Genomic DNA, 40,961 nt, shown 5'->3' with positions numbered 1-40,961 from the left:
TTCTCGCCGGTAGACAATTGCGAAACCGGTGCATTCAGTACGTTGTCGCGAAGACCGAGGCGGGCAGCCAGGGTTGCGGCGTCGCTTTGGCTGCCTGTCGCGAAGTGCTCGATCACCCTATCGGCCCACCACCCGGATTCTGCGGACACGTAGATGGCTTGTTTTCGCCATGCCGGGGCGGGCATGGAGGCGCGCTCTTTGCCGTTCAGCCAGACGTCGCCCTGGTTCGGATCGAGGTCGGCGATCATGCGAAGAAAGAGACTTTTGCCGGATCCCGACGGACCGGTGATGGCGGCACACGCGCCAGCGCCGAGGTCCAGTTCGAACGGGCCGGCAAACGCGCTGCGAAGCCCCTTCACGAGAAATGCCGCTTCCATCAAAATTTCCTTGTCTTCGGCGGCCCGACCGGCGTCGACAAATTTTTTTCCTTGCCCGCAATCAACACTATCCCAAATTCGAACGCCGCGCTTGCCCCTCCGGGGCGAAGGCTTGCTCCTCAGGATGAGGACCGAGAGCCTGGATGCGATTGGTTTCATGGAAGCGATGCCAAGTGGATCGATTCCATCAGGCCTATCCGTGCGCCAGCCTCCCAATAGCCAGACGCCGACCCCGCTCACGATCGATGTGATGCGCCTGAGGCACGCTTTACAACGCTTCAGCCACAAGGGCGCCCGGCCGGGCCCTCGCCTGCAGGCGGGACACCGCCTCGGACAAGGGAACGTCGGCCTGCAAGCCACAGCGCTCGCGCAGGCTCACCCGACCGTCCCTCATCTCGCGCCCGCCGACGATGGCCATCACCGGCACCGCCATTTCATGGGCCGCCACGATGCGGCGCGAAAGGGTCTCAGTGCCGTCATAGGCAACGGCACGGATACCGGCATCCTCGAACGCCGCCAGCACGTCCGCGCCATATCCGGCATGGTCTTTCGAGATCGGCGCGACCGCGACCTGGTCCGGCGACAGCCAGAACGGAAGCACGCCGCCATGATGCTCGAGCAGGATCGCGATCATGCGACCGAGCGATCCGAAAATGGCGTGGTGGATCATCAGGGGCCTGGCGCGGCTGCCGTCGGGGGCTATGTAGGACGCCTCGAGCCGCTGCGGCAGCACGCGGTCGAGCTGCACCGTGCCGCACTGCCAGGATCGTCCCAGCCGGTCGCGCAGCGAAAATTCCAGCTTCGGTCCGTAGAAAGCGCCTTCGCCGGGATTGATGTGAGGCGCGAGGCCGCATTGCCGCGCGGCATCGCCGAGCTTCGCCTCCGACCAGTCCCAGGTCGCGTCACAGCCGGCGCGCGCCGCCGGCCGCGTCGCCAGCGCCACCTCGGTGTCGGCAAAACCGAGGTCGCGGTAGACCTCGCCCAGCAGCGCGATGAAGCCCGCGACTTCGCCCTCCACGTCCTCTTCGCGGCAGAACACATGCGCGTCGTCCTGCTCGAAGGCGCGCGTCCGTAGGATGCCGTGGAGCGAACCGGAAGGCTCATTGCGGTGGCAGGCGCCGAACTCGGCATAGCGGATCGGAAGCTCCCGCCACGAGCGCAGCCCCTTGTTGAAGATCTGCACGTGGCACGGGCACGACATCGGCTTCAGCGCCATCGAAAGCTCGCCGTCGTCGAGGCGGAACATGTGCTCGCCGAACTTGTCCCAGTGGCCGCTGCGGCCCCAGAACTCCCTGGGCAACAGCTGTGGCGTCCGGACCTCGGCATAGCCGGCCCGGCGCATCTTGCGCCGGACATAGTCCTCCAGCACTCGATAGACCGCATAGCCGCGCGGATGCCAGAACACCATGCCCGGCGCATCTTCCCAGAGGTGCCAGAGCTTGAGCTTGATGCCGAGATTTCTGTGGTCGAGATCGTCCATGGCTGTGTTCCCTTGTGACGGAAAAAAGCGCGGACGGGGGACCATCAAAAACTGGAAAAGGCCCCGTCCGTCGCCGGCGGGGCCTTTTCTGGGTGAAGTGCGCTTGTCTCTAGCGCGCGCAACCAGGAGGCAATCCGCCGCAAGCGGTCGCCGTAGAGGTCAATGCGGCTGATCGAAGCTTATTCATGGTCTGTATATGGCGGCAAAACGCCCAGGCGTCAACGCCAGCCGCTTGGCGTGACGGAATATGGATGATGCGCGTGAACATGAACACGGCTGTGGCGGATGATCCGGATCCTTGGTCAGAATGCCGGTCTGCCCAGCAACGCGCTTGCAGCAACCGAGTTTTGCACCTCGGCAGCTGGCTTCGTGGGTTCAAGAGCCCTCTTGGTATTCGCGAGCCGTGGCTATCGACGACGCGCGATTTGCGCGGTCGATACAACGATCTCCGTGACCACGCCATGACGGCTGAATGGCATGAGGCGCGCCTCCACATCACGCAGCATCGATTCGACCTTGTCTCCCAACGCCGCCGGCGAGGAAGATGAGTAGGTCAACATCCGCTGAGCCAGATCGGCCACACCTATCTCATTGGTGGTTTCGACCCGGATCATCTCGGCGGCGTCAAATGTGGGGTGGAGGAGCGAGGAAAGCTCGCGATGCCCGCGCTTGCCGCTTCGAGACTGCGACCATAGCCTCTGGTCCGACCAGGCGCGCCGCGCTGCCGTATATTCCTCAAGCCAAGTATTACGTCCATCCGTCGCAGAGGACGACGCGCAGACCGCCACGACGCCACTGGGCGCCAGCAGCCGCTCGAATAGCGGCACCAAGGCGCTCTCGTCGAACCAGTGGAGCGCTCGCCCGATACTGACGACGTCGAAGCGCCCGATGTCCTCCGGCAGGTCCTCCGCCCTGCTTTGGACCAGCATCACGTCCCGCCCGGCGCGCTTGACCGCCTCTCGCGCCGCCTGCAGCATGCTGGGTTCCGGATCGACGGCGACAACCCGTCCGACGTACTCCGCAAACCCGAGAGCCAGTGGGGCAGGCCCAGTGCCGAGATCAATCAGGGCGTCACTCTTTTCCAGGACCAGTCGCTCCGCGACCTCCCGGAAGAACACGGGCGGATAAGGCGGCCGGAATTGCTCATAGAGCAGCGCCGTCGTAGCGAAACGTCCCAATTTGCGGCTCCATGTCGTTGAGGGGCAGCGGCGTCAGCCTATCGCGCGGCAGCAGGCGTGACGATCGTTTATGATCACACGTTTTTATGATCACACTCGCTGGGGAACCAAGGACCTGGGGCGGGCTTGAATCGGAAACACAAATGTCTGAAATCAAGGAAATCGAGGAGTTGGCGAACCGCATCGCCTCGATGCGGGGCAGCACCCGACGGATCGTTGCGATCGCCGGCCCGCCAGGATCTGGCAAGAGCACGTTCGCCGACCACCTCAACCAGTATCTGAACCGAGAGAGAGCCTGCCCCGCGGAAATTCTTGCCATGGACGGCTTCCATTACGACGACATGATTCTTGTGCCGTCGGGGCTGCGCAGCCGCAAGGGCGCACCCGATACTTTTGACGTCGACGGGCTTGCAGTCACGCTCCAGCGTCTTGGTGCCGACGATGGTCGAAATGTCGCCGTACCGGTTTTCGATCGTGGCATTGAGATAGCGAGGGCGGGGGCGCGGATCATCGCGGCTTCGGTGCGTGTCATCATCGTCGAGGGCAATTATCTGCTGCTTGACGATCCAAACTGGAGCGCCCTCCGCGGCCACTTCGACCTCACCGTGATGCTCGATGTGTCCGATGCAATTCTCGAAGATCGTTTGAGCGAGCGCTGGCGGACTCATGGTTTTGACGCCGCAACGCTTAAAGAGAAGCTCGAAGACAACGATCTGCCCAACGCTCGCCTTGTCAAAGCGAAAAGCGTCAAGGCCGACTATGTCATCGTCAACTACTGAGGCCGCACGAGCAGTCCGGTCTCGCCCTTTTGTTGCGGGCGGCCGCCTTTTCTTCGCAACCGGACTTCGCTAGCATCCGCCCCGGAATGAACGGGGGAAACATGCTCAAGGACAGGCTCTCGCCGGCCAATGAGGCCGTGCGCGACCAGAAGATGCGGGAGGCGCTCGCTGCCTGCCCGCGCATCCATGATCTGATCGCCCGCGGACCGCTTGGCGATCCGGAGGCGGAGGCCGTCCTCTATCTGCGATCGCCGCTCGATCCCAACCCGGTCGCCATGTCCGGCGATCACCTGATGGGCTGCATCAAGGCTGCGGAGAACTTCTTACGCGCCGCGGGCATCGGCAGGGATGACGCGGTTGCGATCCTGCTGCCGATCGGGCCGGCGACGATAGCCGCCGTCTTTGGCGCGGCGGCCTGCGGCATAGCCGAACCCCTCAATCTATTGTTCACGCGCGAGGCCATCATCGCCCAGCTCAATGCCATCAATGCAAAGCTATTGCTCGTGCCGCCACCGGGCCTGCCGGGCGGGTTGTTCGAGAAAATCGACGGCGTGCAACTTCACGTTCCCTCGCTCAGGCGGGTCGTGATCGTTCCACTCGACGGAACGATCTCGTTCGACGGCGAAGTATTGCGACCCGATCCGGCATGGCGGGACGACTACGGGAGCTGCGCCGAGGCATCCGAGGCAGACCGCGTCGCCGTGATGTTGCCGACCGGCGGCACCACTGGCCATCCGAAAGTGGCGCGCATCAATCATCGCGCGATGGTCGCCTCCTGCGTTTCATCGCAAATGGCGCTGGATTACCGCAAGGGCGACCGCTGCATGATCGCGCTGCCGCTGTTTCATGTCGGCGGGTTGTTCGTCGGCGTTGGCGCCTGCCTGTCGGCCGGTACGACGATATTCATTCCCGGCCCGGCCGGGGCGCGCGATCCCGCGTTGATCTCGAATTTCTGGCGGATCGTCGAGAGATATCGCCTGACCCATGCCGGTAACGTTCCGACCACGCTCGGCGCGCTGGCCGAAATTCCCGTCGGCGATTGCGACATCTCGTCCTTGCGCGTCACGCCCACCGGCGCCTCGGTCTGCCCGCCGGAAATCGAGCGCCGCTATCTGGCGCGATGGGGCGGCGCTTGCGTCCAACAGGTCTACGGCATGACCGAGCTCGCCGGCGCCATCGCCCATGATGTCGCCGGCGTCAGGCCGCGGCCCAATTCTGTCGGCACCAGAAACCCGATGGTCGAACTCGCGATTCTCGCCGGCGGCACGTTGCACCGGGAGCCATGGCCCTCGCCTACAGGGGAATTGCTGACGCGGGGACCGCAGGTCTTTCCGGGCTATGTCGACGACAAGCAGACCGAAGAGGCATTTTATCAGGGCTGGCTGCGTACCGGCGATATCTGCCGCATCGACGCCGACGGGTTCATTTACGTCATGGGCCGCGCCAAGGATGTCATCATTCGCAGCGGGCATAATATCGACCCGCGCACCATCGAGGACGCCGCGCTGGGATTTCCGGGCGTAGCTCTGGCCGCGGCGGTCGGGCGTCCGGATGCCTATGCCGGCGAAGTCCCGATGCTGTTCGTCTCGCCGCAGCCCGGCGCCACGATCGACCCGCAGGCGCTCGCGGACTTCGTGCAGGACAAGATTCTGGAACCGCCGGCCCGACCGCGCGCGGTTCTGATCGTTGCCGAAATGCCGGTCACGCCGATCGGAAAGATCTTCAAGCCAAAGCTTCGGGAAATGGCCGCCGGCGATGCCGCACGCGAACTGCTCAAGGCGGAAGGCCTGTCGAACGACGTCAGCGTCGAGGCGATCACCGATCCTTCCCGCGGCCTTTATTTGCTGCTGAAGGCCCCGGCCGACAAGGCCGCGAGCGTCATGCGTCTGCTGCAGAAGTTCCCCGTCAGGGTCGAAGCGGAGGCCTGAAGCGATGGCTGCGGCGGCCGGATTGAACCGCGCAAACGCCGTTCAGGCTCTCGTCAGACTCACTTCAGACGCACTTCAGATTCTTGGAAAATCCTTACGCATTGCAATTTCGGCGGCGTCACCCGGAGACAGGACGTTGCGATCGAAGGGCGGTTGCAGTTCGGTGAAGATATCATACAGGGAGATTTGCTTGATCGGCTTGGCGAGCAATTCCCTGATGCAGTCGGCGAGCGTTCCGTTGAAAACCTGATAGGGGCAGCCTTTGAGCCGCTGGCTGTTCAGTGAGGGCCATTTCTTGAGCTCGGCGGCAGCGTCGTAGGAGATCGGAGAGCCCTCTTTGAACATGCGCACTGCCTTGGCGTTTGATCCCGCCCTCGAGCCTAATCCGCTCATGGTAAACAGGTGGTAAATGCACTCAGGATGGGGTTCTCTTGGACTCTCGTGGCGAGGGGCGCGGCGACGGCGCGCGTCTCGAACCATGAAGCCGTTGGATGCGTAATAGTGACTCAATCCAACGGGAAAATGCTATAAAGCGCTGCGCAATGGGTGCTCGGTCCCCTGGATGGTAGGCAACGACAACCGCATCGGGATGGCCGACGATGGTCATGAAGGCGATGGTTCCGAAAACCAAGGACCATCCAGTGTCCCAGTAGAACCAGTTCATGTGAGCCTCACGCCAACACTTTCGATTTCGAAGTGAACGCGCAAGCAGCAGCTTAGTTCATTTTCGCTTTGTGCCAAGCCCGATCTGGCGGTTGTCGGCGGAAAAGCAGCGCGCGCTATTGCGCTGCGGCATGATTTGGCCAGCCGCCGGATGTTCAATTTCCGTGAGGGGACTCCATCCGGCCGCGGCAGCCATTTCGCCGCGGTCTCGCGGGGTCGTAGTTGTACGGGGCAGTAAATTTATCCTTTAACAGCGGCTTTCGCGTCCAATCTGCCATTGTGGATCGGGAGGCGATGAGTGCTGAGCGCTGGCAAATACCGGGCACAATGGGCGTCACACCTTGAACTGTTCCGGGCAATGGCTCCGCTGCCCCTGGCGATCGGCGCCGTGATGGTGGCTGCCCGATTTGGCTTCAGTTTTCCGAACCCGCCACCGGCTCTGCTCTTGCCGCTCGCCTATTGTGCCTACCGTGGTGGCCTCGCCGTGGGTCTGGTGGCCGCCGCGCTCCACGTCGGCTATTCCGCGCTATTCTTTTCCTTGCCTGGCGCTCCCTTCCATTATGACGCCGCCAATCTGGTGCGGACGCTGGTCATCGTCATCGTGGCGCCCTCGATGGCGACCATGATTGGAATCCTGCGGCAACGGGGCGAGCTGACGCTCTGTCAGCTCAAGTCGGCCCGCAAAGATCTGCTGCAGCTCAACTCCGAGCTAGAGCAGCAGGTCGCGGAGCTCGCCAAGGCGGCACGTCAGGATTCGTTGACGGGTATCGCCAACCGCGTGGTGTTGCTCGAAAAGCTCGATGAGGCACTGGCATGTCTGCAGCGGTACCAGGAACCCTTCACCGTTTTTCTTCTCGACATCGATGGTCTTAAACATATCAATGACACGCTCGGGCACGCAGCGGGCGATCAACTTCTCCAGACATTGGTTCGGCGCTTGACCGGGACGCTGCGTCAAACCGATTTTCTGGCGCGGTTTGGGGGCGACGAATTCGCCATCATCCAGAGTCGCCAAACCGATCAGAGGGAGGGCGCCATCGCTCTGGCGCTCAGAATACTCAAAGTGGTCGGTCAACCCTTGGATCTCGCAGGTCGCAATATAACCATTGGCGCCAGCATCGGCATCGCGTTGGGGCCCAAGGATGGAACCGACGCCGGCGTGTTGTTGCAGAGCGCCGACTTGGCGCTCCGCCGCGTGAAGGCCGAGGGCCGGAACAATTTCTGCTTCTTCGAGGTCGAGTGGAGCGAGGCTTCCAACGAGCGCATGCTGATGCTCAGCGATCTGCGCAAGGCGCTCACCCGCGGGGAATTCGAGGTGTATTACCAGCCGGTGTTCGACACCGTGTCCTGCCAGGCTTGCTCGGCCGAGGCGCTGGTGCGCTGGCGCCATCCGGTTCGCGGTCTAATGCCGCCGGATCTCTTCATTCCGCTGGCCGAGGAAACCGGCCTGATGGAACCACTGGGGGTATGGGTACTCGGACAAGCTTGCAGGGATGCCTCGGCATGGCCCGACCACCTCAAGGTCGCTGTCAATATATCGACGGTCCAACTAAGGAACGAGTCTTTGGTCGGCTACGTCTCGGGTGCGTTGCTCGAGTCCGGGCTCTTGCCCGAACGACTGGAGCTGGAAATCACCGAGTCGGTACTGATGCAAAACGTCGAACGAAACGCCGCCATCTTTCAGCGGCTCAAAGCCGTCGGCGTTTCGATTGTTCTTGATGATTTTGGGATGGGGTATTCCTCGCTCAGCTACTTGACGATGCTGCCGTTCGATAAAATAAAAATCGACAAGTCATTCACCCAGGGGCTGGCCGACAACGTCGGTTGTGCCGCCTGCGTGGCTTCGGTGATGACGCTTGCGCGCTGTCTCGACATGGTGGTGACCGCCGAAGGCGTCGAAACCAACCAGCAACTACAGTTGCTGCGTGCGGCGGGGGTCCATCAGGTGCAAGGCTACCTGTTCGCCCGGCCCTCCCCGCTCGCCGAATTGGATTTTGCCGCCCTCGATGCCAAGGGGCGGGCCGCGGCGGCTGCGTGACAAAGTGGTCCGCACGGGGTCGGGTACTCAATTCTTTTGCGAAGCATAAGTCGGTTCGAGCCGGGAACGGAGAAAGTCGGCGCCGGTAATAGGGGCGTATTTTGCCGGCCGGTCGGTACTTATGCAGGTTGGCAGACAAGCGACGATGGCGTCCGGATTGGGGTCGAGGAAGAAGGCCACCGAATATCGGTCAGCACCGGGCGGACTGACCACCTTGTGCGGCGTTGAAACATAGACATCGTTCGACCAGCGCATCAGGCAATCGCCGATGTTGCAGACAAAGGCGTTGGGCACGACGGGCGCATCGAGCCAGCGGCCACTGCGATCCCTGACCATCAGGCCACCGACCGCGTCGGTGGCCAGCAATGTGACATTGCCGTAGTCGGTATGGACGCCGGCGCCGAGCTGGCCATCGGGGAGGGGGCCTGAGACCTTCGGATAGTGCAGCAGACGCAGCGTGGCGATCGGCTTGTCGAGCTTGCTCTCGAAGAAATCGGGCTCAAGCCCGAGGTCGAGGGCAAATCCGCGATGCAGATCCCGTCCAAGTCGCCAGACCCGGTTGAAGTAATCGAGCATGGTGTCGCGAAAGCCCGGCAACTCCGGCCACAGATTGGCGGCCCGGAACGGCGCCCGGCCAAGCAGCTCCGGATCGTCCGGCGCCAGTTCGAGGCCGATGTTGAAGGCCTCTTTGATGTCGGCCGGTTTGCCGGGATCGAGCGCCTCGCCGCCAAGCCGGATGTAACCCCGATTGCCGCCGGGCCCGCTGAACGCGGCCGCTTCCCGGATCGAAGCCGGTCCGGAAAAGAAGGCGGCCGAGCTGTCGAAAACCCGAGCCATCAGCGCCTCGGGAATTCCATGCCCCGTGATGTAGAAGAACCCGACGTCCCGGCATGCGCGGCCCAAATCCCCCGCAACCGCCCGCGCCTGCTCCGACAGGCCGGTCACCAGCGCAGCGACGTCGATGATGGGGATGGCGCTCACGGTATTTCTCCGGACATGGTCATCAACCATTAAGCAAGATTTGTGCCTCACGATTTCTTGGAAATGAGATCGGTTTCCGCCGCGGATTCCGCGGGAACTACCGGCTCCTCCCGGCATTGTTTCCGCGGCTGACGGCGAAAAACCGATAGACCGGAGCGGCGCGAGCGCTCGAATCATGGCGAGGCTTGGTATGCGACGGACGATCGAGCATCTCTTCGAAGCCATCGAATGCAACGCGGGCTATGGCGTCGTCGCGGTGGTTGCTTCCCTGGCAATGACGGGCTGCCTGCGCTTGCTCTGGGAATAGCCGTTTCGGTTTTTATTCAACCAGAACCGATGTGCTAGGCCTGGAGCACGCGCGCGACAAGCCAATAGCTGCCGAGCAGACTGATGAACACGGAAAGCCCGTAGACCAGCGCGGTTAATCGCACCGGCTTATTCCGATCGGTAGCCATCAGCCGATCCAGGGCGATGAGCGCGGGAAGCACGATCGCGACGATGGCCACCTGGCCGATCTCTACCCCGACGTTGAAGGCTGCAAGCGCGGCGGCGACCGCGTTGGCCGGCAGTCCGACGTCCCGGAGGGCGCTCGCAAAGCCGAAGCCGTGAATGAGTCCGAACGCAAAGGTCACCCGCCAGCGGCCGTCGATATCGCGCGAGAACAGGTTTTCCATCGCGACGAACACGATCGATGCGGCGATCGCAGGCTCGACGACGCGGCCTGGAATGACGACGATATCGAGCGCTGCGAGCGACAGTGTAATCGAATGGGCAATTGTAAAGGCGGTCACGATCTTGATCACCGGTACCAGCCGCCGCGCCCACAGCACAAGGCTGACCAGAAAGGCGATGTGATCGTAACCCAGGAAGATGTGTTCGATGCCGGTGACAAGATAGCGCTGCATGGTCGACCAAAGCGACGGCGCGGGCGCGGAGAGCGTTACCGTGGTGTGGCTGGCGTCGAGCAGCGCTTGCGGCGCATTCTCCCCCCCGCCAATCGATACGATCTCGCGGGCGCTGTGGTCTGTCGCGGTCAAAACCGTCGAACGGTAAACGATGTCGCCTGCGACATTGCGGCACGAATAGACGTTGTTGAAAATAACGCCGTCGCCGTCGGGTACGAGCGTGGCGGCGCCCGGGACGCAATCCGTGCCATCGAGACCGGTGACGGCGACATGGGCATCTACATAGGCGATAATGGGTGCCGCGGACGCCGCCACGCGCGCCGGATCGACCGCCTCGCGCTGCGCATCGAAAACCTTGGTGCCGGCCAGCCGGTCGGCGTCGCTGCCCTTGAGCGCCAGCTCTACGGCGACGGTACGATCGCCGGCCAAGGTCACGCGCGCTGTCGAGAGATTGACCTGATGAGCCTGCGCTGACGCGCCGATGCCGAGGATCGCGACCAGCAGGACCATGCGGGGAAAACTCACGAGCCGGCTCCCACGGCCCTGAGAAGCTCGGTCAGGCGCCTGACCTCGAACTCCGCGACCGTCACGACCGCACCATCCGGCGCCAGACGGGCATAGCGATCGAGGCTGTCGGCGGCGGCGCCGAATTCGAGCCGGGTCAAGGGCGTCGAGCTGTCACGGGCATAGAACAGCACCATCAGTGTCGGCCATGCGAGGCCGTATCGAGCCAGTCGCGCCGCGTCCGCAGGTCCGACGTGCGTCTCGACCGCAGTGGCGTCGAATGCACCGAGCGCGGTCTCGATGATGCGCGCTTGCGCGGGATCGGCGACATGCGTGTTGTCGCCGGCCGCATGGGTGTGCTGGCCGATATGCCTGAACCAGTTGCCGGCGGCGTCGCGTTCGAAACGGGTGAGTCTACCCGCAAACACGATCTCGATGGCCCAGACCTGCGCGACCGAAACCGGAAGCAGGAGACTGGTTCGGCGGCTGGCGACGGCAGCTTCGGCCTGGCCCTGCAGCCGGCGCGTCATGTCGAATACCACCCGCCATTCCGCGCCCACATGGCGGGCCATCAGGTAGACCGTTGGCGCGCCGCCCAGCCTGACATAGTGCGACGTGCCGGCCGGATTTAGCGCGCCGAAATTCACCGTCGTCGCCACGCCTTGCCGGCTTTCGAGCACGGCAACGGTAGCCGGGGGATCGAGCCCGAATTCGGCGAAGCTCAAGGCCGTGAGCTCGCTCGCCGGGATCTCGCGCGTCGGTTCGCTGACATTCATAAATCGAAGCGCGGTGTCGAGATGCAGCGCCAACTCGGCCGGTACGACGCCGGGCTTTTCGTCGACCGACCACCCACTTGGCTCGCGATGAAGCGCGATGCTGTCAGGACCTGAGCGAACCTCGACACGATAGATCTCGGCCGGCGCGATGGCGAGCAGGCCCTTGGATTCGATCGACACCTTGCTGCGCAGTTCCGGCCATCGCCCGGAAACTGCGAGCGCAACCAGGATCGCGGCCAGAAGCGCGGCGGCGAGCGGCGTGCTCCACCGAGCGACTACGCGCCTGGCCGCCACCCGCTTCAACGCCGCCTCCACCACATCAACACGCCGCAGAAGACCGTGGTCAGGGGCAAGAGCAGCTCCAGCGCGATGAAGGTATCGCGCATCTGCCGACTGGTGAGCACGATTTCCGGCAGGTCGTAGGTTTGCGGCGTGACGTTGGCTGCCGTATCGTCATCGGCCAACCAGCGCACCATCGCGACCGACATTTCGCCGTTGGAAACATACGGGAAATATTCGTTGGTGGCGAATTTGCTGGTGCCGGCGACCACCATGCGAAAGCGCTTGTCGGACGGCGCCCCCGGCCAAACACCTTCGAGCGCGACCGCAAGGGACTGCGCGGCACGGTCGGGATTCGGAGCTGATTGCCGATCCGTCGCAACCGTCATCCCGCCTGCGGCCGAGGGCGGCCTTTGGTAGCTGTCCTGGCTGCTCGCGGCGAGCACGACTGTATTCACCGTGGCCGGTGGCTGGAGCACGTCGATCGGCCTCACCTGCGCAAACACCGTCAGCGCGAGCCGCTGGGTGATCGGGTGCGGGGCGTAATAGGGAACCGCGACCTTGTCCGGGTCGGTGCGGAAATGATTGACCGGATCGATGACGATAGCAGGCTCGGTCGATAATCCGACCGTGCCGAGCAGGCGGCTTGCGAAATCGGAGTCGACGGCGAACAGGGGATCGATCAGCAACAGCAGCCGGCCGCCGTCCTTCAGATATTTGACCAGCAGCTCCGCTTCGCCCGACGCGAATGCCGTGCGCGGACCAATCTCGGCAACGACGGCGCAATCGGGCGGGATCGCGTTCATCGCCGCCGTGACGATCGCGCGCATGTCGAAGCCTATCTCGCCGAGCGCGAGCTGCAACCGATCAAGTTGCTCCGGGTCAGCAATGAGCACGTCGCCGGCGCCCGGTGTGTCGTGCCCCCTTAGCGTTTCGACATGACTGTAGTGAAAATGCGCCGGTGTCGGGCGGAAGGTTTCGCCATGCCCGGTGATGAAGCAGATCGTCTCGGGGCGTTCGCGAAGCACGCGCAGTGCGGCATAGCCCAGACGCGCGGCATCTGTGACGTTTTCGGCCAGCACCTTGCGATCGCCCGCTTGCAGCACCGCCGTGTTGTAGGCATGGACGCCGATGTCGCGCGCCAGCCCCGGCTCCTTGTCAAGATCAATGGCGCGGAACGTCAAGAGCGGATGGTTGCGCGCTGCGATCGCGATCCAGTCCGCGGTGGCCACCGCGTTGGCGTCGCCCGCATTATAGAAATAGGTCAGCGCCAGCGGCGCATGCAGATGATCGAGGACGTCGGTGAGCTGTTTCGGAGGCGTGTTGCGGGCTTCGCGGGTCAGGTCGAAATGCACGTCGTGGCGGTATAACGCGACATTGGCGGCAATCACGACCGCGATCGCGGCGGACACGATCAGCGCGCTCGGCGCCCAGGCGGACAAACCCGGTCCGCTGCCGCGCAGCGGCACACGGATCGCGAGCATGAACAGCGTCAGCAGCGTCAGCGACCAGGCCACGAACAAGAGACCGTTCGAAACTTTATCGCTGAAGCCGGCGAAGCCAAGCAGCCCGAATCCTGCGGCGGCGACGACCAGCGCGGCGATAACGATATCGGATCGAGCGAACCGAGGCATCTGTCGTTCCCTATCGCCGCGCCAGCGCCCGCACGGTCAAGAGCAGCGTCAGCAGCGTGATGCTGAGGAAGAAGCCGACGTCGGAAAGGTAGACCGAGCCTGTGGCGAATGGCCGAAAATGCACCGCGAGCGAAAGATTCACCACCAGCGTGTCTGCCGGGCTCGGCAACAGCCAGCCGAAATTGTCGATCATCCACAACAGCAGGAACACGCTGAGCGAGATCAACGCGGCGATCACCTGATTGGCCGTCAGCGCCGAAGCCAGGAGCCCGGCGCCGACCAGCGCCGAACCGAACAGCAATAGGCCAAGATAGCCGCTGTAGATCGGGCCAAAATCGGGGTCGCCGAAAATGGCCAGGGCGAGCGCATAAAAGCCCGACAGCAGCAGCATGACCACGATCAGGCTCATGCTGGCGACAAATTTCGCAAGCACGATCGCGACCTCGGAGACCGGCGAGGTCAGCAACACCTCCAGCGTCCGCAGCTTTCGCTCCTCGGCCACAAGCCGCATGGTGATCAATGGCGCGGTCAACATGAACAGCACGAACATCTGGAAAAAAATATGCACCATGCTCGGCTGATGGCTGAGAAACAGGGTGAGCGTGAAGCTATAGCCCATGATCAGAAGGAAGACCGTCATCACCACATAGGCAATGGGCGAGGAAAACAGCGCCGTCTCCTCCTTGCGCAGCAGCACCGCGAAGCTTCTCATGCGGCCGACCTCGCCGGTCGCCGCGTCAGTTCGAGGAACACGCGTTCGAGATCCGGGCGGCGCTCGCTCAGCTCGGAAACGGCGATGCCGCCTGCAACAAGCGCCGCGACGATATCGGCGGCAAGTGACGGACGCCGTTCGGCATGGATCAGGAAACGCGCCGGTCCCGCGCCGCCGTCCGGATCGACGGCGATGCCGCGCACGCCGGCAACGGCTGTGAGCGCGCCGCGGATGGCCTCTTCCGAAGCGGCTGCCGCAAGCCGCAGGTTCAGGCCTGCGGCCGTCTCCCGCAGCGCGTCCGCGGTCAAAAGGGTGCCGTCGAGCAGGATCATCGCCCGCGAAGCGGTCTTTTCGATCTCGGGAAGGATGTGCGATGCAAGCAGTACCGTGTGGCTGCCGGCGAGTGACCGGACGAGTTCGCGAACAGCGATCACCTGATGCGGGTCCAGGCCGCTGGTCGGCTCGTCCAGCACCAGAACTTTGGGGTCGCCCAGCAGGGCTTGCGCGATTGAGACGCGCTGGCGAAACCCGCGCGACAGTTTGCCGGTCAGGAGCTTCATCACGCGCGTCAGATCGAGCCGCTCGGCGGCCGCATCCACCGCACCTCTCGCCGCAGCGCCGCGCAGACCCTTTAAGCTCGCCATGAAATGCAGGAATTCGCCGACCCGCATGTGGTCGTAGAGCGGAGCGTCCTCGGGTACGTAACTCAGCGCGCGGCGGACCGCGAGAGAACCGGCAACGACATCATGGCCGGCTACTTCGATGCGCCCGGAACTGGGAACAAGATAGCCCGTGAGCATGCGAAAGATCGTGCTCTTGCCCGAGCCATTGGGCCCGAGTAGACCGACGATCTCGCCCTGTTCGACGGCAAAGGAAACATCGGTTACGGCGCGGCGCGGCCCGTACCACTTGGTTACATGCTGGGCCAGCACAACAGGAGACATCAAGACTCACAAAACCCAAATGCCGGAAGAATCGCACCGGACGGATGCTCGAAGCACGATCCCGGGCGCGAAACCCGGGATGCCAATCCGCTCACAGCGGTCGATGGTGCAATGCAATCACTCGTAGTATTCGGGAGAGTGCTTGTGCGCCTTGTAGGTGTCGGGGTCATGCGCGTAGATGATATCGGCGCCTTCGACGTCGCGGACGCGGCGCACCCAGGCATAGGCGTCGAGCATGCCGACGGGATCATAGACGCTACCGATACTCGGCAGGAGGTTCTTGTCGAGATTCTCCTTCAGATAGATGGCGTCGCTGGTGAGCACCATCGTGCCGCTCTTGGGCAGCCGTACCACCATGATCTGGCTTCCCGGGGTGTGCGACACCGCTCGATGAATATAGACGCTGTTGTCGCCGAACAGATCGAGGTCGCCGTCAAGTTCGATGGTCTTGTATTTGCTGGGCATGCCGCCGCCGATGCCGTTCCGCAGCATGGCAAAGTCATCGCTGATGAAGAACGTGGCATATCCCGGGGCCGGCCAGAACGCGTTCTTGATCTCGTCGCGCTGGAACACGAACGTCGAGTCGAGGAACTTGCCGATATTTCCGGCGTGATCGACATGGAAATGCCCGAGCACGACATATTTGATGTCGGAGGGCTTGACGTTGATCTTGCTCAGTTGAGTGTCGATGGCGATATCCGGCGAGCGGCCCGGATCCAGCGCCTTCACGAACGGGCCCCAGTAGTCGGGATCGGTGATGATCTTGTCGTTGTTGCCGCAATCGAACAGCACGTCGCCTTTGGGATGGCGGATCAGGAAGAAAGCAACGGGAATCTGGACCTTGCCGCTGGCGCCGTTCTGAATGATCGATTTGTCGAGATTGAGCGCGCCTGAGCTGAAGACATACAGTTTCATCTCCTTCGGCGGCTCCGCCGCCATCGCGCCGGCGGACATGAAAAACAGCCCTGCAGCCAACGAGCCAAGCACTTTCACGCAACCTACCCGCATGTCGCCCTCCCTGTTTCGATGCATTTTTAATTTGCGGATTGATACACGCTTAGCACGAATTCCCAGGCCTGTGCAGGCCCAAAGTGTCTGCCGCTCTGCAAAAAAATGCCGGTCGCGGATGGAGCCAGCGGTCCGGATGGAGTTGCGGATTCTCGTCGCCGCGGCGCGCGGCCTCCAGTCCGTCCGCGACATGGATCGGCGCGGTACGCAAGCCCAGCCGCGTGGACCAAGACGTCAGAGAAGCGGAAATGCCGAGAAACCGGCACCGCGACTAGGGCCGGTCCGGGCGCTGACCAGCACAGCTATTGAGCAGAAACATCCCAAAATTGTGCAATTATGCGCCATATTGTATACGCGATCTGCCCCATGGCTAGAAGCGACGCTAAGCCTGGGTCATGAACGACGGCGCTGCCTTGCCATGCCGATAGCGTATCCGCGCAGAAATCGTCCTCGTCACCGGTCTCTGCCAAATGGGTATGCAGCAGGCAATCAAGTTGCTCGGCGAGCCCGGCGGTATCGATCATCAGCTGCCGGGTGACGTTGAAGGGCGCGCATGGCGCGAGAGCGACGCGCGTGAATGCGCCCTCGCGGGGATCGTGGTATCTGGCCAGCGCCCGTACGCAGTCCGCAATCGCAGCTTCATGGTCCTGCATCAATGGTTGGTCGGCGATGCCGCCGTCGGCAAAACCGAGATTGATGGCGCCGCGCGTCAGCGTCATTGCGCATTCCCAAGGCAGCCGCCTCTTTCGCTTCGCCATCGGGGGCATCGGCCATGTCGCCGGGAAAGACGAACAATGATCGGATGCGGTGCTGCAGCCCGACATCGACAGTTCGGCCCGCCGCGCGCTCGCGCGTGTCGCGAAGCCCGATCCCTGAGGATCTTCCACCGTCATTGCGAGGAGCCCTTGCGACGAAGCAATCCATCGCGAGGCGTATGCGGCTCTGGATTGCTTCGCTCACCGGACGGTGCGCTGCGTCGAGCCGGCGGCTCGCAATGACGGTTTGATATCCCTTTTTCATTGGCGGCACTTTCCGCAATCTCTCAGACTGAACGATGACATGGATCTGATGCGAACTTGAAAATCACAGTACTGGTGGGCCCGTTATACCCACGCAATAGATTGCACGGGACCTCGGGTGCATCCGGGGAGCGTGAAGTCGTTGGCTCAAATCCTGCGCTTGCGCGGCTATTCAAGTTGCCCCGATGTTACTGACCGGCCGATGGCTGCACAGCGATTAGCCAATGATCCCTGGAGATCGCGTGATGCGCGAGTGCCGCCCGCCACCGACGTGATGCCATCCCGTGGCGACAGGCGGATATAGCCCGGGGATACGCGAATTTTTTCAATCCCCGGGCGCGTTTGGCGGCTGCTCGTCGGGAAATCAGCGGAATCGAGCCGAATTTGCCGAGTTGGCGCGCGGATTGCTTGTGCGTCGAGAGCGCTAAGAACCGCCGCTTGCCTGCGGCCGGGGCCGATTGGAATCATGGATCATTCGGGATTTGAAGACCTTAAGCCGCGGTTGGTGCTTACCGGCATTACCAAACGTTACCCCAGCGTCGTGGCCAACGATGGCGTTTCCTTGAGCGTGCGTCCGGGCGAGATCCATGCGGTGCTGGGTGAGAATGGTGCCGGCAAGAGCACGCTGATGAAGATTATCTACGGCGTCACCAAGCCGGACGCCGGCACGATCCTGTGGAACGATCAGTACGAAACCATCGCCGCGCCCTCGCAGGCCCGGCGCATGGGCATCGGCATGGTGTTCCAGCATTTCTCGCTGTTCGAGACCCTGACGGTCTGGGAGAACATCGCCTTGGCGCTGGACGAGCCGGTTCCGACGGCGCGGCTGGCGGCCCAGATTACCGAAGTATCCGAAAAATACGGGCTTCCGATCGACCCCTACCGTCTCGTTCACAGCATGTCCGTGGGCGAGCGGCAACGCGTGGAAATCGTGCGCTGCCTGCTGCAGGAGCCCAAGCTTCTGATCATGGATGAGCCCACTTCCGTGCTGACGCCGCAAGCGGTCCTGATCCTGTTCAAAACGCTGCGTCGGCTGGCGTCGGAAGGATGCAGCATCCTCTACATCAGTCACAAACTCGACGAAATCCGCGCGCTGTGCGATAGCGCAACCGTGCTGCGCGGCGGGCGTGTCAGCGGCAGCGCCATCCCCCGAAACGAAACCAATGAGAGCCTGGCCCGCCTGATGATCGGCGGCGAGCTCGCCGAGTGCCACCTCACCCCGCGCGAAGTCAAGGAGGTGCGGCTTGATGTCGATCACCTGTCGCTGGCGACGCCAGACCCGTTCGGCACCACGCTCAAGGACATCAGCCTGCAGGTGCGAAGTGGCGAGATCCTGGGGATCGCCGGCGTTTCCGGCAACGGCCAGAAGGAGCTGATGACGGCACTGTCGGGCGAGCGTTTGAGCAAAGGCGCGATGATCAAGCTGTTGGGGCAGCCGGTCGGCCATCTCAATCCGGCGCAGCGCCGCGCGCTCGGCCTGACCTTCGTGCCGGAAGAGCGGCTCGGCCGTGGGGCGGTGCCGCCGATGAGCCTCGCCTTCAACGCGCTCTTGACCGGCGCGCGCAAGGGCATGGTGCAAAGCGGGATCATTCATCCCGCCGTGATGCGGACCTTTTCCAAGTCTGTGATCGAACGCTTCAAGGTCAAATGCGGCGACGAGCAGTCGGTCGCATCGAGCCTGTCGGGCGGCAATCTGCAGAAGTTCATCGTCGGGCGGGAGACCATGCTGGCGCCCAAAATGATGATCGTGGCGCAGCCGACCTGGGGTGTCGATGTCGGCGCGGCGCAGCTGATCCGGCAAGCCTTGATCGATCTGCGCGACCAGGGCGTGGCGCTATTGGTGATCTCAGAGGAACTCGACGAGCTGTTCATCATCAGCGACCGGCTCGCAGTGATCGCCGAGGGGCGGCTGTCGCCCTCGGTCAAGCCGGCCGAGACCTCGATCGAGCAAATCGGGACCTGGATGAGCGGAAAATTCGGCGATCAGACGGCCAACGCCGCGGCTTCCCCCAAAGCGCCATTGGAGACGGCCCATGTTCAGGCTTGAGCGACGCGCCACGCCTTCTTCCACGATGAGTATTGTCTCGCCGGTGCTGGCGGCGGTTGCCATGCTGCTGACCGGATTTTTGCTGTTCAGCGCGTTGGGCAAGGATCCCGTGGAGGCATTCTACCTGTTCTTCATCAAGCCGTTGTCCTCCACTTACGGCATCGGCGAGTTGCTGCTCAAGACCACGCCGTTACTGCTCTGCGGGCTCGGTCTGGCGCTCGGATTTCGCGCCAATGTCTGGAATATCGGCGCCGAGGGACAGCTCACCATGGGCGCGATCGCCGGCGGCGGCGTCGCGCTGTGGTTCGGTGACAGCGACTCCAGTTTCGCCATGCCGCTGATGCTGCTGGCCGGCATTCTCGGCGGAATGGCCTGGGCCGCGATCCCCGCTTTTCTGCGCACCCGCTTCAACACCAACGAAATTCTGGTCACCTTGATGCTGGTGTACATATCCCAGCTGGTGCTGTCCTGGCTGGTACACGGACCCTGGCGTGACCCCGAAGGGCAGAATTATCCGCAGTCCCAGGGCTTCGGCGATGCCGAAACCATGCAGGTTCTGGTCAGCGGAACCCGGGTGACCTGGGGCATCGTCTATGCGTTGGGCCTGGCAGTCATCGCATGGGTGTTCTCGCAGAAGACCTTTGCAGGCTTCCGGATGCAAGTGGCCGGGCTGGCGCCCGCGGCCGCCGCCTATGCCGGCTTCTCCGAGAAGCGCAATATCTGGATTGCGCTGATGCTGTGTGGAGGCGCCGCCGGCCTCGCCGGGATTTGCGAAGTCGCCGGCCCGATCGGACGCCTGCAGCAGGAAATTTCACCGGGCTATGGTTTTGCCGCGATCATCGTGGCCTGGATCGGACGATTGCATCCGATCGGCGTTGTGTTCGGCGCACTGTTGATGTCGCTGCTTTATCTCGGCGGCGAGTCCGCGCAGATGGGGATGGGCTTGCCGTCCGCGATCACCGGACTGTTCCAGGGACTGTTGCTGTTCTACCTGCTGGCGTCGGATCTGTTCATCACTTTCCGGTTGAGGCGAATAAAAGCCGCGCCCGAGAGCTCCGCGCCGAAGGCCGCGGCGACGTTGGAGAAGGCTGCATGAATCCTCTTGTTCCGATGATTGCCAGCACCGTGGTCGCGGCCACGCCCTTGATCTACGCGGCGCTCGGTGAAACCATCGTCGAAAGATCCGGCGTCCTCAATCTTGGTATTGAAGGCATGATGCTGATCGGTGCGGTGGCCGGATTTGCCGCCGCCCGCGGCAGCGGCAGCGACACGGTCGGGTTCTTGGCCGCGGCCTCCGCCGGCATCGCGTTGTCCCTGATCTTTGGTTTTCTCACGCTCAACCTGCAAACCAATCAGGTGGCGACCGGTCTGGCGCTGACCTTGTTCGGGATCGGTCTGTCGGCGTTCGTCGGTCACGATCTGGCCGGGTTGCCGGTGGACCGGCTGGCCCCGATCGCCATTCCCGGACTGTCGTCCATACCCATCCTGGGCGATCTCCTCTTCCACTACGACATCATGGTCTATCTATCCGTCGCGCTGTACTTCGGCGTGCAATGGTTTTTGACGAAGTCCCGTGCCGGCCTGACGCTGCGGGCGATCGGAGAATCCCCTGCTGTCGCCCACGCCATCGGAAAGCCTGTTTTGACCACCCGTTACCTGGCGGTGATGTTCGGCGGCGCCATGGCCGGCATTGCCGGCGCCTATCTGTCGCTGGTGCAGACGCCGATGTGGGTCGAAGGCATGTCGGCCGGCAAGGGCTGGATTGCGCTCGCGCTGGTCGTGTTCGGGACCTGGAAGCCGACGCGGGTCGTCCTCGGGGCCTATCTGTTCGGTGGCGTGACCCAGTTCCAGCTTTTCGCTCAAGGCTTCGGGCTGCCGATCCCGACTGAATTCCTGTCGATGCTGCCGTACGCGGCCACGATCATTGTGCTCGTGATTATCTGTCGCGATCCCAAGACGATTCTGCTGAACCAGCCGGCCTCTCTCGGCCACAGTTTTCATTCGGCCGCGTGATGTGGGGTCCCGCGGCTCTATCCTCCCCAACCAGTCAAGCCAAACCAAAGGGTATGCATCATGAATCTAACTAGAACTTTGAAAGCCGTCCGCCTCGGCATCGCGACAGGTCTGGTCGCGGCGCTGCCGGCGGCAGCCTTCGCCGCCGAGCCCCTCAAGGTTGCCTTCGTCTATTTGGGTCCGCGCGGCGATGGCGGCTGGACCCAGCAGCACGACATGGGCCGGATCGGGCTGGAAAAGGCCATGGGCGACAAGATCAAGACCACCTTCGTTGAAAACGTCCCCGAGACCGCCGATTCCGAGCGCGTGTTTCGTCAGCTCGCTTCCGACGGTTACAAGCTGATTTTCGCGACCTCGTTCGGCTACATGGAGCCACTGCAGAAAGTTTCGAAGCTGTTCCCCGACGTGAAGTTCGAACACGTCAACGGCTTCAAGACCGCCAAGAACATTGTTGTCTACGAGCCGCGCTTCGAGGAAGGCTTCTATTTGATCGGCACCATCGCCGGCCAGATGACGAAATCCAACACCCTCGGCTTCATTGGATCGTTCCCGATCCCGAGCGTGATCAGAAATATCGACTCCATGACCCTCGGTGCGCAGGCCGTCAACCCCAAGGTCAAGAGCAAGGCGATCTGGGTGAATACCTGGTACGATCCGGGCAAGGAACGCCAGGCTGCGGATACCCTGATTGCCCAGGGTGCCGATAACGTTGCCCAGAACACCGATTCCCCGGCGTCGATTCAGGCGGCTGAGGAAAAAGGCACCTACGCCTTCAGCATCGATGCCGATATGTCCAGCTTCGGCAAGAAGGCCCAGCTCTCGGGTACCACGGAAGACTGGACCGGTTATTATATCGCCGAAACCCAAAAGGTGCTCGATGGCACCTGGACCGGCGAACGCCACACGCGCTGGGGGCTCAAGGAAGGAATGGTCGTGATGGCACCGCTCAATCCCGCCATTCCGCCGGAAGCCGTCAAGGTGTTCGAAGACAAGAAAGCCAAGCTCATCTCGGGCGAGATCAAGCCGTTTGCCGGTCCCATCAACGACAACACCGGCAAGGTATTGGTCGCCGCCGGCGCAGAGATGGATCCCAAGACCTTCAACTCGCTCAAGACCTATGTGGCAGGCATCGAGGGCAGCGTTCCACAATAAGCCGCAGCTGGCTGGAAGCTTGAACGACCTGTCGGCGTCCCGATAACGGGATGCCGACAGATCCGGTTGGCGACACACTGGTATCGTGAACGAGATGTCGTCCAGCGCCCTGACAAGACTTGTCGCCGATCTCGGCGACATTCCCGTGGTGACCGACGCCAAAATCGTGCGGCGGCGCTCGCGCGATTTCTTCTGGTACAGCCCGGTGCTGAACGAGGCGCTCGAGGGCAAGTCGGCCGACCTGATCGCAGCCCCGCGTGACGAGGCCGATGTCGTCAGGATAGCTGCGGCCTGCGCCCGGCACCGCGTGCCGCTGACGGTGCGCGCCGGCGGTACCGGCAATTACGGCCAGGCGGTCCCGCTACAGGGCGGCGTGCTGCTCGACATCACGGCGCTGCAGACCATCGAATGGGCCAAGCCGGGCCTGCTGCGGGTCGGCGCCGGCGCCAAGATGAGTTCCATCGATGGCGAATTGCAGCCTTCGGGCTGGGAGCTGCGCATGCATCCCTCGACCAAGCGCACCGCCACCATCGGCGGATTTGTCGCCGGCGGATCGGGCGGCATCGGCTCGGTCAATTTCGGCGGCTTGCGGGAGCCCGGCAACATCCTGGCCGCGCGCATCGTCACCGTGGAAGAGGCGCCGCGGCTGATCGAGCTGCGCGGCGATGCGGCGCAAAAGATCAATCGCGCCTATGGCACCACCGGGATCATCACGGCGCTGGAAATGCCGTTGGCGCCGGTCTGGAACTGGATCGACGTCGTCGTCGTGTTCGATGAATTCATCGACGCCGTGGCCTTCGGCTACGAGGCCGCGCTGGCTGATGGCATCATCAAGAAATTGTTGTCTCCGATTACCTGGCCGCTGCCCTCTTATTTCGGCGCGCTGAAACCCTTTTGTCCGGAGGGTAAGAGCATCCTGATCGCGATGATCGCGGAACCCTCGCTGGAAAGCTTCAAATCCCTGCTTGGCGGCCGCGGCACGATCACGATGGAGATGCCGACCGACGACGGCCCCGGCAAGGTTCCGCTCTATGAATACACCTGGAACCACACCACCTTGCAGGTGCTCAAATCAGATCGTTCCGTGACTTATCTGCAATGCCTCTATCCGCATGACCGGCTGATGCAGAAAGTCGCCGAGATGCGCGAAATGTTTGCGGGAGAAGTGCTGCAGCACCTGGAATTCATCCGTTTCAACGGCCGCGTCACCTGCAGCGGCCTGCCGGTGGTGCGTTATACCGGCGCCGATCGATTGAACGAGATCATGCGGCTGCATGAGGAGCACGAGGTTTACATCGCCAACCCGCATGTCTTCACCGTCGAGGATGGCAGCCGCTACAAGCGGGTCGATGCCGACCAGCTTGGTTTCAAGCACGAGGTCGATCCCTACGGCCTGCTCAATCCCGGCAAGATGCGCAGTTTTGCGAGCACGAGACCCTGACGATCATGCGGGTGCTCTATGTGTATTGCCATCCGCTCGACGACAGCTTTCATGCCGCGATCCGGAGCCACGCGCTGGCGGGGCTGAAAGACGCGGGACACGACGTCGACCTGCTCGATCTCTACGCCGAGGATTTTGATCCCGTATTATCCGCCGAGCGGCGCCGCGACTACCATGATCCGGAAGCCAACCGCGCCAACAATCAGGCCTATGTCGAGATGATGGGTTTCGCGAAGGGCTCAACCCATCCTACGGACTAATCTTTGTCGGGCGCGGCAGCGATGGCTTCGATCTCGACCAGAAACTCCGGACGCGTAAATCCTTTCACGATCATCAGGGTCGAGGCCGGCGGCGTTCCCGGAAAATGCCGGTCACGTGACCGCATATAGTCCTGCATGTATTCGCGATCCGTCACATAGGCATTGAGGCGGATGATATCCGAAAGCCTCATGCGGTCTTCGGCGAGGATCGCGGCAATATTGGCAAAGCACCGATCGGCCTGGGCCTCGCAGCCGGCTGGAATGCTCTCGTCGGCGCCGATGCCGAGCTGGCCCGAGGTGAAGACCAGCCGCTGCCCAGCGGGCACCGCGATGCCATGGCTGTAGCGCCCAAAGGGAGGCCTGATCAAGGGGGGAGAAAGCACGCACACGGCAGTTGAGCCTCGATGCTGGAGCGAGAACGGAAAGCGGAACCGTTGGATACTAAATTGATCTTGCAGGCAGCGTCAGTTGTCAATTCTGGCAATTTGCCTGTTGTTCAGGCGAGACGGCGCCGTTTTAGGCGGCGCTCACGTGGCTGGTTTCCGTTGCCAAAAATGAGACGTATAGCTCGAATAAAAAATGCTTTCAGATGACAGTCGGCATGTGCATCTTGGCTCGGCCACGGCCGAGGATGACGGCGATCTCCCCACGGCGAAGTCGTCTGGTCTACGATCAGCCCGTTCTGAGATTGACTTTAGAAATTGACCTCAGAAATTGACTTGCGAACGGATGGCCGGCGAGGCAATTGGCACGAAAGCGAAATCGGAGCGAGAGGTGAGGCCGATGCTGATCGAGAATGCGATGGGTATCTTCACCGGGATGGCCGGAGAAGCGATGCGCACCCGCGGCGCGATCCGTGTCCGCGACGGGGTCATCGCCGCGATCGGCAGGCTCCAGGCCGAACCGGGTGAGCAACGGCTCGACGCCTGCGGCTGCGTGATCTATCCGGGCCTGATATCGACCCACCATCATCTTTTTCAAAGCGTGATGAAGGGCGTGCGCACGGCGATCAACCTGCCGCTGGCCGGCTGGCTGCGCTCGGTGCCCTATACCTATTGGTCTCATATAGACGAAGAGGCGCTGGCGGTCGCCGCCCGGATCGCGCTCGCCGAATTGCTGCTGTCGGGCACCACGACGGCTGCCGATCACCATTATCTCTTCAGCGACAGTTTCAGGTTCGATCCCGCCCACGTCATCTTCGAGGTCGCGCGCAGTCTGGGCATCCGCCTGGTATTCTGCCGCGGCGGCGCCACCAAGGGGCGCCACTTCGACACCGACGAGTTGGTGCCGATGCCGGTCGAGAGGCTCGAGCACATGCTGAAGTCAGTCGAAGTCTGCGCGCAGCGCTTCCATGACGCCTCGCCGGGCAGCCTTTCCCAGGTCGTGCTGGCGCCGACCACGCCGACATGGTCGCTCGAAGCAGGAGAACTGAAGGAGGTGATCGCCTCGGCGCGCCGCATGAAGCTGCGGTTGCACAGCCATCTCTCCGAAACTCATGAATATGTCGATTTTTGCCTGTCGGTCCACGGCAAGCGCCCGGTGCACTGGATCGCGGAGCACAACTGGCTCGGACCGGATGTGTGGTTCGCGCATCTGGTGCACCTGGATGACAGCGAAGTCCGGCTGCTGGCGTCGACCGGCACCGGCATGGCGCATTGCCCGCAGTCCAATTGCCGGCTCGGCTCCGGCGTCGCGCCCGCCGATGCGATGGCGCGGCTCGGCGGCGCGGTGTCGCTTGGCGTCGACGGCGCGGCCTCCAATGAGTCCGCCGACATGATCAGCGAGATGCATAGTTGCTGGCATACCCATCGGGCGCTCAAGGGCGCCGATGCGGTCACTGCGGAAGATGTCGTGCACTGGGCGACCGCGGGCGGCGCCCGCGTGCTGGGAAGGCCTGAGATCGGCACGCTGGCGCCGGGGCAGCAGGCCGACATCGCCATCTTCGATCTGGACCAGCCGCGGCATTTTGGCATGCACGATCCCCTGATCGCGCCGGTGACCTGCGCCGGCTCGGCCAGCCTTCGCTATCTCATGATCGGAGGCCGCCTCGTCGTCGAGAACGGCGCGATCCCCGGCCTCGATATTGCAAAACTGAGATCCGATGCGGCCCGCGTCGTAGCGAAGCTGGCCGCCTGACATCAGGAGAACATCATGCTCAATACCCGACAACCCCCTGCTGCATCTTCCAGTGCCCCGGCATGAACCGGCTTGAGCTGCGCCTGTAGGGCGGATTAGCATTGAAGCCGGGCCAGCATGGCCCAGCTTCAATGCGTAATCCGCCGTTAAGCGGCAACGCATCGTGCGGGTGAGTGAGCCGGCGGATTACGCCGATCGTGCCGCGCCATGCGCGGACCCGATCGGCTCCAATCCGCCCTACGGACTGTGCGTTTAGGCGGCTTTGCGATCGCCTCCGAGTATTCCATCGCCGAACCTTCGGTTACAGTGGGTGACGCCTCGGAGCCCACTGATGACCCCGGACATCCTCGTCAAGAACGTTGCGCTGTGGGGCACCGCGGGCCTCTCCGATCTCGGTATCGCCAACGGCCGCTTCGTCAGTATCGACCCGGCCGGCGCTCCCGCAACGGCAGCCCTCACGCTCGACGCCGAAGGCCGGCTCGCCGTTCCCGGCTTTGTCGAGCCGCACATCCACCTGGACAAGGCGCTGATCTCCGAGCGCGCGCCGGTCAATATCTCGGGCACGCTGACGGAAGCCATCGAAATTCTCTGGGAGATCAAACGCAATTATAAGGTCGAGGAAATCGCCGACCGCGCCTCGCGCGTGCTGGCCCGCGCGCTGGAAAACGGCATTTCGCGCCTGCGCACCCATGTCGACGTCGATCCGATCGGCGGCACGCGCCCGGCCGAAGGGTTGATCCGCGCCCGAGAACGCTTTCGCGAACTGATGGACATCCAGATCGCAGCCTTTCCGCAGGAAGGCATCGTCAAATCGTCCGGCACCGAAGCCTTGATGCGGGAGGTGATGAAGCGGGGCGTCGACGTCGTCGGCGGCATGCCGTTCAACGAAGAATCGCCGGCCGACAGCCGGCGCCATATCGAGATCGTGTTCGAGATCGCCCGGGAATTCGACGCCGATATCGACATGCATGTCGACGAGACCGACGATCCGCTGGCGCGAACCCTGGAAGTGCTGGCCGAACTGACCATCAAAAATGGCTGGCAGGGCCGCGTCACCGCCGGCCATACCTGTGCGCTGGCCAGCTACCCGCGCGACTACGCCGATCACGTGATCGGGCGCCTGCGCGAGGCCGACATCAACATGATCGCCAATCCCGCCACCAATCTGATGCTGCAAGGCCGCCTTGACGACTACCCCAAGCGCCGCGGCGTCACCCAGGTCAAGGAGCTGTTGGCGGCCGGCGTCAACGTCGCCTGTGGCCAGGACTGCGTGCATGACACGTTTTATCCCTTCGGCCAGAACGACCCGCTCGAAATCGCTTTCCTGTTGTGCCATGCCTCGCACATGAGTCGGCCGGCCGAAATTCACACGGTGATGGATATGGTCACGACCAACGGCGCCAGGGCATTGCGCGTTCCCGGTTTTGCCGTGACGGTCGGCACTGTTGCCGATCTGGTGGTGCTGGACGCCCGCGACGCGCGCGAGGCCCTCTCCACGCGATTGCCGCGCCGCTTTGTGATCCGGAAGGGAAAACTGATCGCCGAAAGCCATCTTGAGTCCCGCCGCAGCTTCGACATCCCTTCCATGCCGGCGCCCTGAAGGATTTCGGATTTGGATTTCCGCCAATTGCGTTATGCGCTGTCGGTCGCCAGGGAGCGCAGCTTCACCAAGGCGGCGCGGCGGCTCAATATTTCGCAGTCAGCCGTCAGCGAGCAGGTCAAACTGCTGGAACAAGAGATCGGCTTCGAATTGTTTCACCGCGGCTCCGGCGGCATCGAGACCACCGACCGCGGCCGCACCTTTCTGTACGAATCCGAACGGGTGATGAGCGATCTGCTCACGCTCTCGGATACGGCCCGGCGATTGCGCGGCGCGCTGCAGGACACGTTGACGATCGGCATGGGATCGGGCATGGCCCAGATCTTCATCCCGCGCCTGTTTGCCGATCTCAAGAGCAATCTGCCGGGCGTGCGGCTGGAAATAAAGACGGCGCCGACCAGCAACATCTTCAACGAACTTCACGAGGAGCGCATCGACGCCGGCATAGCCATTGAATCCGATCCGGATCGATTGCCGGCCGGACTGGTGTTCGACCGCCTGATCGACGCCGAGATGGCCCTGATCGCCCACCCCAAGCACGCGCTGGCGCGCTCGAAACCGCCCGTCGATATCGGTCGCCTGCTCGCCGAACCCTTCATCATGAGCGAATTGACGGTCGGCTACGGCCAGGTGGTGCTGTCGCTGTTCACCGACCTTGGCATCAAGCCCAACATCCTGGCGGTGGTCGACAATATCGAGACCATCAAGATCATCGTGCAGTCCGAAGGCGGCATCGCCATCGTGCCGCGCGCCTGCGCCGAAAATGAAGTCGCCCTCGGCCTGTTGAAGGCGCTCGCCATCGCCCCGGCCCGCAATGTCGCCTTCAGCCTGTTCCGCCGCCGCGAGCCGCTGTCGCGCCGCAAGGAGGCGGCGCTGCTGAAGGTAAGAGAGTTGCTGAAGGCTTAGTACACCCGAGTCCGAGCGTTTTCCATTGGTGTTCCCGGTTGACCAGGCGCTGATCGGATTTTCCGATGCTGCCATAGATAATCGGTTTTTGACTTGGGGCAATTCTCGGCCACATGGTGGTCCGGCGGCGGCGCAGGCCGCCGTTGACCGCTGTGGATGGACTAGACGACCGATTTCCTGGAACTGATCAGTTGTAGGATGGGTAGAATGACCAGATCGGACGCATGTCCGAACTGGTCACGAAACCCATCGCAGCGGCGGAAGTGGTGGGTTTCGCGAAGAGCTCAACCCACCCTACAACATCGACCTGTTATGATTCGCATCAAAGAAACGCTCGACTAGCATGTCCTCTCACTCCTCCGCCGCGCGGTTTCGCATCGGCATTGATACCGGCGGAACCTTCACCGACATCGTCTCGGTCGATACGCTCTCGGGCGCGACGCAGGTGACAAAGGTCGCGAGCACGCCGGCCAATCCCGCCATCGGCCTGGTGCGCGGCGTCAACGACATCCTGGCGCAGTCGGGCGCCGGGCCGGCCGATGTCGTGGGGCTCGCGCATGGCACGACGGTTGCGACCAACGCGCTGTTGCAGGGCGACATCCATTCGCTCGGCCTGATCGTCACGTCAGGATTTCGTCACATCCTGGAGATCGCGCGGCAGTCGGTGCCCGAAGGTTACGGCAATTCCTATTTCTGGGTGAAGCCGGACCGGCTGGTACCGCTGCGCCTGGTTTGCGAAGTCGGCGGCCGGATGGACTTCAAAGGCAACGAGCTGCGTCCGCTCGACGAGGCCATGGTGCGGGAAGCGGCGCGTTTCTTCCGCAGCCAGCAAATAGGCGCAATCGGCATCTGCCTGCTGCACTCCTACGCCAACGACCGCCACGAGCGCCGCGTTGCCGAGATCCTCGCCGAGGAATATCCGGAAGCGACCCTATCGCTGTCCTGCGTCGTGTTGCCGGAATATCGCGAATATGAGCGCGCGGTCACCACGCTGGTCGATGCGTTTGTAAAGCCCTATCTCGACCGCTATCTCAAGCGGGTGCACGACGAACTGGGAGCCCTGCAGCACACCCCCTTTCTGGTCATGCAGTCGAGCGGCGGCGTCGCCAGCGCCGAGCAGATCCTGCGCAAGCCGATCACCACGGCATTGTCGGGGCCGGCAGCCGGCGCGCTCGGCAGCGCCGTCATTGCCGAGGTCGCGGGCTTCCCCGATCTCGTCACGCTCGATGCCGGCGGGACCTCGACCGATTTCTGCCTGATCGAACAGGCAAAACCGCATCTGACCAATGGCGGCTCGGTCGGACCGTTTCCGGTTCGCATCCCGATGATCGACATCGAGACCATCGGCATCGGCGGCGGCTCGATTGCCTGGATCAGCCGGGAGGGACACCTCAAGGTAGGTCCGCGCAGCGCCGGCGCGGTGCCCGGGCCGATGTGCTATCCGAACGGCGGCGCTGAGCCCACCATCACCGACGCCAACCTGGTATTGGGGCGGATTCCACCGGCGCTGATCGGTGGCGGCATCGCGCTCGATGTCGGCCGCGCCCGCGGCGGCATCGCGGCGCTCGCCGCAAGATTGCCGGGCGGCATGAGCGTCGAGCAGCTCGCGGCCGGCATCATCGAGATTGCCAACTGGAGCCAGGCCAACGCGATCCGGCAGATGACGATCCAGCGCGGCATCGACCCGCGCACGTTTGCATTGTTGTCGTTCGGGGGCGCCGGGCCGGCGCAATCGCCGGCCGTGATGGATCTCCTGGGCATGAAGGCCTGCATCGTGCCGCCCAATCCCGGCAATCTCTCGGCCTTCGGCCTGCTGGCGGTCGACTGGCGCACCGATCACATCGTCACCAAGGTGATGCACGAGGAGGCCATCGATCTCACTGAGATCGCGACGCGTTACGCCGCGCTGGAGCGCGAGGCCGTGGCCACCTTGGAGCGCGATGGCATCGAGGCCTCGCGCATTCGCCTGGTTCGCGAGGCGGACGTGCGTTATGCCGGCCAGTCGATGGAGGTGCGCGTCACCGCGCCCGGCGGCGCCGTCGACGCCTCGTTCCTGAGCGGCCTGATCGGCGCCTTCAACGCCGCGCATTTCAGGACCTTCGGCTATGATTATGCCGGCCGGCAGAGGATCGAACTGGTCAATCTCTGCGTCTCCGGTTTCGGGCTGATCGAGCGGCCGCAGCTGCCGAGGCTCGCCGAGCGGACCGGCCATGTCGCGCCGAAATCGACCCGCCCGGTTTATTTCGGCATTCAATTCCAGGACACGCCGGTGTACGACCGCGCCTCGCTGCCATCAGGCGGCCGCGTCAACGGGCCTGCCGTGATCGAGGAATTCGGTTCCACCAGTGTGGTATTTCCCGGCCAAGTGGCCGAGGTCGATCCGCATGGTATCCTTGTGATCCGGCCGACGGTCTCATCGCAGGAGACGTTACGATGAACGCGCATTCGCCCGCACATCCCTGGCCGACCGCGCCGCTGCGCCAGGCTGAAAGCGTCGATCCGATCGTGCTGCAGATCGTCGAAGGCACGCTGAATTCGATCGAGGCCGAGATCGAATATGCCATCGAGCGCACAGCGCGCAGCCCGATGATCCGCGAGGCCCATGATTTCCGGGTCGGGCTGTTCGACCGCTATTGCCGCAAGCTGACCGGGCGTTCCTATTCGGCGATGCCGAACGCGGTGGTGCGGGACTTTCCGCCTGATACGATGAAGCCCGGCGACGTGTTCCTGATGAACGATACCTACCTGACGGAAGGCTCGATCGGGCATCTGCCCGATCTCTGCAGCACGGTGCCGGTATTTCACCAAGGTGATGTCGTCGCCTACATCCAGGCCTTCGGCCATCACGACGACGTTGGCGGCCGGGTGCCGGGCTCGATGCCGGGCACGGCGGCGACCGTGTTCGAGGAGGGCATCTCGATCCCGCCGGTGAAAATCTACAGCGCGGGTGTCCGCAATGACGCGGTGTTCACCATCGTCAGGCGCAACACAAGGGTGCCGGAAATGCTGTCGGCCGATCTCGACAGCGAGATCCAGGCCTGCCTGATGGGCGCGCGCCGCATGGGCGGCCTGTTCGAACGTTTTGGCAAGGAGCAGGTCGAGGCCTGCTTCCAGGCCATCCTCGACAAATGCCGCGACATCTACCGCAACGAGCTCATGGCAAAAATCGCCGACGGCGAATATGCCTGGGAAGATTACGTCGAGCATGACGGCATCACCGATCCCAAGCTGCACAGAATAGCGCTCAAGATGACCAAGAAGGGCGACAAAATCACGCTCGATTTCAACGGCACCGATCCGCAATCATCGGGCCCGATCAACTGGCCGGCCGACTACGCCGACGGCGCCTTCCTGGTCAAATGGATCGCGCCGATCCTGCGCAATCTCGCCGATACGCCCGAACGCGCGGCCGAGATCCACGTCAATGAAGGCGTCTGCGAGGTCTTCGAGGTGATCTTTCCGCCGAAGGGCACGCTGATCACGCCGGAATGGCCCGCCGCCACCAATGCGCGGTCCTTTGTGCTGCTGCGCTGCCTCGGCCTGTTGGCCGGCGTGGTGGCGCAAGCGGTCGACGGCCGCATGCCGGCCGATCAGGAGACCATCCGCTATACCGGTTTTTTCGGGACTGATTTGGACGGCAAGCCGTTTTTGTCGCGCGAGGTGCTCGGCGGCGGTTCCGGCGGCCGCTATTATGCTGACGGCAATGACGCCATCCACATCGTGCCGGACTCGCGCAATCAGCCGGCGGAATTCACCGAGACGCGATTTCCGCTCTTGGTGGAGAAACTGGCGCTACGCACCGACTCCGGTGGGGCCGGCCTGCGCCGCGGCGGGCAGGGCTATGAAAAACACTATCGCGCGCTGGTCGATTGCCGCACCATCGTCACCGCGGACCGGGTCCGGCTCGGCTGCTATGGCCTGAACGGCGGCAAGGCCGGGCAGCCGTTCTGCGTCACAGTCGATGCTGAAGGTGAAAGCTATGACCTCGGCGGCCTGGTCGATGGCGAGCCCGTGCTGAAAGGGCAGGTGGTCCGGGTGGTGACGACCGGCGGCGGCGGCTGGGGCGATCCGCTCAAGCGCGAACCGGAGCTGGTGCTGCGCGATGTCGTCGAGAACAGGGTCTCGCTTGCCAGCGCGGAAGCCGACTATGGCGTCGTGTTCGCGGCCGAAAGCGCTGCCGGCCAGCCCGCGATCGACGAGGCAGCGACAAAACAACGCCGGGCCGAGTTGGCGAAGATGCGAATTAACACGCCCGGCATGATTGACCGCGGCGAGGGCTATGAAAAGATGCTGCGCGGCGAATGCGAGCCGCGCATGCGAAACACTTAGCAGATCGATTCCATGACACCGATCGGTTCAGGCCACGAGCGCCGCTCTCTCGCTCCCTCTCCCGCAAGCGCGGAAAAGGGAGCGCAGCATCGCAAGGTTTTTCCCGTCATTGCGGACCAACGGGTCGCGCGTACGCGCGCCCGATGATAGCCTCCGCGAAGCATCCAGCTTTGGCGCCGGAAAAAAAGCTGGATTGCTTCGTCGCAAGTGCTCCTCGCAATGACGTGGTTAGGATAAATTGATCCGATGCAAGTGGGAATTGCTCGAGCGATCAAAGAACACCCGATGGAGATTGAATAATGGCGATCGAAGTTGCGAAGGTCGAACTGAAGACCGTTCAGGATGCAAGTGGCCTCGAAGGATTGATTGCGGCCGGAAAGTTCAAAGCCGACGAGGTGATCGCGGTGATCGGCAAGACCGAGGGCAATGGCGGCGTCAATGATTTCACCCGCATTCTGGCCGATCAGGCCTTTCGAAAGGTATTGCTCAAGCACGGCACCCGCTCCGAAGCCGCCATTCACACCATCCCGATGGTCTGGTCCGGCGGCTGCGACGGCGTCATCACGCCGCATGCCACGATCTTCGCGCGCAACGACAAGACCGGCCCGGCCGATCAGTCGCGCCTTGTCATCGGCACCGCGCTGAGCGCGGAGCTCTTGCCCGAGGACATCGGCCGTCCCGCGATGGTCCAGAAGGTCGCCGACGCCGTCAAGGCGGCGATGCAGGATGCCGGGATTACCGATCCCAGGGATGTGCACTACGTCCAGACCAAGACGCCGCTTCTGACCATCGATTCCGTGCGCGATGCGGAATCCCGTCACCAGACGCTGGCCTGCGAGGTCCATGACTCCATGGGCGTCTCCAACGGCACCACCGCGCTCGGCATTGCCGTGGCGCTGGGCGAGGTGCCGATGCCCAGGGCCGAACAGATCTGCCGGGATCTCGATCTCTACTCATCGGTGGCGTCCTGCTCTTCCGGCGTGGAACTGACCCAGGCGCAGATCGTGCTGCTCGGCAACAAGGCCGGCGCCGGCGGCCGTTACCGCATCGGCCACGCCGTGATGCGCGACGCGCTCGATATCGACGGCATCTACGATTCCATTCGCAATGCCGGCCTGGAATTGCCGGAACGGCCGCGCTCGGAAGACCTCAAGGGCCGCGTCGTCAACTGCTTCATGAAGTGCGAGGCCGACCGCAGGGGCACGCTGCGCGGCCGGCGCCAGATCATGCTCGATGATTCCGATGTCCACCATCACCGCCATGCCAAGGCGGCGGTGGGCGGCGTGGCGGCGCTGGCGATCGGCGATCCCGCCGTGTTCGTGTCCGTCGATGCCATGCACCAGGGCCCGCATGGCGGCGGCCCCGTCATCGCCATCGTCGAGCTCGACGCGTAGACCAGCGTTTCCTAAATGCAAATCATATGGAAGCTTGCGATGCTGCGCTCCCTCTCCCGCACTTCGCGGGGGAGGGCTGGGGTGGGGGATGCTCCGGGCGAAAATCCATCGATCGGGTATCGCGGCCACACACGTAAGCAACACCGCCGATGCCGCGCCCCCACCCCACCCTCCCCCGCGAAGAGCGGGAGAGGGAGCGAGAGGCCAATGCTGGTGGCCCGAAGGTGGCGAACTAAAACCGGCACGTTCCTTGCTCGGATTTGCCGGCCGATGCCGTAACGGAATGACCGGAGCGGGACGATGAAATCGCTCATTCGCACCATCTGCGCCGTCGCCATGCTGGCGCTGGGTTCCGCGTCGGATCAGGCGCTGGCGCAGGACAAGGTTTCGGTCGGGGTATTCCCGGTCAGCTCGTCGCTGCCGTATTTCGTCGCGTTGGAGCGCGGGTTCTTCAGGGAACAAAACATCGAACCCGAAATGACAAAGCTGATGGGCGGTCCGCCGAATGTCGCGGCGATGATGACCAACCAGATCGAGGTCTCGGCGGTGCTGGTGACGCTCGAAGGCCTCAACGCCGATGTGAAGAAGCCGGGCGTGGCGATGTACATCGCGCTCAACAGCCAGACCAAGATTTTCAAGATGGAGCAGTTCGTGGTCCGCAACGGTTTCAAGGCGGAGACCATCGCCGACCTCAAAGGTGCAAGACTGATGTCGGCGCCGGGGCCGGCCAATCTCAACACCGCCAAGGCCATCCTGGCCAAGAACGGGCTCAAGGACGGCGACTACACCATCGACCAGCTCGATATGAGCCAACAAATCAACGCCATGACGGCCGGTACGTTTGACGGCGGCTAAGTAACGGAGACAGACATGACCGACAACCTCTGCCGCAAGACCGCCGTCGAACTGGCAGCGCTGATCGCGACCAGGGCGGTGAGCCCGGTCGAGGTGCTCGACGCTCATCTCGCCACCATCGCCCGCCTCAATCCCGCCCTCAATGCCATCGTCACGCTGGTGGCCGATGCCGCGCGCGCCCTGGCCAAAGATGCCGAGGCGGCGGTAATGCGCGGCGACGCACTGGGCGCGCTGCACGGGCTGCCGATAGGGATCAAGGACGTGACGCCGACCGCCGGTATCCGCACCACCTACGGTTCACCGCGCTTCAAGGACAACGTTCCGACCGAAGATGCCGAAGCGGTACGACGCCTCAAGGCCGCCGGCGCCATCGTGCTCGGCAAGACCAACACGCCGGAATTTGCCGCCGGCGCCAATACCTTCAACGACGTGTTCGGCGTCACCCGCAATCCCTGGAACCCGGCGCTGAGTCCTTCGGGTTCTTCCGGCGGATCGGCGGTCGCGGTCGCGACCGGCATGGTGCCGCTGGCGCAGGGCACCGATTTCGGCTGCTCGATCCGGATGCCGGCCTCCTTCTGCGGCATTGTCGGCATCCGGCCGACGCCGGGGCTGACGCCGAACTGGCCGATGCCCTTGGCCTGGGACCCCGGCCAGGTTCACGGGCCGCTGGCGCGCACCGCCGATGATGCCGCGCTGATGCTGGACGCGCTGGTGGGCTTCAGCCTGATCTCGCCGATTTCGGTGGCGCCGCCCTGGAAGAGCGCCCGCGCCATCGTCAGGGAAGCCCGGGACTTAAAGGGCCTGCGCATCGCCTATGTCTCCGACATCGCCGGCATCGGGGTCGAGCCGGAGATCGACGAGATCTGCCGGGCAACGGCCATGTCGCTGCGCGACGCCGGCGCCAGTGTGGAGGAGACGGCGTTCGATATTTCCGATGGCAAGTCGCCCTATCAGGCATGGCGCGGACTCTGGATGGTCGGCCAGCAATTTGCCAACCTCGATCAACTGGAAGAGTTCGGCGTCAATCTCAAAGGCAACGTCAAGGCGGGCCTGAAAGTAACGCCATTGGATTTTGCCGCCTCCGAACAGAAGCGCGCGCAGCTGTTCCAGCGCTTTGCCAGGTTCTTCGAGCAATACGACCTCCTGATCGCGCCGCAATCGCCGGTCAAGCAGTTTCCGGTCGAGATGAATTTTCCGACTGACATCAACGGCAAGAATCTCGACAACTACACCGACTGGATCGCCGGCTCGTTCCTGATCACGCTGATGAGCCTGCCCGGCGGCAGCGTGCCCGCGGGCAAGACCAGCGATGGCCTGCCGGTCGGAATCCAGATCGTCGGTCCGCGCTTCGAGGAGCCTAAGATCCTGTCGGCCATGAAGATCGTGCAGCAGACCCATCCGATCGGCTGGCCGCCTCATGCCTGAGCGTTTCAGAGCGGGCAGCGCGGCTTCCCTGTCGACCTCTCCCGCGCGCGGCAAGAACTTGGATGTCAGTTAACAAAACCTTTCCCCTTGGCGTTGCTTGAACCGTCGTGGCGCCATTTGAGCAATAGTTCTTAAGAATTGTCCCCTATCTTCAGGAAAGATGATCGTGTCGAAGCGGGTTCCTCGAGTGCCCAAACTCGGCAGACGCAAGGTCAAGCGGATTTGCCTGTTTTGCAACCCGGTCTTGTCATTGTGGGGCCGGGATGCGCCGTGGGTTGAATGCTCCATCACCGACCTTTCGGCGAGCGGCGTCTGGCCCGTGTTCACCAAAGGGATTGCATCGTGTCCATCGAAAAGTTTCTCAAACAGCGAGCCGTCAATATCACTGTGGGTGGGAGCTACACCCTGCCAAATTGGTATGACCCACAGGGAAAACTACGCACCTTCGAGTGCCGAACCACCCGCATCTCGCCGTTTCGGATGATGATCCTCGTGCCGGTCGTCGGCAAGGTCGGCGATCGCCTCACCTCATATTTCCGCGATTTTGGCAAGTATGACGGGCTCATCAGCGACACCAAGGCCGATAGCTTCCTGCTCGAGTTGGAGATGACCCGGTCCATGCGCGCCAACCTCGCGAGCAAGCTGACTTGGCTGGAAAAGAAGCAGAAGGAGCCCAGCATCCCCGACTTGAGGAGGGATGCACGCATTATCCCGCCAAGCCCGCATTCGACTCTCGCGTTGGCCGACGGCACCATCCTTGGGTGCTTGGTCATCGACATGTCGGTCTCCGGTGTCTCGGTCTCCTCTCAATTGCAGCCAAAAATTGGAACGCCGCTCGGCGTCGGAGCCTGCATCGGCCGCGTCGTCAGACCTTTGCCCGATGGCTTTGCAGTCAAGTTCGTCGAGCGGCAGGACCGCAACGATCTTGCCCGGCTCATTGTCCGACCGCCATTACCGTCTGTGGCGGGCGGTGCAAGGGCTGCACCCGACTTCGATGACGCGGACGTCGTGCCCGAGGGCACTGCCTTTGTTGGCAGCTGATGTCTGCAATGGCAGGGATGCAAACCTTAAAACCTGCGCGGCGCGAGATCCGGGACTTCCTCCTCGCGGTGGTCCCGCAGATTGCGGCGCTCATGCGGGCTAGTGGCTTGGAAAATTGGTTTCATGGAATCACTCCACCAGTCTGAGCCGCGGCATGTCGCGCCGCGAATGCGGCGAGTGACGTCGGCGCGCGGCCGAGCAGCCAGGTGAGCACGTTGGCATTGCCCTTGAGGCCGTCGCGGGCATAGCTGAGAAACATTTTTGTCAGGGTCTCGCGCGCAAAATCGTCCAGGCCGGTGGCGTGGGCGCGATGGTCCCAGGCCTCGACGGATTCCGCCACTGCGCGAACCTCTTTCTTCAGCACCCGCCCGAAGTTCTCGGCGATCTCGACCTGGCTGAGCGGGGGCGTGCCGACCAGCTCATATGTCGCCCCCGAATGGCCTGCGCTGGTCAGCACCAGCGCCGCAGCCTCGGCGACGTCCTCGAGATCGACCAGGCTGAGCCGCGTCGCAACAGGATAGGGCACGCGATAGATGCCGTCGCGCGCCATGCGGTCCCATTCGGCGAGGCTGTTCTGCATATAGGCGGTCGGCTGCAGGATGGTGAAATCCAGCGCAGAGGCCAACAGCATCTCCTCCACCCGCAGCTTGTTCCAGTGATGCGGCATGGCTTCGATCTGCGGGTGCAGCACCGAGTGATAGACGAGGCGAGGACGGCCCGAGGCGGTTGCGGTTGCGGCTGCAACGAGGACGGTTGCGAAAGCAATCTCGTGCGGGCTGACATTGGGACAGATGTGATAGATCGCCTCTGTTCCCTGGACGGCCCGGGACAGGGCGGCAGCGTCATCCATCGCGCCTGCGGCCACCTCGCGAACGCCGATGGTCCTCAGCACGGCCTCATGCGCTGCGCCGCGGACAAAGGCCCGCACCGCCGCGCCGCGTGCGACCAGCACCTTGATGACCGCCTTGCCGGTCTTGCCGCCGGCGCCAGTGACCAGGATCATATGAAACTCCGCGAGTTGCGTGATCGCCGTTTGCCGTCATTGCGAGGAGCCCTTGCGACGAAGCAATCGTGTGCCGTGGAAAGGCACAATTCTCTTGCGACGAAGCAATCGTGTGCCGTGGAAAGGCACAATTCTTGAGAGGGTGCAAGTCCCTCCCGGCAAGGGTCGCTCCGGCCGGTAGCAATCGGAGCAGGCGGGGAGGCAACGAGCCGTCTGAAGCCTTCGATGGAAAGGATCGTTTAGCGATCCCGCGAGTGTGCGGGCTGTAATGGGAGTAAACGTCGAGCAGGCCTCGAAAAATAGCGATGTGGAGGCTGACCTGGCGATTGCACAGGGAAAGCTGCCACTGCTGGGGAAGAGAGCGACAGGCACCCAGCAGCTCCACCGGGGTAGTGACGACGGCACGCACACAACGAGAATTGGGGCAACACGGGAGACCCCATCGCGTGGTCTGAAGCGAAAGACCAACCGGAGACCTGTGAAGGTCAGACCGGGCGCGGTGGGGAGTCGGATGGGCTCGTAGTACTGAAGAGGCCGGGTAATGCCGGCGGAGGGAAGGAGCCCTGGTTCAAGTCGATGTGGAAAGTGGTGAAGGAGGGGAGATTGGGTAACCTGGAAACTCCACCAAGTGTTCGGAAGCTGCAGACTGCATTACATGCGAAAGCGAAGGCAGAACCCGAGTATCGGTTCTATCTTCTATACGATAAGGTGTACCGCGCGGACGTTCTGAGCTTCGCCTACGCCAGATGCAAAGCCAATGGCGGCGCGGCTGGGGTGGATGGCCAGACGTTCGATGACATCGAGGCGTATGGAAGCCAAGATCGGGCATCCGAGGATCGCAAGAGCCCGGATATTGAAACCGACTGGAACCCATGGCTCGAGGAACTGGCGCGAGAACTCAGGGACAAGACTTACCGACCGCAAGCGGTCAGACGGGTCTTTATTCCGAAGCCGAACAGCAAGAAAATGCGACCTCTGGGGATCGCGACGATACGCGACCGGGTTGTTCAGACGGCGGCGATGCTGGTGCTTGAGCCAATCTTCGAAGCCGATCTGCAACCGGAACAACATGCGTACCGCGCTGGCGTGAGTGCGCTAGACGCGGTCAAGTCCGTGCACCGCCTGATCAATACCGGGTACACGGACGTGGTCGACGCTGATCTGCGTGGCTACTTCGATGAGATTCCGCACGGACCACTGATGAAATCGGTGGCGCGCCGGATCACCGACCGCCAGATCCTTCACCTGATCAAGGTGTGGATCGAAGCACCGGTGGAACAGACGGACGATCGCGGAGCAAAGCATCGAACCACGCATAATCGGGACCAGCATCGCGGCATCCCGCAAGGCTCCCCGATCTCCCCGCTGCTGGCGAACCTGTATATGCGACGGCTGGTGTTGTGGTGGAAACAATCAGGTACGCAGAGGCGGCTCAAAGCCGCCATCGTCAACTACGCCGACGACCTGGTGATCTGCTGCAGGGGTACGGCCGATCTCGCCATGCAGACGCTGCGAGAGGTAACCAAGAAACTGCAACTGGAGGTTAACGAAGACAAGACTCGCATCTGCCGTGTACCGGAAAGAAGCTTCGACTTCCTGGGCTACACGTTCGGGCGATGTTATTCCCGCAAGACCGGGAAGGCCTATCTCGGCACGACGCCATCAAAGAAGAGCATCAAGCGAATCTGCGATACGATCCATACCGAGACGGGCCGACATACGATGACGCAATCAGCCGAGAGATTGGTGAAGAAACTCAACGCCAAACTGAGCGGATGGGCGAACTACTTCCGCCTCGGGCCGGTATCCCCGGCCTATCAGGCGATCGACGCCCACACCCGCCATCGGCTGCGCCAGTGGTTATGCAGAAAGCACCGCGACAAGGGAAAAGGGACTCCACGCTACCCTGACCAGTACCTCTACGAGACATTGAGGCTGGTCCGACTGCCGGGGCTGACGCGCGACCTGCCGAGGGCGAAGGCATGAGCGCTTGTCCGAGAGCCGGATGCGTTAAAGGCGCAAGTCCGGTTCGATGAGGGGGGTGTGGAAACAAGAACCACGGTCCAGCCGCTAAGGCACCGCCAAACGAAAGGGGCGGTAACAGATATGCTGGGCCTAAAGTTCACTGCGCCACACTCCTACTCTACCAGCTTT

At 62.9% G+C, this 40,961-nt stretch carries 33 protein-coding genes; 19 read left to right on the top strand and 14 right to left on the bottom strand.

Annotated features, from left to right (window positions below):
* The 3 genes from ABSG20_RS01070 to ABSG20_RS01060 all read right to left on the bottom strand — a co-directional run.
* A partial coding sequence (locus ABSG20_RS01070; protein WP_423862621.1) for an ABC transporter ATP-binding protein occupies positions 1 to 536 on the bottom strand: 536 nt, incomplete at its 3' end.
* Between the two features lie 109 nt (positions 537 to 645).
* Positions 646 to 1,857 (bottom strand): threonine--tRNA ligase, encoded by a 1,212-nt coding sequence (thrS, locus tag ABSG20_RS01065; protein ID WP_423862620.1) that lies wholly within the window; start codon positions 1,855 to 1,857, stop codon positions 646 to 648.
* Between the two features lie 407 nt (positions 1,858 to 2,264).
* Positions 2,265 to 3,035 (bottom strand): class I SAM-dependent methyltransferase, encoded by a 771-nt coding sequence (locus ABSG20_RS01060; protein ID WP_423862619.1) that lies wholly within the window; start codon positions 3,033 to 3,035, stop codon positions 2,265 to 2,267.
* Between the two features lie 143 nt (positions 3,036 to 3,178).
* Here ABSG20_RS01060 and ABSG20_RS01055 point away from each other — a divergent pair, with 143 nt between their 5' ends.
* A complete protein-coding gene (locus ABSG20_RS01055) occupies positions 3,179 to 3,814 on the top strand; it encodes a nucleoside/nucleotide kinase family protein (protein ID WP_423862618.1) in 636 nt (211 codons plus the stop codon).
* A 101-nt stretch (positions 3,815 to 3,915) separates the two neighbouring features.
* Positions 3,916 to 5,742, top strand: coding sequence for an AMP-binding protein (locus tag ABSG20_RS01050; RefSeq protein ID WP_423862617.1), 1,827 nt, complete (start codon positions 3,916 to 3,918; stop codon positions 5,740 to 5,742).
* A gap of 75 nt (positions 5,743 to 5,817) precedes the next feature.
* On the opposite strand, the gene ABSG20_RS01045 is transcribed toward ABSG20_RS01050, so the two are convergent.
* Complete coding sequence (locus ABSG20_RS01045; RefSeq protein ID WP_423862616.1) at positions 5,818 to 6,087, bottom strand: hypothetical protein; 270 nt, start codon at positions 6,085 to 6,087, stop codon at positions 5,818 to 5,820.
* Between the two features lie 763 nt (positions 6,088 to 6,850).
* Between ABSG20_RS01045 and ABSG20_RS01040 the strand changes: the two genes are divergently transcribed.
* Positions 6,851 to 8,443, top strand: a complete 1,593-nt coding sequence (locus ABSG20_RS01040; protein WP_423862615.1) for a putative bifunctional diguanylate cyclase/phosphodiesterase — start codon at positions 6,851 to 6,853, stop codon at positions 8,441 to 8,443.
* Between the two features lie 27 nt (positions 8,444 to 8,470).
* Here ABSG20_RS01040 and ABSG20_RS01035 read toward each other — a convergent pair whose 3' ends face one another.
* From ABSG20_RS01035 to ABSG20_RS01000, 8 genes are all read right to left on the bottom strand, one after another.
* Positions 8,471 to 9,424, bottom strand: a complete 954-nt coding sequence (locus ABSG20_RS01035) for an isopenicillin N synthase family dioxygenase (RefSeq protein ID WP_423862614.1) — start codon at positions 9,422 to 9,424, stop codon at positions 8,471 to 8,473.
* Between the two features lie 341 nt (positions 9,425 to 9,765).
* Entirely contained in the window at positions 9,766 to 10,854 is a 1,089-nt protein-coding gene (locus ABSG20_RS01030) for a HupE/UreJ family protein (RefSeq protein WP_423862613.1), read from the bottom strand.
* Positions 10,851 to 11,912, bottom strand: a complete 1,062-nt coding sequence (locus tag ABSG20_RS01025) for a DUF4340 domain-containing protein (protein ID WP_490338314.1) — start codon at positions 11,910 to 11,912, stop codon at positions 10,851 to 10,853. Before ABSG20_RS01025 ends, ABSG20_RS01030 begins: the two co-directional genes overlap by 4 nt.
* Positions 11,909 to 13,522, bottom strand: a complete 1,614-nt coding sequence (locus ABSG20_RS01020; RefSeq protein ID WP_423862612.1) for a Gldg family protein — start codon at positions 13,520 to 13,522, stop codon at positions 11,909 to 11,911. Before ABSG20_RS01020 ends, ABSG20_RS01025 begins: the two co-directional genes overlap by 4 nt.
* 10 nt (positions 13,523 to 13,532) lie before the next feature.
* Positions 13,533 to 14,234 (bottom strand): ABC transporter permease, encoded by a 702-nt coding sequence (locus ABSG20_RS01015; RefSeq protein WP_423862611.1) that lies wholly within the window; start codon positions 14,232 to 14,234, stop codon positions 13,533 to 13,535.
* Entirely contained in the window at positions 14,231 to 15,178 is a 948-nt protein-coding gene (locus tag ABSG20_RS01010; protein ID WP_423862610.1) for an ABC transporter ATP-binding protein, read from the bottom strand. Before ABSG20_RS01010 ends, ABSG20_RS01015 begins: the two co-directional genes overlap by 4 nt.
* 117 nt (positions 15,179 to 15,295) lie before the next feature.
* Positions 15,296 to 16,186, bottom strand: coding sequence for an N-acyl homoserine lactonase family protein (locus tag ABSG20_RS01005; protein ID WP_423862609.1), 891 nt, complete (start codon positions 16,184 to 16,186; stop codon positions 15,296 to 15,298).
* A gap of 302 nt (positions 16,187 to 16,488) precedes the next feature.
* Positions 16,489 to 16,905, bottom strand: coding sequence for an amidohydrolase family protein (locus ABSG20_RS01000; RefSeq protein WP_423862608.1), 417 nt, complete (start codon positions 16,903 to 16,905; stop codon positions 16,489 to 16,491).
* A 766-nt stretch (positions 16,906 to 17,671) separates the two neighbouring features.
* Between ABSG20_RS01000 and ABSG20_RS00995 the strand changes: the two genes are divergently transcribed.
* The 6 genes from ABSG20_RS00995 (at position 17,672) to ABSG20_RS00970 (ending at position 24,118) form a co-directional block, all read left to right on the top strand.
* Positions 17,672 to 19,252: an ABC transporter ATP-binding protein gene (locus ABSG20_RS00995; protein ID WP_423862607.1), complete on the top strand. Its 1,581-nt coding sequence runs from the start codon at positions 17,672 to 17,674 to the stop codon at positions 19,250 to 19,252.
* Positions 19,239 to 20,348 (top strand): ABC transporter permease, encoded by a 1,110-nt coding sequence (locus ABSG20_RS00990; protein ID WP_423862606.1) that lies wholly within the window; start codon positions 19,239 to 19,241, stop codon positions 20,346 to 20,348. Before ABSG20_RS00995 ends, ABSG20_RS00990 begins: the two co-directional genes overlap by 14 nt.
* Positions 20,345 to 21,265: an ABC transporter permease gene (locus ABSG20_RS00985; protein WP_423862605.1), complete on the top strand. Its 921-nt coding sequence runs from the start codon at positions 20,345 to 20,347 to the stop codon at positions 21,263 to 21,265. Before ABSG20_RS00990 ends, ABSG20_RS00985 begins: the two co-directional genes overlap by 4 nt.
* Positions 21,266 to 21,325: 60 nt before the next feature.
* Positions 21,326 to 22,417, top strand: a complete 1,092-nt coding sequence (locus ABSG20_RS00980; protein WP_423862604.1) for a BMP family ABC transporter substrate-binding protein — start codon at positions 21,326 to 21,328, stop codon at positions 22,415 to 22,417.
* 94 nt (positions 22,418 to 22,511) lie between these two features.
* On the top strand, positions 22,512 to 23,858 hold the full coding sequence (locus ABSG20_RS00975; RefSeq protein WP_423862603.1) for an FAD-binding oxidoreductase: 1,347 nt from the start codon (positions 22,512 to 22,514) through the stop codon (positions 23,856 to 23,858).
* 5 nt (positions 23,859 to 23,863) lie between these two features.
* Complete coding sequence (locus ABSG20_RS00970; RefSeq protein ID WP_423862602.1) at positions 23,864 to 24,118, top strand: NAD(P)H-dependent oxidoreductase; 255 nt, start codon at positions 23,864 to 23,866, stop codon at positions 24,116 to 24,118.
* On the opposite strand, the gene ABSG20_RS00965 is transcribed toward ABSG20_RS00970, so the two are convergent.
* Positions 24,115 to 24,486, bottom strand: coding sequence for a RidA family protein (locus ABSG20_RS00965; RefSeq protein ID WP_423862601.1), 372 nt, complete (start codon positions 24,484 to 24,486; stop codon positions 24,115 to 24,117). The two genes, ABSG20_RS00970 and ABSG20_RS00965, sit on opposite strands and share 4 nt — an antisense overlap.
* A gap of 415 nt (positions 24,487 to 24,901) precedes the next feature.
* On the opposite strand from ABSG20_RS00965, the gene ABSG20_RS00960 reads away from it, so the two are divergent.
* The 9 genes from ABSG20_RS00960 (at position 24,902) to ABSG20_RS00920 (ending at position 37,804) form a co-directional block, all read left to right on the top strand.
* Positions 24,902 to 26,254, top strand: coding sequence for an amidohydrolase family protein (locus ABSG20_RS00960; protein WP_423862600.1), 1,353 nt, complete (start codon positions 24,902 to 24,904; stop codon positions 26,252 to 26,254).
* 331 nt (positions 26,255 to 26,585) lie between these two features.
* Positions 26,586 to 27,854, top strand: coding sequence for an amidohydrolase family protein (locus tag ABSG20_RS00955; protein WP_423862599.1), 1,269 nt, complete (start codon positions 26,586 to 26,588; stop codon positions 27,852 to 27,854).
* 12 nt (positions 27,855 to 27,866) lie between these two features.
* The gene (locus tag ABSG20_RS00950) at positions 27,867 to 28,760 is read left to right on the top strand and encodes a LysR family transcriptional regulator (RefSeq protein WP_423862598.1); all 894 of its coding nucleotides are present in this window, start codon (positions 27,867 to 27,869) and stop codon (positions 28,758 to 28,760) included.
* A 343-nt stretch (positions 28,761 to 29,103) separates the two neighbouring features.
* Complete coding sequence (locus ABSG20_RS00945) at positions 29,104 to 31,197, top strand: hydantoinase/oxoprolinase family protein (protein ID WP_423862597.1); 2,094 nt, start codon at positions 29,104 to 29,106, stop codon at positions 31,195 to 31,197.
* Positions 31,194 to 33,089: a hydantoinase B/oxoprolinase family protein gene (locus tag ABSG20_RS00940; protein ID WP_423862596.1), complete on the top strand. Its 1,896-nt coding sequence runs from the start codon at positions 31,194 to 31,196 to the stop codon at positions 33,087 to 33,089. The genes ABSG20_RS00945 and ABSG20_RS00940 overlap by 4 nt, the downstream gene beginning before the upstream one ends.
* A 299-nt stretch (positions 33,090 to 33,388) precedes the next feature.
* Positions 33,389 to 34,483: a cyanuric acid amidohydrolase gene (gene atzD, locus ABSG20_RS00935; protein ID WP_423862595.1), complete on the top strand. Its 1,095-nt coding sequence runs from the start codon at positions 33,389 to 33,391 to the stop codon at positions 34,481 to 34,483.
* 300 nt (positions 34,484 to 34,783) lie between these two features.
* Complete coding sequence (locus ABSG20_RS00930) at positions 34,784 to 35,338, top strand: ABC transporter substrate-binding protein (protein WP_423862594.1); 555 nt, start codon at positions 34,784 to 34,786, stop codon at positions 35,336 to 35,338.
* A gap of 15 nt (positions 35,339 to 35,353) precedes the next feature.
* Positions 35,354 to 36,763 (top strand): amidase, encoded by a 1,410-nt coding sequence (locus ABSG20_RS00925; RefSeq protein ID WP_423862593.1) that lies wholly within the window; start codon positions 35,354 to 35,356, stop codon positions 36,761 to 36,763.
* A gap of 342 nt (positions 36,764 to 37,105) precedes the next feature.
* Complete coding sequence (locus tag ABSG20_RS00920) at positions 37,106 to 37,804, top strand: PilZ domain-containing protein (RefSeq protein WP_423862592.1); 699 nt, start codon at positions 37,106 to 37,108, stop codon at positions 37,802 to 37,804.
* 121 nt (positions 37,805 to 37,925) lie between these two features.
* Here ABSG20_RS00920 and ABSG20_RS00915 read toward each other — a convergent pair whose 3' ends face one another.
* Positions 37,926 to 38,807, bottom strand: a complete 882-nt coding sequence (locus tag ABSG20_RS00915) for an SDR family oxidoreductase (protein WP_423862591.1) — start codon at positions 38,805 to 38,807, stop codon at positions 37,926 to 37,928.
* A 603-nt stretch (positions 38,808 to 39,410) separates the two neighbouring features.
* Between ABSG20_RS00915 and ltrA the strand changes: the two genes are divergently transcribed.
* A complete protein-coding gene (ltrA, locus tag ABSG20_RS00910; RefSeq protein ID WP_423862590.1) occupies positions 39,411 to 40,793 on the top strand; it encodes a group II intron reverse transcriptase/maturase in 1,383 nt (460 codons plus the stop codon).
* Positions 40,794 to 40,961 lie beyond the last annotated feature (168 nt).

The sequence above is a fragment of the Bradyrhizobium sp. genome, assembly GCF_049512235.1.
In the GTDB taxonomy this organism is placed as follows: Bacteria; Pseudomonadota; Alphaproteobacteria; order Rhizobiales; family Xanthobacteraceae; genus Bradyrhizobium.
Note: the sequence above shows the minus strand (reverse complement) of the source record. Positions and strands in the feature narration are given on the sequence as shown.

What these genes read in the sequence shown, in the direction of transcription:
- ABSG20_RS01015 (WP_423862611.1), bottom strand. Translation starts at nt 14,234, where the DNA reads ATGAGAAGCTTCGCGGTGCTGCTGCGCAAGGAGGAGACGGCGCTGTTT.
- atzD (WP_423862595.1), top strand. Translation starts at nt 33,389, where the DNA reads ATGGCGATCGAAGTTGCGAAGGTCGAACTGAAGACCGTTCAGGATGCA.
- ABSG20_RS00985 (WP_423862605.1), top strand. Translation starts at nt 20,345, where the DNA reads ATGAATCCTCTTGTTCCGATGATTGCCAGCACCGTGGTCGCGGCCACG.
- ABSG20_RS01005 (WP_423862609.1), bottom strand. Translation starts at nt 16,186, where the DNA reads ATGCGGGTAGGTTGCGTGAAAGTGCTTGGCTCGTTGGCTGCAGGGCTG.
- ABSG20_RS01050 (WP_423862617.1), top strand. Translation starts at nt 3,916, where the DNA reads ATGCTCAAGGACAGGCTCTCGCCGGCCAATGAGGCCGTGCGCGACCAG.
- ABSG20_RS00945 (WP_423862597.1), top strand. Translation starts at nt 29,104, where the DNA reads ATGTCCTCTCACTCCTCCGCCGCGCGGTTTCGCATCGGCATTGATACC.
- ABSG20_RS00980 (WP_423862604.1), top strand. Translation starts at nt 21,326, where the DNA reads ATGAATCTAACTAGAACTTTGAAAGCCGTCCGCCTCGGCATCGCGACA.
- ABSG20_RS01000 (WP_423862608.1), bottom strand. Translation starts at nt 16,905, where the DNA reads ATGACGCTGACGCGCGGCGCCATCAATCTCGGTTTTGCCGACGGCGGC.
- ABSG20_RS00970 (WP_423862602.1), top strand. Translation starts at nt 23,864, where the DNA reads ATGCGGGTGCTCTATGTGTATTGCCATCCGCTCGACGACAGCTTTCAT.
- ABSG20_RS01055 (WP_423862618.1), top strand. Translation starts at nt 3,179, where the DNA reads ATGTCTGAAATCAAGGAAATCGAGGAGTTGGCGAACCGCATCGCCTCG.
- ABSG20_RS00975 (WP_423862603.1), top strand. Translation starts at nt 22,512, where the DNA reads ATGTCGTCCAGCGCCCTGACAAGACTTGTCGCCGATCTCGGCGACATT.
- ABSG20_RS00930 (WP_423862594.1), top strand. Translation starts at nt 34,784, where the DNA reads ATGAAATCGCTCATTCGCACCATCTGCGCCGTCGCCATGCTGGCGCTG.
- ABSG20_RS00955 (WP_423862599.1), top strand. Translation starts at nt 26,586, where the DNA reads ATGACCCCGGACATCCTCGTCAAGAACGTTGCGCTGTGGGGCACCGCG.
- ABSG20_RS00960 (WP_423862600.1), top strand. Translation starts at nt 24,902, where the DNA reads ATGCTGATCGAGAATGCGATGGGTATCTTCACCGGGATGGCCGGAGAA.
- thrS (WP_423862620.1), bottom strand. Translation starts at nt 1,857, where the DNA reads ATGGACGATCTCGACCACAGAAATCTCGGCATCAAGCTCAAGCTCTGG.
- ABSG20_RS00915 (WP_423862591.1), bottom strand. Translation starts at nt 38,807, where the DNA reads ATGATCCTGGTCACTGGCGCCGGCGGCAAGACCGGCAAGGCGGTCATC.
- ABSG20_RS00940 (WP_423862596.1), top strand. Translation starts at nt 31,194, where the DNA reads ATGAACGCGCATTCGCCCGCACATCCCTGGCCGACCGCGCCGCTGCGC.
- ABSG20_RS00995 (WP_423862607.1), top strand. Translation starts at nt 17,672, where the DNA reads ATGGATCATTCGGGATTTGAAGACCTTAAGCCGCGGTTGGTGCTTACC.
- ABSG20_RS00925 (WP_423862593.1), top strand. Translation starts at nt 35,354, where the DNA reads ATGACCGACAACCTCTGCCGCAAGACCGCCGTCGAACTGGCAGCGCTG.
- ABSG20_RS01020 (WP_423862612.1), bottom strand. Translation starts at nt 13,522, where the DNA reads ATGCCTCGGTTCGCTCGATCCGATATCGTTATCGCCGCGCTGGTCGTC.
- ABSG20_RS01010 (WP_423862610.1), bottom strand. Translation starts at nt 15,178, where the DNA reads ATGTCTCCTGTTGTGCTGGCCCAGCATGTAACCAAGTGGTACGGGCCG.
- ABSG20_RS01045 (WP_423862616.1), bottom strand. Translation starts at nt 6,087, where the DNA reads ATGTTCAAAGAGGGCTCTCCGATCTCCTACGACGCTGCCGCCGAGCTC.
- ABSG20_RS00990 (WP_423862606.1), top strand. Translation starts at nt 19,239, where the DNA reads ATGTTCAGGCTTGAGCGACGCGCCACGCCTTCTTCCACGATGAGTATT.